The organism is Mycobacterium sp. TKK-01-0059, from assembly GCF_000709305.1.
GTDB lineage: Bacteria > Actinomycetota > Actinomycetes > Mycobacteriales > Mycobacteriaceae > Mycobacterium > Mycobacterium intracellulare.
On the sequence record NZ_KL446993.1, the window covers coordinates 2,385,199 to 2,440,469 of the forward strand.

General features: G+C 67.7%; 59 protein-coding genes (1 of these 59 running past the window's edge). 29 read left to right on the forward strand and 30 right to left on the reverse strand.

Annotated features, from left to right (window positions below; translation table 11 throughout):
- Positions 1-99: 99 nt before the first annotated feature.
- The 3 genes from K883_RS11540 to fadD3 are packed head-to-tail and all read right to left on the reverse strand — an operon-like array spanning position 100 to position 3,730.
- Positions 100-1,044 carry an acyl-CoA dehydrogenase family protein gene (locus K883_RS11540; protein WP_036454511.1) on the reverse strand — a complete coding sequence of 315 codons (945 nt, stop codon included), beginning with the start codon at positions 1,042-1,044 and terminating at the stop codon, positions 100-102.
- Entirely contained in the window at positions 1,041-2,186 is a 1,146-nt protein-coding gene (locus K883_RS11545) for an acyl-CoA dehydrogenase family protein (protein ID WP_008263612.1), read from the reverse strand. Before K883_RS11545 ends, K883_RS11540 begins: the two co-directional genes overlap by 4 nt.
- Positions 2,186-3,730 (reverse strand): 3-((3aS,4S,7aS)-7a-methyl-1,5-dioxo-octahydro-1H-inden-4-yl)propanoate--CoA ligase FadD3, encoded by a 1,545-nt coding sequence (gene fadD3 / locus K883_RS11550; protein ID WP_036454513.1) that lies wholly within the window; start codon positions 3,728-3,730, stop codon positions 2,186-2,188. Before fadD3 ends, K883_RS11545 begins: the two co-directional genes overlap by 1 nt.
- Positions 3,731-3,789: 59 nt before the next feature.
- Here fadD3 and ipdE1 point away from each other — a divergent pair, with 59 nt between their 5' ends.
- From ipdE1 to K883_RS11575, 5 genes are all read left to right on the forward strand, one after another.
- Positions 3,790-4,938 carry an acyl-CoA dehydrogenase IpdE1 gene (gene ipdE1 / locus K883_RS11555; RefSeq protein ID WP_036454515.1) on the forward strand — a complete coding sequence of 383 codons (1,149 nt, stop codon included), beginning with the start codon at positions 3,790-3,792 and terminating at the stop codon, positions 4,936-4,938.
- Positions 4,935-5,723 carry a (5R,7aS)-5-hydroxy-7a-methyl-1-oxo-2,3,5,6,7,7a-hexahydro-1H-indene-carboxyl-CoA reductase gene (ipdF, locus tag K883_RS11560; protein ID WP_009956926.1) on the forward strand — a complete coding sequence of 263 codons (789 nt, stop codon included), beginning with the start codon at positions 4,935-4,937 and terminating at the stop codon, positions 5,721-5,723. The genes ipdE1 and ipdF overlap by 4 nt, the downstream gene beginning before the upstream one ends.
- A gap of 47 nt (positions 5,724-5,770) precedes the next feature.
- Positions 5,771-6,373: a TetR family transcriptional regulator KstR2 gene (gene kstR2 / locus K883_RS11565; protein WP_008263620.1), complete on the forward strand. Its 603-nt coding sequence runs from the start codon at positions 5,771-5,773 to the stop codon at positions 6,371-6,373.
- A 1-nt stretch (position 6,374) separates the two neighbouring features.
- A complete protein-coding gene (gene fadA6, locus K883_RS11570) occupies positions 6,375-7,535 on the forward strand; it encodes a steroid 3-ketoacyl-CoA thiolase FadA6 (RefSeq protein ID WP_008263622.1) in 1,161 nt (386 codons plus the stop codon).
- 109 nt (positions 7,536-7,644) lie between these two features.
- Positions 7,645-8,553 carry an endonuclease domain-containing protein gene (locus tag K883_RS11575; RefSeq protein ID WP_051701175.1) on the forward strand — a complete coding sequence of 303 codons (909 nt, stop codon included), beginning with the start codon at positions 7,645-7,647 and terminating at the stop codon, positions 8,551-8,553.
- A gap of 21 nt (positions 8,554-8,574) precedes the next feature.
- Here K883_RS11575 and K883_RS11580 read toward each other — a convergent pair whose 3' ends face one another.
- Genes K883_RS11580 through echA20 form a run of 6 tightly spaced genes read right to left on the reverse strand, consistent with a single transcriptional unit; the run spans position 8,575 to position 13,468 of the window.
- Positions 8,575-9,315: a hypothetical protein gene (locus tag K883_RS11580; protein ID WP_036454520.1), complete on the reverse strand. Its 741-nt coding sequence runs from the start codon at positions 9,313-9,315 to the stop codon at positions 8,575-8,577.
- Positions 9,312-9,959, reverse strand: coding sequence for a SatD family protein (locus K883_RS11585; RefSeq protein ID WP_081914365.1), 648 nt, complete (start codon positions 9,957-9,959; stop codon positions 9,312-9,314). The genes K883_RS11580 and K883_RS11585 overlap by 4 nt, the downstream gene beginning before the upstream one ends.
- Positions 9,960-10,018: 59 nt before the next feature.
- Positions 10,019-11,092, reverse strand: coding sequence for a (3aS,4S,5R,7aS)-5-hydroxy-7a-methyl-1-oxo-octahydro-1H-indene-4-carboxyl-CoA dehydrogenase (gene ipdC / locus K883_RS11590; protein WP_020821511.1), 1,074 nt, complete (start codon positions 11,090-11,092; stop codon positions 10,019-10,021).
- Positions 11,092-11,835 carry a cholesterol ring-cleaving hydrolase subunit IpdB gene (ipdB, locus tag K883_RS11595; protein ID WP_008263635.1) on the reverse strand — a complete coding sequence of 248 codons (744 nt, stop codon included), beginning with the start codon at positions 11,833-11,835 and terminating at the stop codon, positions 11,092-11,094. The genes ipdC and ipdB overlap by 1 nt, the downstream gene beginning before the upstream one ends.
- Before the next feature lie 2 nt (positions 11,836-11,837).
- The gene (gene ipdA / locus K883_RS11600) at positions 11,838-12,713 is read right to left on the reverse strand and encodes a cholesterol ring-cleaving hydrolase subunit IpdA (protein ID WP_020821513.1); all 876 of its coding nucleotides are present in this window, start codon (positions 12,711-12,713) and stop codon (positions 11,838-11,840) included.
- Positions 12,710-13,468, reverse strand: a complete 759-nt coding sequence (echA20, locus tag K883_RS11605) for a (7aS)-7a-methyl-1,5-dioxo-2,3,5,6,7,7a-hexahydro-1H-indene-carboxyl-CoA hydrolase (protein WP_009956919.1) — start codon at positions 13,466-13,468, stop codon at positions 12,710-12,712. The genes ipdA and echA20 overlap by 4 nt, the downstream gene beginning before the upstream one ends.
- A 98-nt stretch (positions 13,469-13,566) precedes the next feature.
- Between echA20 and K883_RS11610 the strand changes: the two genes are divergently transcribed.
- Together K883_RS11610 and K883_RS11615 are read left to right on the forward strand one after the other, a co-directional pair.
- A complete protein-coding gene (locus tag K883_RS11610; protein WP_008263641.1) occupies positions 13,567-14,325 on the forward strand; it encodes an SDR family oxidoreductase in 759 nt (252 codons plus the stop codon).
- A 14-nt stretch (positions 14,326-14,339) separates the two neighbouring features.
- Positions 14,340-15,245 (forward strand): SDR family oxidoreductase, encoded by a 906-nt coding sequence (locus K883_RS11615; protein ID WP_036454522.1) that lies wholly within the window; start codon positions 14,340-14,342, stop codon positions 15,243-15,245.
- A gap of 25 nt (positions 15,246-15,270) precedes the next feature.
- On the opposite strand, the gene K883_RS11620 is transcribed toward K883_RS11615, so the two are convergent.
- From K883_RS11620 to K883_RS11635, 4 genes are read right to left on the reverse strand one after another with little or no spacing between them, the layout of a single operon-like run.
- Entirely contained in the window at positions 15,271-15,768 is a 498-nt protein-coding gene (locus tag K883_RS11620) for a nitroreductase family deazaflavin-dependent oxidoreductase (RefSeq protein ID WP_036455428.1), read from the reverse strand.
- Positions 15,769-15,806: 38 nt separating this feature from the next.
- Entirely contained in the window at positions 15,807-16,259 is a 453-nt protein-coding gene (locus tag K883_RS11625; protein ID WP_008263646.1) for a nitroreductase family deazaflavin-dependent oxidoreductase, read from the reverse strand.
- 17 nt (positions 16,260-16,276) lie between these two features.
- Positions 16,277-16,663: a hypothetical protein gene (locus K883_RS11630; protein ID WP_009956914.1), complete on the reverse strand. Its 387-nt coding sequence runs from the start codon at positions 16,661-16,663 to the stop codon at positions 16,277-16,279.
- Between the two features lie 7 nt (positions 16,664-16,670).
- On the reverse strand, positions 16,671-17,834 hold the full coding sequence (locus tag K883_RS11635; RefSeq protein ID WP_008263648.1) for a steroid 3-ketoacyl-CoA thiolase: 1,164 nt from the start codon (positions 17,832-17,834) through the stop codon (positions 16,671-16,673).
- A 159-nt stretch (positions 17,835-17,993) separates the two neighbouring features.
- On the opposite strand from K883_RS11635, the gene K883_RS11640 reads away from it, so the two are divergent.
- The 7 genes from K883_RS11640 (at position 17,994) to K883_RS11670 (ending at position 24,964) form a co-directional block, all read left to right on the forward strand.
- Positions 17,994-19,244, forward strand: a complete 1,251-nt coding sequence (locus K883_RS11640; protein ID WP_036454524.1) for a cytochrome P450 — start codon at positions 17,994-17,996, stop codon at positions 19,242-19,244.
- 19 nt (positions 19,245-19,263) lie between these two features.
- Complete coding sequence (locus K883_RS11645; RefSeq protein ID WP_036455429.1) at positions 19,264-20,277, forward strand: acyl-CoA dehydrogenase family protein; 1,014 nt, start codon at positions 19,264-19,266, stop codon at positions 20,275-20,277.
- Positions 20,268-21,431 (forward strand): acyl-CoA dehydrogenase FadE29, encoded by a 1,164-nt coding sequence (gene fadE29, locus K883_RS11650; protein WP_036454526.1) that lies wholly within the window; start codon positions 20,268-20,270, stop codon positions 21,429-21,431. Before K883_RS11645 ends, fadE29 begins: the two co-directional genes overlap by 10 nt.
- Complete coding sequence (locus tag K883_RS11655) at positions 21,428-22,390, forward strand: bifunctional MaoC family dehydratase N-terminal/OB-fold nucleic acid binding domain-containing protein (protein ID WP_036454528.1); 963 nt, start codon at positions 21,428-21,430, stop codon at positions 22,388-22,390. The genes fadE29 and K883_RS11655 overlap by 4 nt, the downstream gene beginning before the upstream one ends.
- Entirely contained in the window at positions 22,387-22,788 is a 402-nt protein-coding gene (locus K883_RS11660; RefSeq protein WP_008263666.1) for a MaoC family dehydratase, read from the forward strand. Before K883_RS11655 ends, K883_RS11660 begins: the two co-directional genes overlap by 4 nt.
- Positions 22,789-23,970, forward strand: coding sequence for a lipid-transfer protein (locus K883_RS11665; protein WP_014710854.1), 1,182 nt, complete (start codon positions 22,789-22,791; stop codon positions 23,968-23,970).
- A gap of 118 nt (positions 23,971-24,088) precedes the next feature.
- Positions 24,089-24,964 (forward strand): hypothetical protein, encoded by an 876-nt coding sequence (locus tag K883_RS11670; RefSeq protein WP_014710855.1) that lies wholly within the window; start codon positions 24,089-24,091, stop codon positions 24,962-24,964.
- Between the two features lie 46 nt (positions 24,965-25,010).
- On the opposite strand, the gene K883_RS11675 is transcribed toward K883_RS11670, so the two are convergent.
- Both K883_RS11675 and kstD read right to left on the reverse strand, forming a co-directional pair.
- Positions 25,011-25,871 carry a MaoC/PaaZ C-terminal domain-containing protein gene (locus K883_RS11675; protein ID WP_014710856.1) on the reverse strand — a complete coding sequence of 287 codons (861 nt, stop codon included), beginning with the start codon at positions 25,869-25,871 and terminating at the stop codon, positions 25,011-25,013.
- A gap of 1 nt (position 25,872) precedes the next feature.
- On the reverse strand, positions 25,873-27,555 hold the full coding sequence (gene kstD, locus K883_RS11680; RefSeq protein ID WP_014710857.1) for a 3-oxosteroid 1-dehydrogenase: 1,683 nt from the start codon (positions 27,553-27,555) through the stop codon (positions 25,873-25,875).
- A gap of 73 nt (positions 27,556-27,628) precedes the next feature.
- Here kstD and K883_RS11685 point away from each other — a divergent pair, with 73 nt between their 5' ends.
- From K883_RS11685 to K883_RS11715, 7 genes are all read left to right on the forward strand, one after another.
- A complete protein-coding gene (locus tag K883_RS11685) occupies positions 27,629-28,414 on the forward strand; it encodes a 2-keto-4-pentenoate hydratase (protein ID WP_036454530.1) in 786 nt (261 codons plus the stop codon).
- Between the two features lie 51 nt (positions 28,415-28,465).
- Entirely contained in the window at positions 28,466-29,398 is a 933-nt protein-coding gene (locus tag K883_RS11690; RefSeq protein WP_014710858.1) for an acetaldehyde dehydrogenase (acetylating), read from the forward strand.
- Positions 29,395-30,453, forward strand: a complete 1,059-nt coding sequence (dmpG, locus tag K883_RS11695) for a 4-hydroxy-2-oxovalerate aldolase (RefSeq protein WP_008263680.1) — start codon at positions 29,395-29,397, stop codon at positions 30,451-30,453. Before K883_RS11690 ends, dmpG begins: the two co-directional genes overlap by 4 nt.
- 62 nt (positions 30,454-30,515) lie before the next feature.
- Positions 30,516-30,818 (forward strand): hypothetical protein, encoded by a 303-nt coding sequence (locus tag K883_RS11700; RefSeq protein WP_008263682.1) that lies wholly within the window; start codon positions 30,516-30,518, stop codon positions 30,816-30,818.
- Positions 30,819-30,906: 88 nt separating this feature from the next.
- A complete protein-coding gene (locus K883_RS11705; RefSeq protein ID WP_036454533.1) occupies positions 30,907-32,046 on the forward strand; it encodes a hypothetical protein in 1,140 nt (379 codons plus the stop codon).
- A complete protein-coding gene (locus tag K883_RS11710; RefSeq protein WP_014379034.1) occupies positions 32,043-32,825 on the forward strand; it encodes an SDR family oxidoreductase in 783 nt (260 codons plus the stop codon). Before K883_RS11705 ends, K883_RS11710 begins: the two co-directional genes overlap by 4 nt.
- 52 nt (positions 32,826-32,877) lie before the next feature.
- On the forward strand, positions 32,878-34,023 hold the full coding sequence (locus K883_RS11715; protein WP_014710860.1) for a sulfotransferase family protein: 1,146 nt from the start codon (positions 32,878-32,880) through the stop codon (positions 34,021-34,023).
- Between the two features lie 194 nt (positions 34,024-34,217).
- Here K883_RS11715 and K883_RS11720 read toward each other — a convergent pair whose 3' ends face one another.
- Both K883_RS11720 and K883_RS11725 read right to left on the reverse strand, forming a co-directional pair.
- A complete protein-coding gene (locus tag K883_RS11720; protein WP_014379036.1) occupies positions 34,218-34,670 on the reverse strand; it encodes a hypothetical protein in 453 nt (150 codons plus the stop codon).
- 5 nt (positions 34,671-34,675) lie between these two features.
- Positions 34,676-35,833, reverse strand: coding sequence for a Rieske 2Fe-2S domain-containing protein (locus K883_RS11725; protein ID WP_036454536.1), 1,158 nt, complete (start codon positions 35,831-35,833; stop codon positions 34,676-34,678).
- Positions 35,834-35,948: 115 nt separating this feature from the next.
- On the opposite strand from K883_RS11725, the gene K883_RS11730 reads away from it, so the two are divergent.
- Positions 35,949-36,473, forward strand: a complete 525-nt coding sequence (locus K883_RS11730; protein WP_036454538.1) for a gamma carbonic anhydrase family protein — start codon at positions 35,949-35,951, stop codon at positions 36,471-36,473.
- Here the strand turns inward: K883_RS11730 and K883_RS11735 are convergent.
- Genes K883_RS11735 through K883_RS11750 form a run of 4 tightly spaced genes read right to left on the reverse strand, consistent with a single transcriptional unit; the run spans position 36,470 to position 40,154 of the window.
- On the reverse strand, positions 36,470-36,877 hold the full coding sequence (locus K883_RS11735; RefSeq protein ID WP_036454539.1) for a nuclear transport factor 2 family protein: 408 nt from the start codon (positions 36,875-36,877) through the stop codon (positions 36,470-36,472). The genes K883_RS11730 and K883_RS11735 overlap by 4 nt on opposite strands.
- Positions 36,874-38,070: a thiolase domain-containing protein gene (locus K883_RS11740; RefSeq protein WP_036454540.1), complete on the reverse strand. Its 1,197-nt coding sequence runs from the start codon at positions 38,068-38,070 to the stop codon at positions 36,874-36,876. Before K883_RS11740 ends, K883_RS11735 begins: the two co-directional genes overlap by 4 nt.
- Positions 38,070-39,134 carry a thiolase domain-containing protein gene (locus tag K883_RS11745; RefSeq protein WP_036454542.1) on the reverse strand — a complete coding sequence of 355 codons (1,065 nt, stop codon included), beginning with the start codon at positions 39,132-39,134 and terminating at the stop codon, positions 38,070-38,072. The genes K883_RS11740 and K883_RS11745 overlap by 1 nt, the downstream gene beginning before the upstream one ends.
- A 15-nt stretch (positions 39,135-39,149) precedes the next feature.
- Positions 39,150-40,154, reverse strand: coding sequence for a Zn-ribbon domain-containing OB-fold protein (locus K883_RS11750; protein WP_179945062.1), 1,005 nt, complete (start codon positions 40,152-40,154; stop codon positions 39,150-39,152).
- Positions 40,155-40,217: 63 nt separating this feature from the next.
- Here K883_RS11750 and K883_RS11755 point away from each other — a divergent pair, with 63 nt between their 5' ends.
- Positions 40,218-41,249: an LLM class F420-dependent oxidoreductase gene (locus K883_RS11755; protein WP_036454546.1), complete on the forward strand. Its 1,032-nt coding sequence runs from the start codon at positions 40,218-40,220 to the stop codon at positions 41,247-41,249.
- Between the two features lie 149 nt (positions 41,250-41,398).
- On the opposite strand, the gene K883_RS11760 is transcribed toward K883_RS11755, so the two are convergent.
- Entirely contained in the window at positions 41,399-42,121 is a 723-nt protein-coding gene (locus tag K883_RS11760) for an acetoacetate decarboxylase family protein (RefSeq protein WP_014710868.1), read from the reverse strand.
- Between the two features lie 42 nt (positions 42,122-42,163).
- Between K883_RS11760 and K883_RS11765 the strand changes: the two genes are divergently transcribed.
- Entirely contained in the window at positions 42,164-43,387 is a 1,224-nt protein-coding gene (locus K883_RS11765) for a cytochrome P450 (RefSeq protein ID WP_014710869.1), read from the forward strand.
- A gap of 57 nt (positions 43,388-43,444) precedes the next feature.
- Here the strand turns inward: K883_RS11765 and K883_RS11770 are convergent, their stop codons facing one another.
- Positions 43,445-44,281, reverse strand: a complete 837-nt coding sequence (locus K883_RS11770; RefSeq protein ID WP_014710870.1) for a DUF559 domain-containing protein — start codon at positions 44,279-44,281, stop codon at positions 43,445-43,447.
- Positions 44,282-44,385: 104 nt separating this feature from the next.
- The gene (locus K883_RS11775) at positions 44,386-45,198 is read right to left on the reverse strand and encodes a crotonase/enoyl-CoA hydratase family protein (protein WP_014379043.1); all 813 of its coding nucleotides are present in this window, start codon (positions 45,196-45,198) and stop codon (positions 44,386-44,388) included.
- Positions 45,199-45,262: 64 nt separating this feature from the next.
- Here K883_RS11775 and K883_RS11780 point away from each other — a divergent pair, with 64 nt between their 5' ends.
- From K883_RS11780 to K883_RS11795, 4 genes are read left to right on the forward strand one after another with little or no spacing between them, the layout of a single operon-like run.
- Positions 45,263-46,915 (forward strand): acyl-CoA synthetase, encoded by a 1,653-nt coding sequence (locus K883_RS11780; RefSeq protein ID WP_036454548.1) that lies wholly within the window; start codon positions 45,263-45,265, stop codon positions 46,913-46,915.
- A 30-nt stretch (positions 46,916-46,945) separates the two neighbouring features.
- Positions 46,946-47,713: a fructosamine kinase family protein gene (locus tag K883_RS11785; protein ID WP_036454550.1), complete on the forward strand. Its 768-nt coding sequence runs from the start codon at positions 46,946-46,948 to the stop codon at positions 47,711-47,713.
- A 36-nt stretch (positions 47,714-47,749) separates the two neighbouring features.
- The gene (locus tag K883_RS11790) at positions 47,750-48,574 is read left to right on the forward strand and encodes an amidohydrolase family protein (protein ID WP_036454552.1); all 825 of its coding nucleotides are present in this window, start codon (positions 47,750-47,752) and stop codon (positions 48,572-48,574) included.
- Positions 48,571-50,121: an acetolactate synthase large subunit gene (locus K883_RS11795; RefSeq protein ID WP_036454553.1), complete on the forward strand. Its 1,551-nt coding sequence runs from the start codon at positions 48,571-48,573 to the stop codon at positions 50,119-50,121. Before K883_RS11790 ends, K883_RS11795 begins: the two co-directional genes overlap by 4 nt.
- On the opposite strand, the gene K883_RS11800 is transcribed toward K883_RS11795, so the two are convergent.
- From K883_RS11800 to K883_RS11820, 6 genes are all read right to left on the reverse strand, one after another.
- Entirely contained in the window at positions 50,107-50,688 is a 582-nt protein-coding gene (locus K883_RS11800) for a serine hydrolase family protein (RefSeq protein WP_255358931.1), read from the reverse strand. The genes K883_RS11795 and K883_RS11800 overlap by 15 nt on opposite strands.
- A 9-nt stretch (positions 50,689-50,697) precedes the next feature.
- Positions 50,698-50,820, reverse strand: a complete 123-nt coding sequence (locus tag K883_RS28235) for a hypothetical protein (protein WP_255358932.1) — start codon at positions 50,818-50,820, stop codon at positions 50,698-50,700.
- A gap of 91 nt (positions 50,821-50,911) precedes the next feature.
- On the reverse strand, positions 50,912-51,130 hold the full coding sequence (locus tag K883_RS26730; protein WP_008263729.1) for a hypothetical protein: 219 nt from the start codon (positions 51,128-51,130) through the stop codon (positions 50,912-50,914).
- Positions 51,131-51,189: 59 nt separating this feature from the next.
- Positions 51,190-52,701, reverse strand: coding sequence for a long-chain-fatty-acid--CoA ligase FadD17 (gene fadD17, locus K883_RS11810; RefSeq protein ID WP_014383775.1), 1,512 nt, complete (start codon positions 52,699-52,701; stop codon positions 51,190-51,192).
- A 5-nt stretch (positions 52,702-52,706) separates the two neighbouring features.
- Positions 52,707-53,804 (reverse strand): acyl-CoA dehydrogenase family protein, encoded by a 1,098-nt coding sequence (locus tag K883_RS11815; RefSeq protein WP_008263732.1) that lies wholly within the window; start codon positions 53,802-53,804, stop codon positions 52,707-52,709.
- Between the two features lie 29 nt (positions 53,805-53,833).
- Positions 53,834-55,015 (reverse strand): acyl-CoA dehydrogenase, encoded by a 1,182-nt coding sequence (locus K883_RS11820; RefSeq protein ID WP_008263734.1) that lies wholly within the window; start codon positions 55,013-55,015, stop codon positions 53,834-53,836.
- Positions 55,016-55,227: 212 nt separating this feature from the next.
- Between K883_RS11820 and K883_RS11825 the strand changes: the two genes are divergently transcribed.
- Positions 55,228-55,271: the start of a ferredoxin gene (locus K883_RS11825; RefSeq protein WP_003877155.1), read on the forward strand. 148 nt of this gene lie beyond the right edge of the window; 44 of the gene's 192 nt are visible here — the first part of the coding sequence; its start codon is at positions 55,228-55,230; its stop codon lies off the right edge, out of view.

Consider the following 55,271-nt stretch of genomic DNA (forward strand, 5'->3'; position numbering starts at 1 on the left):
GGCGCCGCTCCTTCTCATCGCTACGCTCTGCATCGTCGCGGCGCGAGTCATGGGCGCCGCTCCTTCTCATCGCTAGGCTCTGCATCGTCGCGGCGCGAGTCACAGCGCCTCCAGCACTCGCCGCCGATGTTCTTCCGGTGTGCCCCAGGCGGATCGCAGCGCCTGCACCCGCAGCAGCAACAGCGACAGGTCGTGTTCCTGGGTGAACCCGATCGCGCCGTGGGTCTGCAGCGCCGACCGCGCGGCCAGCAGGCCCGCGTCGGAGGCCGCCGCCTTGGCCGCGCTCACGTCGCGGGGGTCCAGCGTCAGCGCCGCGCCGTGCACCAGCGGCCGGGCCAGTTCGATGGCGATGTGCACGTCGGCGAGCTGGTGCTTGATCGCCTGATACGAGCCGATCACCCGGCCGAACTGGGTGCGTTGCTTGGCGTAGTCGACGGCGGCGTCGCGCAGCGCCTCGGCGGCGCCGACCAGTTGCGCGGCGGTACCCAGCGCGGCGAACTCGTAGGCGCGCTTGACGTCTGCTTCCCAAGCGGCGCCGGTCGGGGTCACGTCATACAGGTGGCGGCTGGGGTCGACGGACTCGTGCTCTTCCCCCGCGGTGGCTTCGGTGACCCCCTCGTCACCGGCCAGCAGCACCAGGTTCGCCACGTCGGCGTCGACGGCCCGCAGCACCCGCGGCGGCAGTGCGACCGTGGCGATCAGCTCGCCGGCCGCGAGCCCGGCGCACCGCTCGGCGTGATCGTCGGAGTCCAGCAATACCGGTGCCACGGCGATGGATTCGACCACCGGGCCCGGCACGCACCAGCGCCCGAGGCGTTCGAGGGCGACGACCAGGTCGATCGGGTCCGCCCCGATGCCGTCGAATTTCTCCGGCACGGCCAGGGCGGTGACACCCAGGTTGGCCAGCTGTTCCCACACCTTGCGGCCCGGCGCGGTGTCGCCCGCCGCCCACGCCCGCACGGCGCTGGGCAGGTCCGCCGAGCCGAGCGCGGCGTCGATGCTGGCCGCGAAGTCACGCTGCTGTTCGTCTAGCGCAAATCTCACTTCTTGCCCCCGGACTTCTCGCGCGGCAGGCCCAGCAACCGCTCGGAGATGATGTTGCGCTGAATTTCGTTGGTGCCGGCATAGATCGGGCCGCCCAGCGCGAACAGCAGACCTTCGGTCCACGGGCCGGCGAGTTCCCCGTCCGCGGCCAGGATGTCGAGCGCGGTCTGGTGCAGTTCGACGTCGAGGTCGGACCAGAACACCTTGGTCACCGACGATTCGGCGCCCAGCTCACCACCGAGGGCCAGCCTGGTCACCGTGCCGAAAGTCTGCAGCCGGTAGGCCTGCGCCTTGATCCAGCCGTCGGCGACCCGGTCGGCGAACGCGGCCGGTGCGCCGGCCTCCTTCCAAAGCTGCACCAACCGTTCCGCCGTCGCCAGGAAGCGGGCCGGGCTGCGCAGCGACATGCCGCGTTCGTTGCTCGACGTGCTCATCGCCGCCCGCCAGCCCTCGTGCGGGGTGCCGATCACGTCCTCGTCGGGGACGAAGACGTCGTCGAGGAAGATCTCACCGAATCCGGTGTCGCCGCCCAGTTGGACGATCGGCCGCACCGTCACGCCCTTGGCCTTCAGGTCGAACATGAAGTAGGTCAGCCCGTTGTGGCGCTCGGCGCCGGGGTCGGAGCGGAACAGCCCGAATCCCCGCTCGGCGAACGGCGCACGTGAGCTCCAGATCTTCTGCCCGTTGAGCAGCCAGCCGCCGTCGGTCGCCGTCGCCGTGGAGCGCAGCGACGCCAGGTCGCTGCCCGACTCGGGTTCGGACCACGCCTGCGCCCAGATCTCCTCGCCGCTGGCCATTTTGGGCAGGATCCGGTCGCGCTGCTCCTCGGTGCCGTGCGCGAACAGCGTAGGGGCCAGCATCGAGGTGCCGTTGGCGCTGGCCCGGCCGGGCGCCCCGGCACGGAAGTACTCCTCTTCGAACACCACCCAGTGCAGCAGCGGCGCGTCGCGGCCGCCGTAGCGCTTCGGCCAGGTGATCACCGAAAGCCCGGCATCGAACAGCACCCGGTCCCAATGCCGGTGCTGCTCAAAGCCTTCGGCGTTGTCGTATGACTTCGTCGGGATCGACTCGGCATTGGCCGACAAGAATTCCCGGACCTCGGCCTGGAAAGCCAAGGTGTCGTCGTCTAGATCCAGATCCATCAGTCCAGCTCTCGCAGTTGTGGTTTGAGCACCTTGCCGCCGGCGTTGCGCGGCAGCGCGTCGACGAACCGCACCGATCTCGGTGTCTTGAAGTTCGCCAAATGCTCACGGGTGTATGCGATCACAGATTGTTCGTCGAGTTGTGCCCCCGGGCGGGTGACCAGAAACGCCCGGCCGACTTCGCCGAGTCGCTCGTCGGGGACCCCGATCACCGCGGCGTCGGCCACACCGTCGAGCCGGGCCAGCACCTGCTCGATCTCGGCGGGGTACACGTTGAATCCCCCACAGATGTACATGTCCTTGAGCCGGTCGGTGATGCGCAGGTTGCCGGCCGCGTCCAGCACACCGATGTCGCCGGTGTGCAGCCAACCGTCGGCGTCGATGGCGGCGGCGGTGGCCGCCGGGTCGTCGAGGTAGCCCAGCATCACATTGGGCCCACGCAGCAACACCTCGCCCGATTCGCCGGATTCCCCGGCGTCGATGCGCAATTCGAAGTCGGCGAACGGGCGCCCGCAGGTGGTGGCGACGGTGACCGCGTCGTCGTCGGCGCGGCACATGGTTCCCATGCCGTTGGCCTCGGTGAGGCCGTAAGCCGTCAGCACGATGTCGATGTCGAGTTCGGACTGCATGCGCTCGACCAACACGACCGGCACGGTGGCCGCCCCCGTCACCGCGAAGCGCAGCGAGCTCAGGTCGTAATCGCCACGAGCCGGATGATCGAGCAGGGTCTGGTAAATCGTTGGCGGACCGGGCAATACGGTGATGCGGTGTTGCTCGATCGCCTTCAGCGCGCGCAGCGGGTCGAAGGTGAGGTGGGGGATCAGCGTCGCGCCGGTCTGCAGGCACGCCAGGATGCCGGCCTTGTAGCCGAAGTTGTGAAAGAACGGGTTGATGCACAGGTAGCGGTCGTCGGCGGTGATCTTGCCGTTGGCCGCCCACGACGCCGAGGCCGACAGCGACTGCCGGTGCGCGCACAGCACGCCCTTGCTGCGGCCGGTGGTGCCCGACGTGAACAGGATGTCACTGACGTCGTCGGGCGTGACCGCCGCGGCCCGGGCGGCCACCGCGTCGAGATCGGTGCCGCCGGCGATGAATTCGTCCCAGGTGCCAGCCCCCGTTTCCCGGGCATCGATCGGTATCCGCACGATGTGCCGCAGCGCGGGCAGCGCCGCCCGATCCAGGTCGGCGACGCGGTCGTTGCCCAGGAACTCGCCCATGCCGAACAGCACCGGCGCCTCGACGCGGGCCAGGATGTCACCGGCCTCCGCGGCGGTGTAGCGGGTGTTCAGCGGGACCATCGCGGCGCCGGCGTGGTGGATCGCCAGGCAGGCCACCACCCAATGCCAGGTGTTGGGGGACCAGATCGCCACCCGGTCGCCGGGCTGCACGCCCAGCGCGATCAGCGCCGCCGCCGCCCGGTGCACCTCGTCGCGCAACGCCGCGGCGGTGAACGACCGGTCCTCGGTGACCAACGCGTCGTGATCGGGGAATTGGCGCGCGAAACGATCCAGCGCCGCGGGCACGGTGCGGGGATCGGTGGTCATCGGCGCTTCTCCTACGGCGGCCTAACAAAGCAAGTGCTTGGTAGGTTAGCCTACAAGGCATGCAGGACGTCGAGGAGTTCCGGGCCGAGGTCCGCTCTTGGCTCGCCGACAATCTGGTCGGTGAATTCGCAGCTCTCAAGGGTCTCGGGGGCCCCGGCCGCGAGCACGAGGCCTTCGAGGAACGCCGGGCCTGGAACCAGCATCTCGCCAAGGCCGGACTGACCTGCCTGGGCTGGCCGGTCGAACACGGCGGCCGCGGCCTGTCCACCGCGCACCGGGTGGCGTTCTACGAGGAGTACGCCCGCGCCGACGCCCCGGACAAGGTCAACCACTTCGGCGAGGAGCTGCTGGGGCCGACGCTGATCGCGTTCGGGACACCCGAGCAGCAGCAGCGTTTCCTGCCCAAGATCCTCGATGTCACCGAGCTGTGGTGCCAGGGCTATTCGGAGCCCGGCGCCGGCAGCGACCTGGCCAACGTGGCGACCACCGCCGAACTCGACGGCGACCACTGGGTGATCAACGGCCAGAAGGTCTGGACGTCGCTGGCGCACTGGGCGCAGTGGTGCTTCGTGGTCGCGCGCACCGAGAAGGGCTCCAAGCGGCACGCGGGGTTGTCGTATCTGCTGGCGCCGCTGGACCAGCCGGGCGTGGAAGTGCGGCCGATCATCCAGCTGACCGGCGACTCGGAATTCAACGAGGTGTTCTTCGACGACGCCCGCACCGAGGCCAACCTGGTGGTCGGCGAGCCCGGTGACGGCTGGCGGGTCGCAATGGGCACGCTGACGTTCGAGCGCGGCGTCTCGACGCTCGGGCAACAAATCCGTTACGCCCGTGAGCTTTCCAACCTCGCCGAGCTCGCCCAGCGGACCGGCGCGGCCGACGACCCGTTCATCCGCGAGCGGCTGACCCGGGCGTGGACGGGCCTGCGGGCCATGCGTTCGTACGCGCTGGCCACCATGGACGTCGAGCAGCCGGGCCAGGACAACGTGTCGAAGCTGTTGTGGGCCAACTGGCATCGCGATCTGGGCGAGCTGGCGATGGACGTCGTCGGCAAGCCGGGCCTGACCCTGGCCGACGGCGAGTTCGACGAGTGGCAGCGGCTGTTCCTGTTCAGCCGCGCCGACACCATCTACGGCGGGTCCAACGAGATCCAGCGCAACATCATCGCCGAGCGGGTGCTCGGCCTACCCCGAGAGGTTAAGGGATGAGTCTGTCCGAAGCTCCCAAAGAGATTGCCGGACATGGACTTCTGCAGGGCAAGGTGGTGGTCGTGACGGCCGCCGCCGGCACCGGGATCGGCGCGGCGACCGCGCGGCGGGCGTTGGCCGAGGGTGCCGACGTGGTGATCTCCGACCACCACGAACGGCGCCTGGGGGAGACGGCCGAGCAGCTCGCCGCGCTGGGGCAGGGCCGCGTCGAGCACGTGGTCTGCGACGTGACCTCGACCGCTCAAGTCGACGCCCTCATCGCGTCGACCACCGCCCGGATGGGCCGGATCGACGTGCTGGTCAACAACGCCGGTCTCGGCGGACAGACGCCGGTCGTCGACATGACCGACGAGGAATGGGACCGCGTCCTCAACGTGACGCTGACGTCGGTGCTGCGTGCCACGCGAGCGGCGCTGCGCTACTTCCGCGAGGCACCACACGGCGGCGTCATCGTCAACAACGCCAGCGTCCTGGGCTGGCGGGCACAGCACTCGCAGTCGCACTACGCGGCCGCCAAGGCCGGCGTGATGGCCCTGACCCGCTGCAGCGCAATCGAAGCCGCCGAGTATGGGGTACGGATCAACGCGGTGTCGCCGAGCATCGCGCGGCACAAGTTTCTGGAGAAGACGTCGTCGGCCGATCTGCTCGATCGGCTCTCGGCCGGCGAGGCCTTCGGCCGCGCCGCCGAGCCGTGGGAGGTCGCGGCCACTATCGCCTTCCTCGCCAGCGACTACTCCAGCTACCTGACCGGCGAGGTCATCTCGGTATCCAGTCAGCACCCGTGAGAGCCGGCCCGCTGGCCAAGCAAGCGCTTGGTTGATACTCTGGTCGGGTGGACCGAGTGACCGGTCAGGCCAACAGCCGGCGAGACGAGTTGCTGGAGCTTGCCGCGACTATGTTCGCCGAGCGCGGGCTGCGCGCCACCACGGTGCGCGACATCGCCGACAGCGCCGGCATCCTGTCCGGCAGCCTGTACCACCACTTCTCGTCCAAAGAGGAGATGGTCGACGAGCTCTTGCGCAGCTTCCTGGACTGGTTGTTCGCCCGGTACCGCGAGATCGTGGACGGCGAGGCCAACCCGCTGGAGCGGCTCAAGGGGCTGTTCATGGCGTCGTTCGAGGCGATCGAGCACCGGCACGCGCAGGTCGTCATCTACCAGGACGAAGCCCAGCGGCTGTTGTCACAGCCCCGGTTCTCCTACATCGAGGACATGAACCGGCAACAGCGCAAGATGTGGCTCGAGCTGCTCCATCAGGGCGTCGACGAGGGCTACTTCCGTCCCGATCTCGACGTCGACCTTGTCTACCGCTTCATCCGTGACACCACGTGGGTGTCGGTGCGCTGGTATCAGCCCGGCGGTCCGCTCACCGCGCAGCAGGTGGGTCAGCAATACCTCGCCATCGTTCTTGGCGGGATCACCAAAGAAGGAGTCTGAAATGCCAGAGGCCTACGTCATCGACGCCGTGCGTACCGCGGTCGGCAAGCGCGGCGGATCGCTGGCCGGAGTGCATCCGGTCGACCTGGGTGCGCTGGGATGGCGCGGACTGCTCGACCGGGTCGACGTCGACCCCGCCGCCGTCGACGACGTGATCGCCGGCTGCGTCGATGCCATCGGCGCGCAGGCCGGCAACATCGCGCGCCTCTCCTGGCTGGCCGCGGGCTACCCCGAAGAGGTGCCCGGCGTCACCGTCGACCGCCAGTGCGGCTCCAGTCAGCAGGCCATTTCCTTTGGCGCACAGGCGATTCTGTCCGGCACCGCCGACCTCATCGTCGCCGGGGGGGTGCAGAACATGAGCCAGATCCCGATCTCGTCGGCCATGACCGTCGGCGAGCAGTTCGGCTTCACCTCCCCGACCAACGAGTCCAAGCAATGGCTGCATCGCTACGGCGACCAGGAGATCTCGCAGTTTCGCGGCTCGGAGCTGATCGCCGAGAAGTGGAACCTGTCGCGCGAAGAGATGGAGCGATACGCGCTGACCAGTCACGAGCGCGCGTTCGCGGCGATCCGGGGCGGCCACTTCGACAACGAAATCATCACCGTGGAAACCGAATCCGGGCCGTTCCGGGTCGACGAAGGCCCGCGCGAATCGTCGCTGGAGAAGATGGCCGGCCTCAAGCCTCTGGTCGAGGGCGGCCGGCTGACGGCGGCCATGGCCAGCCAGATCTCCGACGGGGCCAGCGCGGTGCTGCTGGCGTCCGAGCGGGCCGTCAAGGAGCACAACCTGACACCGCGGGCCCGCATCCACCACATCAGCGCACGCGCGGCCGACCCGGTCTTCATGCTGACCGGGCCGATTCCGGCGACGCGCTACGCGCTGGACAAGACGGGGCTGTCGATCGACGACATCGACACCGTCGAGATCAACGAGGCGTTCGCCCCGGTGGTCTTGGCCTGGCTCAAGGAAGTCAAGGCGGACCCGGAGAAGGTCAACCCCAACGGCGGGGCGATCGCGCTCGGACACCCGCTGGGCGCCACCGGCGCCAAGCTGTTCACCACCATGCTCAACGAACTCGAGCGCACCGGCGGCCGCTACGGCCTGCAGACGATGTGCGAGGGCGGGGGCACCGCCAACGTCACCATCATCGAGCGGCTCTGACCTTCTTCCTCTGCCCGCCGAGTGTGAATCCTGCGACGCCACAACGGCGTGTCGCGTCGTAGGATTCACATTCGCGGAGTTGTCGGTGCGGGTTGGCACCATCGGCGGCATGACGGAGCTCTTCCTGGGCAGTGAGGCCCTGGCGGCAAAGGTGTTGCCGGAACGGGCGATGCGCTCCCTCTACGAGCCCGTCCACCCGGGTGTCTACCGCCCCGCCGGCATCGCGCTGACGGCGCGCGAACGCGCGCAGGCGGCATGGCTTTGGTCACGACGCAAGGGCGTCATCGCGGGGAACTCGGCGGCCGCGCTGCTCGGGGCGAAGTGGGTAAGCCCGACGCTCGATGCCGAGTTGATACACGGCAACCGGCACCCACCCGCCGGCATCGTCGTGCACAGCGAGACACTGCTGCCCGGCGAGGTCGTCGAAGTCGACGGCATGCCGGTGACCAGTGTGGCGCGTACGGCTTTCGATGTGGGCCAGTGGGCGTCGTCGCGGCTGTTTGCGGTGCAGCGGCTCGACGCGCTGGCCAACGTCACCGGCGTCAAAGTCACGGACATCGAAGCCGTGATGGCCGAGCATCGCGGCACGCGCGGTCTGGTTCGACTCAAAGCCGTGCTGCCCCTCGTGGACAGCGGGGCGGAGTCTCCACAGGAGACCCGCACCCGGCTGGTGCTGATCGACGCGGGTTTGCCTGTGCCACAGACACAGATCCGAGTCTGCGACGACTACGGCGACTTCGGGGCGCGCATCGACATGGGGTATCGCGAGCTGCGGGTCGGCATCGAGTACGACGGACCGCAGCACTGGACGGATGCAGGGCAGCGTGATCGTGACATCGACCGGTACACCGCATTGGCCGACTTGGGCTGGGCGATCATCCGGGTCAGCAGCGATCTCCTGCGTTACCGCCAGGGCACCTTCATTGCTCGTGTCGTCGCGGCCATGCGCGCTGCGGGGTGGCGCCCAGTACCGCCGAGTGTGAAGTTTCCGACGGACCACCGGCGTGTCGCGTCGTGAAATTCACACTCGGCCAAGCTCTTAGCGGGTCGCCAGAACGAGCCCGATGCCGCCCAGGGCGAGCAGCCAACTGGTGAAGCTGCCGACGAGGAAGTACTCGGTCACCTCGTCGATGCCGACGTCGCCGTTACCGCCCTTCTGCGCGTTCAACTCCGGGAAGCGGATGATCCCCTTGGCGGCGACGACGGCGCTCGCCGCGGCGACCTGCCCGCCGACACCGAGGCTCAGGATCAGCAGGCGTTCCATCGGTCCCAGCAGTCTGCCGCCCTTGAGCCGGTCCGACGGCTGCGGCTGACCTTCCGGGCGCATCGCGCCCACCGAGCCAAGCACCAAGCGCACCAACTGATTTGCGGTGGCGAACTGAGCCAGGACGACGCCGACGATCATCAGCAGCCGGGTGGGCGTGACGTGGGTGAGCGGCAGGTGCACCCAGGACGACCATCGAGCGACCGCGCCGTTGGTCGGCGACGACCACCCGGACAGCAGCATCAGTAGTGCGAGCGCGGCGCCGAACACCGCCAGGGCCGCGCCTTGCCGGCTACCGCTGTGTTCGCTTCGCGCGCACAGCCATTCCCAGGCCACTACCGCCGCGGCGGCCAGCACCAGCAAGGGGATGTCGCCGGCATGCCAGAGGGCTCCCGCTGCGGCGCACGCCACCACCACGACCGGCCCGATCACGAGCGACGGCCATACCGTGCGGAGCGCTCGCCGACCGAGATCGGCGAGTGCGAGCGCCGTGAGGAATACCGCGACGGCGCTCACGGCAGACTCCGAAGATAGTGGCTGGCAAGGACAATCAGATCCAAACCATCGCGGCTCGCGCGCTGAGACACCGCGGATGGACTGATGCCCTCGTCCGCGGCGAGCTCCTTTTTGGTTCGGCCCGTCATCAAGCCCCTCACGATCCGCAACGATCTTTCATCGAGCGATCCAAGCAGATGGTCCCGACAAATCAGCGCCGCGTTGACCGCCGCGGCGTCGGTGCGTGTGTCACCGTCCGCCCGGAACGTCGTGCGTACCAACGCGAAGCCGGGTTGCCGCTGGGCCTCTGCGGTCTGCTGGATGGCCGCCCGTGCGCTCCACCAGCCGGGCCCGTCCTGAATTCCCGCGTCGGCATCGAGGATGGTGACCGCGCCCCATCCGATGCCGAAACGGACGTCGGTGTCCGGGCCGAGCAGCAGGCGGACGGTCAATGCCGCGTCGATCGCGGCCCCGACGGTGGGGTAGCTGCCCTGGAACTCGTCGCCGACGGTGAAGGCGGGCGGGTCGATCGCGCCGTCGCCCACTTCCCGCAGAGCCGCGGACAGGGCGCGGTGCAACCCGGAGCGATCGGCGGCACGCCGGGAACCGACGACATCACCGATCAGCGTCGCGCGAGATGAAGGCTGTGGCTTCATCCGATCCATTTGAAGAGTATAGCTTAATTACATCCAAATTCAGCAAATAGCTTCACAAGGGCGCGTGGCTACTCGTGCACCAGGGCGGATGCCGCCCGCAGGTGCTCGATGGCGTCCCGCACGATCGAATCGATCAGCTCGGCGCACGACGGCAGATCCTCGAGGATGCCCGCCACCTGCCCGGAGGCCAGCACCCCGGCCTCCGTATTGCCGTCCACCAGACCGGCTTTCAACAGCATCGGGGTGTTGGCCGCCATGACGACCTGCGACCAGGTCAGCTCCTTGCCGTGCCGCATCGCCAGGCCGTCGCTGATCATCGACCGCCACGTCATCCGTGACATGTGCTTGAACTTGGCGGCGTTGCGCACCGCGGCGGTCAGACCCCGCACCGGCGAACCGTTTTCCAGCTTCTCGACCAGGCCGGTGCGCAGGACCCGGTGCGGCATGCCGTCGACGCGGGTGGTGACGACGGTGCCGTCCAGCGCCGCCTCCAGGTAGCGCCGCTTGACCGCATCGGGCACGGTCGAATCCGAGGTCAGCAGGAAACGCGTGCCCATCGCGACGCCGGCGGCGCCGTAGCTCAGGGCGGCCGCCAACCCGCGCCCGTCGAAGAATCCGCCCGCGGCGATGACGGGAATGCCGGTGCCTCGCACGGCGTCCAGCACCGAGGGCAGCAGCAGCGTGGTGGCGACCGGACCGGTGTGCCCGCCACCCTCGCCGCCCTGCACGATCATCGCGTCCGCACCCCACCCGGCGACCTTGCGGGCGTGCTTGGCCGCACCGATCGACGGAATCACTACCGCGCCGGCCTCTTTGAGCCGGGCGATGAGCTCCTGCTTGGGCGCCAGGGCAAAGGACGCCACCTTGACGCCTTCGCGGATCATCAGATCGACCCGGTCGCCGGCATCGGCCGCGTCGGCGCGGATGTTCACGCCGAACGGCTTGTCCGTGGTGGCCTTGACCTTGGCGATGGCCGTCGCCAATTCGTCCAGCGTCATGGTGGCCGACGCCAAAATGCCCAGCCCGCCCGCGTTCGCGGTGGCCGACACCAGGCGCGCCCCGGCCACCCAGCCCATCCCGGTTTGCACCACCGGGTGCTCGACACCGACCAGCTCGGTCAGCGGCGTGCGCAACCTGGTCATCAGCGTATCTCTCTGTCGCGCAACGACTTCGGATCGATCGTTTCGCGGATGAGGCGCAGTTCGTCCTCGGTGGGCAGCCGGGTCTCCTCGGCGTCCTCGAGCCCATGGATCTCGAAAGAGGTGGCCTCGCGGACCTCGTCCGGCGAGACCCCGGGGTGCAGGCTCAGCGCCCGCATGGTCCGGTCGGGGCCGCCGAAGTCGAAGACGCCGAGGTTCGACACGACCCGGTAGGTGTTGGCGAATCGAAACGCCGGATTGTCGGCATCGACGTTGTCCCAGCCGATCCCGCAGACCACGTCCACCTTCTCGCTGAACACCCGCTTGGAGTGGTTGCCCACCCAATAGCTGGTCGCGTGGTTGATGGCGTTGCCCGGGGCGCCGCGCACGCCGAACATCTGGCGTTTGGGTTGCTGCAACGGGCCGAACGCCGAGATGTTCTGATTGCCGAACCGGTCAACCTGATTGGCGCCCATCACCACGTGGCGACGCCCCCAGGCCAGCGTCTCGAACACCCGGCCGAACGGCATCCAGCCCTCGACGGCACCGGTCGCGCCGAGCGCCGGGGTGTCGGCCAGCAGTTGGGCCTCGCCGTCGGTCAGCAAGATGTCGGGGGAGAAGGTCAAGCGGGCCAGCCGCGCCCCGACGGAGGCCATGTTGGTCATCGGGCTGACCATGATCTCGCCTGCGTCCCTGAACAATTCGGCACACGCGACTGCGCACACTTCGGCGCGGGTGCTGCTCACTTTCAGGCCTCCTCTGCGAATGCGCGAACCGCCGCCTGGTAGTCGTCTTCGGTGCCCGACAGGTAGGTCTGGGTGAACTTCTGCCAGCCCTCGTCGGTCGAGGCCGCCTCGGCGTAGTGCCGCTGGAACTTCTCGTCGCGCCCGTAATCCGGTGCGGCGGTGGTGAAGTGGGCACCGCCCGGCGCCTCCACGACGCTGTCGACCATCATCCGATTGACCAGCAGCGCCTGCGGCGGCACCGCCTTGATCAGTTCGTCGGTGGATACGATGCGCTCGACCGACAGGTGGCGCCTGTCGGCGGCCATCAGGAACAGATCGTCGAAGTAGGGGTCGATCCCGGTGTAGGCGGCGTTGCCCCGGCTGTCGCCGAGGTTGAGGTGGACGAATGCGGCGTCCAGGCGCAGCGCGGGCATGGCGATCAGCGTTTCGTGGCCGCCGTCCGTGGGGTACGGCGAAGTGACGGTCTGCAGTTCACCCTCCCAGAAGTCGGGCACCGAACTGCCCAGCCCGGCCCGGATCGGCAGGAAGGGCAGGCGTTGCGCGGCGGCCTGTAACCCGCAGCGCAGCATGCCCTCGTCCATTTCGCGGGCCTCGATCGCCCCGGCCGCCCGGGCCTTGGCGAACCACGGGTCGTAGAACGGCGGGGAGTCCAGCGAGACGAACCCGTAGTAGACGCGCTTCACCTTGCCGGCCGAGCACAGCAGCCCCAGGTCGGGCCCGCCGTAGGTGACCACGGTCAGGTCGGTGACATCGGTGCGCAGCAGGGCGCGCACGAATGCCATTGGCTTGCGCCGAGATCCCCATCCGCCGATGCCGATGGTCATGCCGCTGCGCACCTGCGCGACGGCCTCGTCGAGGGTGGTTCTCTTGTCGCTCACGCGTCCTTGCCCTTCGTCGTGCCGGCGAACGCGTCGCGGTGCTCGTCGGACACCCCGGCGAGATTGAGCTCGAACGTAAAGCCTTGCTCCATGCGGTAACTCGAGTTGACGCGTTGCACGTCGATGAGGTTCAGCGCCTCCTTGGCCGCCCGGATGACCCGGGTGTCCTTGGCGGCGATGTCGCGCGCGACCCGTAGCGCGGCCTCGTCCAGCTGATCGCGCGGCACCACCTCGTGCACCGAACCGAAGTGGTGCAGGGTGGCGGCGTCGACCGTGGCGGCGGTGAAGAACAGCCGTCGCATCAGGTGCTGTGGCACCAGCCGGGACAGGTGGGTGGCCGCGCCGAGCGCGCCGCGTTCCACCTCGGGCAGCCCGAAGGTGGCGTCCTCGGAGGCGACGATGACGTCGGAGTTGCCGACCAGGCCGATGCCGCCGCCGACGCAGAATCCGTTCACGGCCGCGACGACCGGCACCGCGCATTCGTAGACCGCGCGGAACGCGGCGAAGCAGCCGCGGTTGGCGTCGATCAGCGCGGTGAATCCCTCGGTGCGCTGCATCTCCTTGATGTCGACCCCGGCGTTGAACCCGCGGCCCTCGGCCCGCAGGATCACGACGTGGGTTTGCGGGTCCTGGCCGGCCGCGGTGACGGCGTCGGCCAGTTCGAACCAGCCGCGCGACGGGATGGCGTTGACGGGCGGGTAGTCGACGGTAACTGCGACGATGCCCGGTTCGGTGGTGGTGGATGTGATGGTCAAGGTGCCACTTCCTCGTGGGGTAACTACCTAAGCAAGCACTTGCTTGGTACGCTAGCACAGTGACTCGCGTCGAAGCATGCCCCCCATTTGCAGAAGCCATGAACTTGGGGCTGGCCGGGCGGGTGGTTCTCGTCACCGGCGGCGTTCGCGGGGTGGGCGCGGGCATCAGCGCGGTTTTCGCCGCGCAGGGCGCCACCGTCGTCACCTGCGCGCGACGGCCGGTCGAGGGATCGCCGTATGAGTTCCACTCCTGCGACGTCCGCGATGACGACGCGGTCAGGGAATTGATCGACACCGTCGCGGACCGGCACGGCGGCCTCGATGTCGTCGTCAACAACGCCGGGGGATCGCCCTACGTGCTGACCGCGGAATCCAGCGCCAAGTTCAACCGCAAGATCATCGAGCTCAATCTCATTGGCGCGCTGTCCGTTTCGCAGCACGCGAACGACAAGATGCAAGCCCAGCCGCGCGGCGGGTCGATCATCAACATCTGCAGCCTGTCCGGGCGTCGGCCCTCCCCGGGTACCGGCGCGTACGGGGCGGCCAAGGCGGGGCTGGAGAGCCTCACCCAGACCTTGGCCGTGGAATGGGGGCCCAAGGTCCGAGTCAACGCCTGTGTGGTCGGCATGGTCGAGACCGAACAATCGGAACTGTTCTACGGCGACGCGGACTCGATCGCCGCGATCTCGAAGAATGTGCCGTTGGGCCGGCTGGCCAAACCCGAGGACGTCGGTTGGGCCGCAGCGTTTCTGGCCTCGGACGCGGCCTCCTACATCAGCGGGGCCTCGTTGGAGGTGCACGGCGGCGGCGAGCCGCCGCACTATCTGTCCACCACGACCGCCAGCGCGGTCAAGTAGAGGAGACAAGGACTATGGGAGTGGTTGACGGCCGCGTCGTCATCGTCACCGGGGCGGGCGGCGGCATCGGCCGCGCGCACGCGCTGGCCTTCGCCGCCGAGGGTGCGCGGGTGGTGGTCAACGACATCGGGGTGGGCCTGGACGGGTCACCGGCGGGCGGCGGCAGCGCCGCCCAGGGCGTGGTCGACGAGATCGTCGCCGCCGGGGGCGAAGCCGTCGCCAATGGTTCCAACGTCGCCGACTGGGACCAGGCTGCCGAACTGATTCGGACCGCCGTCGAAACCTTCGGCGGCCTGGACGTTTTGGTGAACAACGCCGGCATCGTGCGCGACAGGATGATGGCCAACACCAGCGAGGAGGAGTTCGACGCCGTCGTCGCCGTGCACCTCAAGGGCCACTTCGCCACGATGCGGCACGCCGCGTCGTATTGGCGTGGGTTGTCCAAAGAGGGCAAAACCGTTGACGCGCGGATCATCAACACGAGCTCGGGCGCCGGCCTGCAGGGCAGCGTCGGGCAGGGCAACTACAGCGCCGCCAAGGCGGGCATCGCGGCGATGACGCTCGTCGGCGCGGCCGAGATGGGCCGCTACGGCGTCACCGTGAACGCCATCGCTCCCTCGGCACGCACCCGCATGACCGAGACCGTCTTCGCCGAGATGATGTCCACCCAGGACCAGGATTTCGACGCGATGGCCCCGGAAAACATTTCCCCCCTGGTGGTTTGGCTGGGTAGCGCCGAATCACGCGACGTGACCGGCAAGGTGTTCGAGGTCGAGGGCGGCAAGATCCGGGTCGCCGAGGGCTGGGCGCACGGGCCGGAGATCGACAAGGGGGCGCGGTGGGATCCCGCGGAGCTGGGACGCGTCGTCGCCGACCTGCTCGCCAAGGCGCGCCCGCCGGTCCCGGTCTACGGCGCCTGACGCGGCGCCCGCGCCGAACGCGCACTCACGGCGATGATTTCGCCGATTCTTCGCCGTCGGTGCACGCTCGCCGAGGGGGTTCGCACACCACGAGCGGGATGACCCGGTCGGCGGCTTCGCGGTACTTGCGGTAGGGCGGGTACATCCGCATCAGCGGCGGCCAATAGCGTTCGCGCTCGGCGTCGGTCGCGTCGCGCGCGATCAATTCCAGGCGCTGGGCCCGGATCTGCACCCGCACCTCGGGATTCTCCCGAAGGTTCAGATACCACACCGGGTCTTCGTCGCGGCCGCCGAACGACGCGGGCAAAATCACCCGTTCACCGTCGCGCAGGTAGAGCGTCGCGGTGGTCCGCGGCCGGTTGGACTTGCGTCCGGTCGTGGTCAGCAGCGCCGCGGGGAATCGCAGCAGTTTCGCGCCGAGCCTGCCGTTGGTTCGGCGGTACACCCAGATGTGGGCGCGCGCGAAGTACTTGAGCAGCAGCGCAATCGGGCGCGAGTTGCGGATCCAGCGACGCTCGGACATCTTGCCAGGATGGTTCCCCATCCGGGCGATTTGAAACTCTAGGGGTCGCAGATGACGACCGGGATCACCCGATCGGTCCAGGACCGGTAATCGTCGAACGAGGGATACATGGCGTCCAACTTCGGCCAGTACTCGGCCCGTTCCGCCTCGGTGGCGTCGCGGGCCTGCAGGTGAAGCACCTCGTCCTTGATCTGCACGGACACTTTGGGATTGGCCTTGAGGTTGAGGTACCACAGCGGGTGCTTGTCGCTGCCGCCCTTCGATGCGACCAGTACCACCCGATCGCCCTCGCGTAGGTAAAGCAGCGGGCTCACCCGCGGTTCGCCGGTCTTGCGTCCCGTCGTGGTGAGCAGCGCGACGGGGGCCTTCTGGAAGGTGCCGCCGAATTTTCCATTGCTGCGTCGGTATATCCATGCGTTGCCCTTGGCCATCCACTTGATGATGAAGGCGACCCAGGGTGAGTTCAGTGCGCGTGGCTTCGGTTTCGGCATGATGTTCCTCGACGTCCCTAACGCTGGATGAAGGGGTGGAAGCGAACCTTGATGTGGTGGATTTCGGCTTTCCCGCTTGCGCTTTCGGCCGGAATGACGAAGGTCTCGGTGACGTGCGCCGCGAGCCGACGCCCGCCCAACGCCGCCTTGGTCAGCACCTGGTACGCGGCGTGCACGTCGTCGCCGTCGATGCGGTACTCCGGCGTCGTCGTGTGCGCCAGCAACCGATACTGCGGCCCGCGATTCAGGCTGCGCCGCAGGTGATTTCCGGAGAACCCGTTCTTGATGCCCTGCTCGATGCGGGTGCAGCCGGCCGCGAACGGGACCGTGTCGCCGTCATGGCTGACCAACGCGTCGATATAGGACTGCGCCGCGGCGATGCGGCTCTCTTCGGAGACGAGCAAGGGGGAACTAGATGCGCTCGATGATGGTGCCGGTGGACAGGGCGCCGCCCGCGCACATCGTGATCAATGCGGTGGTCTGGTCGGTGCGCTCCAATTCGTGCAGCGCGGTGGTGATCAGCCGGCTGCCGGTCGACCCGACCGGGTGGCCGAGCGCGATGGCGCCGCCGTTGACGTTGACCCTGGCCATGTCCGGCTCGTGCACCCGCGCCCAGGACAACACCACCGAGGCGAACGCCTCGTTGATCTCGACGAGGTCGATGTCCCCCATCTTCATGCCGGCCTTCTCCAGCACCTTGGCCGTCGACTGCACCGGTCCGTCGAGGTGGTAGTAGGGCTCGGCGCCGACCAGCGCCTGGCTGACGATGCGGGCGCGTGGCCGCAGGCCCAGAGCCTTGGCCTTGTCCTCGTCCATCCACAGCACGGCCGCCGCGCCGTCGGAGATCTGCGACGACGTTCCCGCGGTGTGGATTCCGCCCTCGAGGACCGGCTTCAGCGCGCTCAGACCCGACAGGGTCGTCTCGCGCAGGCCCTGGTCGCGGGAGATGGTGACACGCTCCGACGTCGGCTGCTTGTTCTCGTCGAGCGCCGGGGCCTCGATCGGGGAGATCTCACGGTCGAAGCGGCCCTCGTCCCAGGCCTGCTTGGCCCTGGCCTGCGAGTTGAAGCCGAACTCGTCGATCTCCTCGCGGGTGATGCCACGCCGCTTGGCGATCCGCTCGGCGGCGGTGAACTGGTCGGGCAGGTCGATGTCCCACGACGCGGGCCGCAGGATGCTGCGGTCGGGGCCCGCGTTGGCGCCGAGGCCGACGCGGCTCATGGCCTCGATGCCGCACGCGATACCGATGTCGATGGCGCCGGCGGCGATCAGCCCGGCGACCAGGCCGTTGGCCTGCTGGCCGCTGCCGCACTGGCAGTCCACGGTCATGGCGCCGACGTGTTCGGGCAGCCCGGCCACCAGCCAGCTGACCCGGCTGATGTTGTTGGACTGTTCGCCGTACTGCGTGACGCAGCCGCCGATGACCTGTTCGACGTCGCCGGCGTCGATGCCTGCCTTCTCGACCAGCGCCTTCTGCACCGCACCCAACAGCTCGGTGGCGTGCAGCCCTGACAACCATCCGTTGCGCTTGCCGATCGGGCTGCGGGTGGCTTCGACGATTACCGGGTTACCCATGACGCCAGGCTAGAACACGTTTCATTACTATGACAAGCGAGGATGCGTCGCCGCCTTTTGTCTGCGGTGGAGGCATGTTTTACTGGCACCAGAGCATCACTAGGACAGCTAGTGTCCTGGGATCGCGAGTCATCGAGGACTGTAGTTAGGAGAAGTAGCGTGCCCAGTCCGAATCTTCCGCCCGGGTTTGATTTTCTCGATCCGGACGTCAGTGTCAAAGGCCTCCCGGTCGCGGAGTTGGCCGAAGTGCGCAAGTCCGAGCCGATCTTCTGGGTAGACGTCCCGGGCGGCACGGGCGGTTTTGGCGACAAAGGCTATTGGGCCATCACCAAGCACAAGGACGTCAAAGAGATCTCTGTGCGCAGTGACATCTTCTCGTCTCAGCAGGACTGCGCCATCCCGGTGTGGCCGCAGGAGATGACGCGCGAGCAGATCGACCTGCAGCGCAACGTCATGCTCAACATGGACGCCCCGCACCACACCCGGCTGCGCAAGATCATCTCGCGCGGCTTCACCCCGCGGGCCATCGGACGGCTGCGCGACGAGTTGGACGCCCGCGCGCAAAACATCGCGAAGACGGCCGCCTCGTCGGGCTCCGGCGACTTCGTCGAGCAGGTCTCCTGTGAGCTGCCGCTGCAGGCCATCGCGGGTCTGCTGGGTGTTCCGCAGGAGGATCGGGACAAGATCTTCCGCTGGTCCAACGAGATGACCGGCAACGAAGACCCCGAGTACGCGCACATCGATCCCGCGATGTCCTCGGCCGAGCTGATCATGTACGCGATGAAGATGGCCGAGGAGCGCGCCAAGAACCCCGGCGACGACATCGTCACCCAGCTGATCCAGGCCGACATCGACGGCGAGAAGCTCTCCGACGACGAATTCGGGTTCTTCGTGGTCATGCTGGCCGTCGCGGGCAACGAAACCACCCGGAACTCGATCACGCACGGCATGATCGCGTTCGCGGACAACCCCGACCAGTGGGAGCTGTTCAAGAAGGAGCGCCCGGACACCGCGCCCGACGAAATCGTCCGGTGGGCAACGCCGGTCACCGCGTTCCAGCGGACCGCGCTGGAGGACTACGAGCTGTCCGGTGTGCAGATCAAGAAGGGTCAGCGGGTCGTGATGTTCTACCGTTCGGCCAACTTCGACGAAGGGGTCTTCGAGGATCCGCACAGCTTCAACATCATGCGAAACCCCAACCCGCACGTGGGCTTTGGCGGCACCGGTGCCCACTACTGCATCGGCGCCAACCTGGCCCGGATGACGATCAGCCTGATCTTCAACGCCGTGGCCGACCACATGCCGGACCTCAAGCCGATCTCCGCGCCCGAGCGGCTGCGGTCGGGGTGGCTCAACGGCATCAAGCACTGGCAGGTCGACTACACCGGCAAGTGCCCGGTGGCGCACTGATATGGCGGCCGAAGCCACGATGGATTTCGATCTCACCGCGACACAACAGGCGGTCGCCGACGTCGTGACGTCGGTGTTCGAGCGCGAATTGAGTTGGGAGGCTTTGGTCAACGGCGGCGTGACGGCGCTGCCGGTGCCCGAGCGCCTCGGCGGTGACGGGGTGGGATTGCCCGAGGTCGCGACCGTGCTGACGGAGATCGGTCGCCACGGCGCGATCACGCCGGCCCTGGCCACCCTGGGTTTCGGTGTGGTCCCCCTGCTTGACCTGGCTTCCGAGGACCAGCAGGACCGGTTTTTGGCGGGCGTCGCCAAGGGCGGCGTGCTGACCGCGGCGCTCAACGAACCCGGCGCCGCGTTGCCGGACCGGCCGTCGACCACGTTCGCGGGCGGCCGGCTGTCGGGCACCAAGGTCGGCGTCGGCTATGCCGGACAAGCGGATTGGATGATCGTCACCGCCGACAGCGCGGTGGTCGTGGTGTCGCCGAAGGCCGGCGGCGTCGAGGTGGTCCAGACGCCGACCTCGAACGACTCCGACGAGTACACGGTCACGTTCACCGACGTCGCCGTCGAGGACGCCGATGTCTTGGCCGGCGCCACCGCGCAGCGCGTCAACCAGCTGGTGCTGGCTTCCATCGGCGCCTACGCCGACGGGCTGGTGGCCGGGGCGCTGCGGCTGACCGCCGACTACGTGGCCAACCGCAAGCAATTCGGCAAGCCGCTGTCGACCTTCCAGACCGTGGCCGCACAGCTCGCCGAGGTCTACATCGCATCGCGCACCATCGATTTGGTGGCGAAATCGGTCGTGTGGCGGCTGTCGGAGGGGCGGGATGCCGACGACGACCTCGATGTCCTGGGGTATTGGGTCACCTCGCAGGCGCCGCCGGTGATGCAGCTCTGCCATCACCTGCACGGCGGCATGGGCATGGACATCACCTATCCGATGCACCGGTACTACTCCACGATCAAGGACCTGACCCGGTTGCTGGGCGGTCCTTCTCATCGTCTCGATCTGGTGGGAGCGCAATGTTCATAGACCTGACCCCGGAGCAGCGCCAGCTGCAGGCGGAATTGCGGGAATACTTCTCGAACCTGATCTCGTCCGACGAGATGAAGGCGATGGAGCAGGACCGTCACAACGAGGCCTACCGCGCGGTGATCCGCCGGATGGGCCAGGACGGCAAGCTCGGCGTCGGGTGGCCAAAGGAATTCGGCGGCTTGGGTTTCGGCCCGATCGAGCAGTCGATCTTCGTCAACGAGGCGCATCGCGCCGACGTGCCGCTGCCCGCGGTCACGCTGCAGACGGTCGGTCCGACCCTGCAGCAGTTCGGCAGCGAGATGCAGAAGAAGAAGTTCCTGCCGGCGATCCTCGCCGGCGAGGTGCACTTCGCGATCGGCTACACCGAGCCCGAGGCCGGTACGGACCTGGCCTCGCTGCGGACCACCGCCGTGCGTCACGGCGACGAGTACATCGTCAACGGGCAGAAGGTCTTCACCACCGGAGCCCACGACGCCGACTACATCTGGCTGGCCTGCCGCACGGACCCCGAAGCCGTGAAGCACAAGGGCATTTCGATCCTGATCGTCGACACCAAGGATCCCGGTTACTCCTGGACGCCGATCATCCTGTCCGACGGCGCCCACCACACCAACGCCACGTATTACAACGATGTGCGGGTGCCCGCCGACATGCTGGTCGGCGAGGAGAACGGCGGGTGGCGGCTGATCACCACCCAGCTCAACAACGAACGTGTCATGCTCGGCCCGGCCGGGCGTACCGCGGGCATCTACGACCGGGTGCACGCCTGGGCGTCCAAGCCGGGAAGTGACGGGGTCACCCCGATCGACCATGCCGACGTCAAGCGCGCGCTCGGCGAGATTCACGCGATGTGGCGGATCAACGAGCTGCTCAACTGGCAGGTGGCCGCCGCCGGGGAGGACATCAACGTCGCCGATGCGGCGTCGACCAAAGTCTTTGGTACCGAGAAGATTCAGTACATAGGCCGGCTCGCCGAGGAGATCGTCGGCAAGTACGGTAACCCCGCCGATTCTGCCACCGCTGACCTGCTCAACTGGCTGGACTCCCAGACCAAGCGCAACCTGGTGATCACGTTCGGGGGCGGTGTGAACGAGGTGATGCGCGAGATGATCGCCGCGGCCGGACTCAAAGTGCCGAGGGTGCCTCGATGACCGATATCAAGGAAGCGGTTGCGGAGATCACCGCCACCGTCGTCGCTGCCCCGCGCGAGGCCCGGGATCCGGTGAACCAGCCGACGATCAACAACTGGGTCGAGGCGCTGGGCGACCGCAACCCGATCTACGTCGACGAGGCCGCGGCCAAGGCGGCCGGTCATCCCGGAATTGTCGCCCCGCCGGCCATGATTCAGGTCTGGACGATGTTTGGCCTGGGCGGGGAACGCCCGACCGACGACCCCATGGGCCCGATCATGCAGCTGTTCGACGAGGCCGGCTACATCGGCGTGGTCGCCACCAACTGCGAGCAGACCTACCACCGGTATCTGCGTCCCGGCGAGCAGGTCACCGTCGTGTCCGAAATGCGCGACGTGGTCGGCCCCAAGCAGACCGGGCTCGGCGAGGGCTGGTTCATCAACCAGCACATCACGTGGCGGGTCGGCGACGAGGATGTCGCCGAGATGGCCTGGCGAATCCTGAAATTCAGGCCCCGCGATGATTCCGGCGCGACCGCATCGGTCCCTCAGGACCTGGACGCCGACGCCATGATGCGTCCGGCGGTCTCACGCGACACCGCCTTCTTCTGGGAGGGGGTGGCGGCGCACGAGCTGCGTATCCAGCGCCTCCCCGACGGCACCCTGCAGCACCCGCCGGTGCCCGCGGTGTGGCAAAACAAGGCCGAGCCGATCGATTTCGCGGTCGCCAGCGGCCGCGGCACGGTGTTCAGCTACGTGGTGCACCACGCACCGAAGGTGCCCGGGCGCACGCTGCCGTTCGTGATCGCACTGGTCGAACTGGAAGAGGGCGTCCGGATGCTCGGCGAGCTGCGCAACGTCGACCACGCCGAGGTCAAGATCGGAATGCCGGTCCGCGCAACCTATATCGACTTCCCGGCCGGTGAATCCGGGCCCGCGTGGAGCCTCTACGCCTGGGAGCCCATGGGAGACGAAGCATGAGCGCACCCGTTGTCGAAGTGGGCACCACCCTGCCCGAACTCAAGCTGCATGGCACGCCGACGTTCATCATCTCGACGGCCCTGGCCACCAGGGACTTTCAGGACGTGCACCACGACCGGGACCTGGCGCAGGCCAAGGGTTCCAAGGACATCTTCGTCAACATCCTCACCGACACCGGGCTGGTGCAGCGCTACGTCACCGACTGGGCGGGCCCGACGGCGCTGATCAAGTCGATCGGCCTGCGCCTGGGTGTGCCGTGGTACGCCTACGACACCGTGACGTTCTCCGGTGAGGTGACGGCCGTCGACGACGGCCTGATCACGCTGAAAGTGTTTGGCCGCAACAGCCTTGGCGATCACGTCATCGCGAACGTGACGCTGACGATCGGGGGCGCATAGATGTCAGCGGGCTTATTGAACGGCCGAGCCGCGATCGTCGGGATCGGCGCTACCGACTTCTCCAAGGACTCCGGCCGCAGCGAGCTGCGGTTGGCCGCCGAGGCGGTCCTGGATGCCCTGGACGACGCCGGGCTGAGCCCGTCCGATGTCGACGGGTTGACCACCTTCACGATGGACACCAACAACGAGACCGCTGTGGCACGCGCGGTCGGCATCGGTGACCTGACGTTCTTCTCGCAGATCGGTTATGGCGGCGGCGCCGCCTGCGCGACCGTTCAGCAGGCGGCGCTCGCCGTGGCCACCGGCGTGGCCGACGTCGTCGTCGCGTACCGGGCGTTCAACGAGCGATCCGGCATGCGGTTCGGTCAGGTGCAGACCCGGTTGGTGGGAAACGCCGGCGTGCAGGCTGATTCGACGGCGGCGGACAACTCGTTCTCCTACCCGCACGGGCTGTCCACGCCCGCCGCACAGGTCGCGATGATCGCCCAGCGCTACATGCACCTGTCCGGGGCGACCAGCCGGGACTTCGGCGCGATCTCGGTGGCCGACCGCAAGCATGCGGCCAAGAACCCGAAGGCCTACTTCTACGAGAAGCCGATAACGATTGAAGACCACCAGAATTCGCGGTGGATCGCCGAGCCGCTGCGGCTGCTGGACTGCTGCCAGGAGACCGACGGGGCGGTGGCGATCGTGGTGACGTCGCCCGAGCGGGCGAAGGACCTCAAGCAGCGGCCGGCGATCATCGAGGCGGCGGCGCAGGGCTCCAGCCCCGACCAATACACGATGGTCAGCTACTACCGGCCCGAGCTCGGTCTGCCCGAGATGGGGGTCGTCGGGCAGCAGTTGTGGGCGCAGTCGGGGCTCAAACCGAGCGACATCCAGACCGCCGTGCTGTATGACCACTTCACTCCGTTCACGCTGATTCAGTTGGAGGAGTTGGGATTCTGCGGTCGCGGTGAGGCCAAGGACTTCATCGCCGACGGGGCGATCGAGATCGGCGGCCGGCTGCCCATCAACACCCATGGTGGCCAACTCGGCGAGGCCTACATCCACGGCATGAACGGCATCGCCGAGGGTGTGCGGCAACTGCGGGGCACCTCGGTGAACCCGGTGCCCGATGTCGAGCACGTGCTCGTCACTGCGGGTACGGGCGTGCCCACCTCGGGCCTAATCCTCGGCTAAGGCGCGCTTCGCCCCCGCCGAGCGCCCGGCTGGCCGGGCGTTCGACGCCCAACGCCCGTCTGGCCGGGCTTTGGACAGCTGAAGTGACGCGGCTGGTTTAGCATGCGACGCTGCGGCGATGGGCGAGCCATTTGTCGGAAGTGAAGCCGTTGCGGGTGGACTGCTGACCAAAAGTCAACTGGAAGCCCGCTACGTCAGGCTGTTTCGAGACGTCTACATTGATCGCGACGCCGAGCTCACCGCGGCAGTGCGCGCCAAGGCCGGCTGGCTGTGGACAGGCCGACGGGGGATTGTGGCGGGCTTCTCGGCGGCCGCGCTGTACGGGAGCAAATGGATCGACGACCGAAGAGCTGTGGAGGTGATCCACGACAATCACCATGTCGCGGCGGGGATACAGCTGCACAGAGACACCGTCGAAGCGGACGAAATCGAGACGATCGACGGCGTAGCGCTTACATCACCGACGCGGACAGCGCTCGACCTCGGCTGCTGGTACCCGACGATGACCGCCGTGGCAGGTATCGATGCGCTTGCACGAGCGACGGAGATCAAAGCCGCTGATATCGAGCTGCTCGCCCGAAGGTACACCGGACGCCGAGGCATTGCGCGAGCGCGGCGGGCGGCGGAGCTATTCGATGCCGGCGCCCAGTCGCCCAAAGAGTCATGGCTGCGCGTTGTCTTGATCCAAGCCGGCTTGCCGAAGCCGCAGACACAGATCCCGGTGCTCGACGAATTCGCCAGCCCGATGGCCTATCTGGACATGGGCTGGGAGGACATCATGGTCGCCGTCGAGTACGACGGCGACCATCACCGCAGCGATCATTCACAATTCGGCTGGGATATTCGGCGCTTGGAGCGGCTGCAACGCAAAGGCTGGATCGTAGTCCGGGTGGTCGCTGGTGATCGGCCCGCCGACATTGTCCGCAGGGTTCTCGCCGCGCGTGCCGGCCGAACTCCCGTCCACGCGGGCGCTCGCAATCGAGCGCCCAGCTAGCCGGGCGCTCGCCGCAAAGCAAAAGAGAAAGGCGCGCCCGAAGCCGTTAGGCCGGGACGAGTTCGACCCCGGAGAGCACGACGGCGTTGTCGCGCGAGGGCGCGACAACGCTGGCCAAAAAGCGGCCGCCCTCCTTCCAGATGCCGACCTTGAGCGTTTCGCCGGGGAATGCCACCCCGGCGAAACGCGCACCGTAGGCGGCCACCGCGGCGGTGTCACCGTCGAGCAGCGCGTCGGTGATCGCCTTGCAGGTCATGCCGTACGTGCACAGCCCGTGCAGGATCGGCTGCGAAAAGCCTGCGGCAGCGGCGAATTCGGGATCGGAGTGCAGCGGGTTGCGGTCGCCACACAACCGGTAGAGCAGCGCCTGCTGCGGCAGGATCGGCACATCGACCTCCAGGTCGGGGGCCCGCTCGGGCGCGGCGTCGCCGCCCGACGGGCCGCGCTCACCGCCGAAGCCGCCCTCGCCGCGGGCGAAGATCGACCGTCGCTGCGTCCACAACAGCGTGCCGTCCGGCGCGGTCACCGTCGTCTCGCTCCAGATCACCGCGGCCTTGCCCTTGTCCCAGATGTCGGTGAACCGGGTGACGGCCTTGGCCGAGCCCGACGGCGGCAGCGGCCCGGGCACCTCGACCCGCTCGCTGGCGTGCAGCACCTTGCTCAGCTCGATGTCGATGCCCGGGAACTGCACGGTCGGCGGTTTCGTGGCGTGGAAGGTGGCGGCCACGTTGCCGAACGTGGGCAGCACCTGCGGGGTGTCGTCGACCAGGTAGCGCAGCTCGCGCGGATCCATCGGGTCCGCGCCCGCGCCCAGGCCGAGGTGATAGAGCTGCACATCGCTGCTGGCCCAAGAGAATTCGATGGGGTCCAGCTCGGCGTTCAGCGCGACGTCTACGTCGATGGGCATGTCAGTTCTCTCCCGCTATGTGCAATGCCGCCAGGTAGCCGAACGTCATGGCCGGGCCGATGGTGCCACCCGGACCGGGGTACGTGTGGCCCATCACCGGCGCGCTGACATTGCCGGCGGCGTAAAGGCCTTCGATGATACTGCCGTCGTCGCGCAGCGCCCGCCCGTGGACATCGGTCCGGATGCCGCCCTTGGTGCCCAGGTCGCCGGGCACCATCTTGGCGGCGTAGTACGGCGCGTGGCTGATCTCGCCGAGGTTGGGGTTCGGCTTGTTGGTCGGGTCGCCGTAGTACCTGTCGTAGGCGCTCTCGCCGCGGTGGAAGTCCGCGTCGACACCGGAGCGCGCGAAACCGTTGAAACGTTCCACGGTGGCGGTGAATTCGTTCACCGGAAGACCGGCCTTCTGGGCCAGCTCCGCCAGCGTGTCGGCCGTGATGATGACGCCCGACTCCAGCCACTTGCGCGGAATGCGTTGTCCGGGCTGCAATCCCGCAAAGATGTAGCGGTCACGGTACTGCTGGTCGAAGACCAGCCACGCGGGGATGTTCTCGCCCGGCCCGGGTCCCTGGCCATATTCGCCGCCGTACATGTGGTGGCAGGCCTCGACGTAGGGCATCGACTCGTTCATGAATCGCTTGCCGGACATGTTGACGATGATCGATCCCGGCGAGTTGCGCTCCGACAGCGCGAACCACGGCGCGCCGACCAGCGGGACGGTCGGGCCCCACCAGGCATCTTCCATCAATTCCAGTCCGGCGCCCAACTTTTCGGCGGCGACGATGCCGTCGCCGGTGTTCGCGACCGCGCCCACCGTCCATTCGGTGGTGATCGGGGCGCGCTGGTATTTCACCCGCATTTGTTCGTTGTGCTCGAACCCTCCCGACGCCAGGATCACCCCGCGTCGGGCCCGGATCAGCCGGGGCTCACCCGATTCGGCATCAGCGGCGCCGCGCACATAGACCCCGCGCACGACGCCGTCTTCGACGTACAGGTCGGTCAGCGCGGTGTTGAGCACCACCGGAACGCCGGCGCGTTGCAAGCCGATCCGCAGCGGTCCGATCAGTGCGCGCCCCATGCCGACGAGGTTCTTGCCGGTCGCCTTGGCCCACATCGTGCGCGCGCCGACCTTCAGGCTGCGCAGCACGCCGCGCGGGTGACGCTTCAGTTGGTTCAACCGCACGTAATCCTGTTGCATCACCACAACGTTGAGCGGCACTTTGCCGTACGCGGGCTCCAGGCCGGACTCGTCGGCGCCGAGCTTGCGGGCATCGAACGGCTTCGGCTCGATCGACCGGCCTTCCGCGCGCCCGCCGGGCGACTCGGGGTAGTAGTCGGAATACCGGGGCACCCAGCACATCTTCAGCGGTGTGTGCTTGAGCACGAACGACAGCATCTCGGGCCCGCGCTCGAGGTAGGTGTCGATGCGTTCGGGCTCGACGACGCTGCCGACGATCCCGTGTAGATAGGTGCGGGCCGCCTCGGCGGTGTCCTTGACCCCGTCACGCTTGAGCACTTCGTTATTTGGGATCCAAACGCCGCCGCCCGACCGTGCGGTCGAGCCGCCGAAGTGTGGGGCCTTTTCGATGACTATGGTGGAAAGACCCCGGTGAGCGGCGGTAAGGGCGGCCACCATGCCGGCCCCGCCGCTCCCGACCACGACGACGTCGTACTCCTGCGCTGACATGTAGAACACGTTATAGAATTGCCCGGGGCGGCCGCTACTGGCCCGGGTCGACCGTACGAGGAGACGTAGAGAAATGCTCAGTGTTGCTACCCGCGACGAGCTGGCTGCGGACTTGGCGCAGGCCGAGCGGAGCGGTGAGCCGATCGCCCCGCTGACCGCGGCCTACCCGGACATCGACGTCGTCGACGCCTACGAGATCCAGCTGATCAATATCCGGCAGCGGGTCGCCGAGGGGGCGCGGGTGCTGGGCCACAAGGTGGGGCTGTCGTCGAAAGCCATCCAGCAGATGATGGGCGTCGACGAGCCGGACTACGGGCATTTGCTCGACGAGATGCAGTTGTTCGAAGACACCCCTGTCAAGGCGAACCGCTACCTGTATCCGCGGGTGGAGGTCGAGGTCGGCTTCATATTGAACGCCGACCTGCCGGGAGCCGGTTGCACCGAGGACGACGTGCTGGCGGCGACCGAGGCCTTGGTCCCGTCCATCGAGTTGATCGACACCCGGATCACCGACTGGAAGATCGAGCTGTGCGACACCATCGCCGACAACGCGTCGTCGGCCGGTTTCGTGCTCGGCGAGGCCCGGGTTTCCCCCCGCGACATCGACGTCAAGGGGATCGACGCGGTGCTGCGCTGCAACGGCGAGGTCGTCGCGGAGGGCCGCACCGACGCGGTGCTGGGCAACCCCGTCACCGCGGTGGCGTGGCTGGCCCGCAAGGTCGACGGGTTCGGTGTGCGGTTGCGCAAGGGCGACGTGGTGCTGCCCGGATCGTGCACGCGAGCCATCGACGCACACCCGGGCGACGAGTTCGTCGCCGACTTCGTGGGCCTCGGTTCGGTGCGGTTATCGTTCGAATAGGCTCGAATTAAATCGACTAACTTAAATCTCAGCAGTTCGAAAAGGGGCATCATGCCGTCTAAGGCGAGTGTGGCCATTGTCGGGTCGGGCAACATCAGCACTGACCTGCTTTACAAGTTGTTGCGATCGGACTGGCTGGAGCCGCGCTGGATGGTCGGCATCGACCCCGAAAGCGAGGGCCTGGCGCGGGCCCGCAAGCTGGGTTTGGAGACCACCCACGAGGGCGTGGACTGGTTGCTGGCGCAGTCGGACAAGCCCGATCTGGTGTTCGAGGCGACCAGCGCCTATGTGCATCGCGACGCCGCGCCCAAGTACGAGGCCGCCGGCATCCGGGCCGTCGACCTGACGCCCGCCGCGGTGGGTCCCGCGGTGATCCCGCCGGCCAACCTGCGCCAGCACCTGGATGCGCCCAACGTCAACATGATCACCTGCGGCGGGCAGGCCACCATCCCGATCGTGTATGCGGTGTCGCGCGCCGTCGCCGACCTCGGTGGGGTGCCGTACGCCGAGATCGTCGCCTCGGTCGCCTCGCTGTCGGCGGGGCCGGGAACCCGGGCCAACATCGACGAGTTCACCAAGACCACCAGCAAGGGCGTGGAGACCATCGGTGGCGCCAAGCGGGGCAAGGCGATCATCATCTTGAACCCCGCCGATCCGCCGATGATCATGCGCGACACCATCTTTTGCGCCATTCCCGAGGACGCCGACCGCGACGCGATCGCCAAGTCCATCCACGACGTGGTGGCCGAGGTGCAGACCTACGTTCCCGGCTACCGGCTGCTCAACGACCCGCAGTTCGACGACCCGTCGATCAACTCCGGCGGCCAGGCGCTGGTCACCACGTTCGTCGAGGTCGAGGGGGCCGGCGATTACCTGCCCCCCTATGCGGGCAACCTGGACATCATGACCGCCGCGGCGACCAAGGTCGGCGAGGAGATCGCCAAGGAATCCTTGACCGCGACGGCCGGAGGAGCGCAATCATGACTACCGACATCTTTTTCAACCCGGTCTGGGACGTGCGGATGACGGACACGTCGCTGCGCGACGGCTCGCACCACAAGCGCCACCAGTTCACCAAGGACGAGGTCGGCGCGATCGTGGCCGCCCTGGACGCCGCGGGTGTGCCCGTCATCGAGGTCACCCACGGCGACGGACTGGGTGGCTCGAGCTTCAACTACGGGTTCTCCAAGACCCCCGAGCAGGAGCTGATCAAGCTCGCCGCCGAAACCGCCAAAGAGGCCAAGATCGCCTTCTTGATGCTGCCCGGCGTGGGCACCAAGGAAGACATCAAAGAGGCCCAGAACAACGGCGGTTCGATCTGCCGGATCGCCACGCACTGCACCGAGGCCGACGTCTCGATCCAGCACTTCGGCCTGGCCCGCGAACTCGGCCTGGAAACCGTCGGCTTCTTGATGATGAGCCACACCATTTCGCCGGAGAAGCTGGCCGCCCAGGCCCGCATCATGGCCGACGCGGGCTGCCAGTGCGTCTACGTGGTCGACTCGGCCGGGGCGCTGGTCCTCGAGGGCGTGCGGGACCGGGTCGCGGCGCTGGTCGCCGAACTCGGTGACGACGCCCAGGTCGGCTTCCACGGGCACGAAAACCTCGGACTCGGGGTGGCCAACAGCGTCGAGGCCGTGCGCGCCGGCGCCAAGCAGATCGACGGCTCGTGCCGCCGCTTCGGGGCCGGGGCGGGCAACGCCCCCGTCGAGGCCCTGATCGGGGTGTTCGACAAGATCGGCGTCAAGACCGGCATCGACTTCTTCGACATCGCCGACGCCGCCGAGGAGGTCGTCGCCCCAGCCATGCCCGCCGAGTGCCTGCTCGACCGCAACGCCCTGATCATGGGCTACTCCGGGGTGTACTCCAGCTTCCTCAAGCACGCCATCCGCCAGGGTGAGCGCTACGGCGTCCCGCCGCATGAGCTGTTGCACCGGGCCGGCCAGCGCAAGCTCATCGGCGGCCAGGAGGACCAACTGATCGACATCGCGCTGGAGATCAAGCGCGAGCGAGAAAGCGGCGCCGCCGCCGCGCGCTGACCTGCCGCTTCACCCGGAGCGCGCACAGGCTACGCAAAGGTAGCGCGCGTAGCCTGGTGGGCATGAGCACATCCAAGACAGTCGGTACTCGTGGCCGCGGACTCTTCGGCCTGCTCGCCGGGGGGTTACTGACCGCGACCGCCGCGACGATGATCGCGCTGCCAGTGGCCAGCGCGGATCCCGGGTGCAATCAGGACGTGGGCAGTTCCATCGACTCGTACCTGCAGCGGCACCCCGACCTCCATCAGCAGCTGATCGACAAGTCAAAGGGCGAGGGTGGCAACGGCAGCGTGATCGACTACCTGAACCGGCATCCCGACGTACGTCAGCACCTGATTCAGCTGTCCCACGCGTGCCCGCCCTAGCGAACCCGCATCGTCGTGCAACCCCGCAGCCGACGCGCGGGAATGTTCGCCATTGACGAAAAAGTAGAACACGTTCTAGCGTCTAGGCGTGTCCGTAACTTCCTTTTCCGGCCCGCTCACCCACGCGATCGCTGAGGCCGAGGAGCTGGTGGCCGCCGCGCCGCACATCGAGTCCGAAGCCGACCTGCTCGAAGGGCTCCAATATCTGGCCGGTTGTATCGCGGCCTGCACGCATCTGGCCTTCGACTACGACCGCGACCACCCCTTCCTGCAGTCGGGGACCGGGCCGTTCACCAAGATGGGCCTGGACAACCCCGACACGCTGTACTTCGGCACCCGGGTGCACGCCAACCACGATTACGTCGTCACCGGCAGGCGCGGCACCACCACCGACCTGAGCTTCCAGCTGCTCGGCGGCGAGTACACCGACGACAACGTGCCCGTCAGCCAGGCCGCGTTCGACGACCGGGAGCTGCAGATCGCCCCCGACGGCAGCTTCGAATGGCGGTTTCGGCCGACCGACCCCGGCCAGCTGGTCATCCGCGAGGTGTACGGCGACTGGGCCGCGCAGCGCGGCACGCTGGCCATCTCCCGGCTGGACACCGCGGGCACCGCGCCGCCGCCGCTGAGTCGCGAAACCATCGAAAAGCGTTTTGCCACAGCGGGAAAGCAGCTGGTTAACCGGGTGAAGACGTGGCTGCAGTTCCCGCAGTGGTTCTACTTCAACATCCCGGTCAACACGATGGTCGCGCCACGGTTGACGCCCGGCGGCCTGGCGACCCAGTATTCGTCGGTGGGGCACTACGAGCTGCGGCCCGACCAGGCGCTGGTGATCACCATCCCGGCCACCGACGCTCCCTACCTCGGCTTCCAACTGGGCAGCCTGTGGTACATCTCGCTGGACTACATCAACCACCAGACCTCGCTGAACAACACTCAGGCGCAAGCGGATCCGGACGGCAAGGTGCGCATCGTCGTCGCCGACCAGAACCCCGGCGTGACCAACTGGGTGGAGACCCTCGGACATCGGAAGGGCATCCTGCAGTTCCGGTGGCAGCGGGTGTCGCGACAACTCACCGACGCCGACGGCCCCACCGTCGAGCTGGTCGACATCGACGCCGTGCCGGCGGCGCTGCCGTATTTCGAGCACAACAAGATTTCCGAGGACGAATGGCGTGCGCGGATTGCGCTGCGCCACCAGCAGATTCAGGCAAGGATGTTGGGATGACGAAGTTGCTCGACGGCAAGGTGGTGGTGATCAGCGGCGTCGGCCCGGGTCTGGGCACGACGCTGGCGCACCGATGCACACGGGAAGGCGCCGACCTGGTGCTGGCCGCCCGCACGCCGGAACGCCTGGACGACGTCGCCAAACAGATCGCCGACCTCGGAGGCCGGGCGACCACGGTGCGCACCGACATCACCGAGGACGATCAGGTGAGCAACCTGGTCGATGCCACCTTGGAGGCCTACGGCAAGGTCGACGTGTTGATCAACAACGCGTTCCGCGTACCGTCGCTGAAGCCGTTCTCGGGCACCAGCTTTCAGCACATCCGCGACGCGATCGAACTCAGTGCGCTGGGCGCCCTGCGGCTCATCCAGGGATTCACGCCGGCGCTGGCCGAGTCGAAGGGCTCGATCGTCAACGTCAACTCCATGGTGCTGCGGCACTCGCAGGCGAAGTACGGCGCCTATAAGATGGCCAAGTCCGCGCTGCTGTCCATGTCTCATTCGCTGGCCACCGAGCTGGGCGAGCAGGGAATCCGGGTCAATTCCGTTGCACCCGGCTATATCTGGGGCGAGACGCTGCAGGGCTACTTCAACCACCAGGCCGGCAAGTACGGCACCACGGCCGAGCAGATCTACCAGGCCACCGCGGCGGGCTCCGACCTGAAGCGGCTGCCGACCGAGGACGAGGTGGCCTCGGCGATCTTGTTCATGGCGAGCGACCTGTCCAGTGGCATCACCGGGCAGACCCTCGACGTCAATTGCGGGGAGTACCACACCTGATGTCCGGCGCTGACGATGCAGAGCGATGCGATGGGGAGGAAGCGGCGCAACGATGACTGAGCGTACCGACGTCGGCACCGTTGAAGACCTGAAGGCGTCGGCCAGCAAGATGATCGGGCTGGACGATTTCGGCAGCAACGACGACAACTACCTCGAAGCGCTGGAAGTGCTGCTCGACTCCTACCGCCGCGACGCCGACTTGACGCCGTTGGGCAGCAAGATGAATCGGTTCTTTTTGCGCGGTGCGCTGGTGGCCAGGCTGCTGTCCGAAGCGGCCTGGAAGCAATACCCGCAGCACGCGGACGTCGTCATCGAGCGGCCGATCTTCGTCACGGGACTGGTGCGCACCGGCACCACCGCCTTGCATCGGCTGCTGGGCGCCGATCCCGCGCACCAGGGCCTGCATCTGTGGTTGGCCGAATTCCCGCAGCCGCGCCCGCCTCGTGAAACCTGGGATTCCAACCCGTTTTACAGCCAACTGAACGCGCAGTTCGAGAAGCATCATGCCGAAAACCCGGACTACACGGGTCTGCATTTCATGGCGGCGTACGAGCTGGAGGAGTGCTGGCAGCTGCTGCGGCAGTCGCTGCATTCGGCGTCCTACGAGACGCTGGCGCACCTGCCCACCTACTCGCAGTGGCTCTCGCGGCAGGACTGGACGCCGTCGTATCAGCGGCACCGCCGCAACCTTCAGCTGATCGGACTCAACGACGCCGACAAGCGGTGGGTGCTGAAGAATCCCAGCCACCTGTTCGCGCTGGACGCGCTGATGGCGACCTATCCCGACGCGTTGGTGATCCAGACCCATCGTCCGGTCGAGACGATCATGGCCTCGATGTGCTCGCTGGCGCAGCACACCGCCGAGGGATGGTCGACGTCGTTCACCGGCGCCCAGATCGGCGCTGACGCAATGGAAACGTGGTCGCGGGGCCTGGAGCGGTTCAACACCGCGCGGGCCAAATACAGCCCGTCGCAGTTCTACGACGTGGACTACAAGGAGCTGATCGCCGACCCGATGGGCACGGTGGCCGACATCTACCGGCACTTCGGCATGACGTTGACCGAAGAGGCCAAGGCGGCCATGGAAAAGACCCACGCCGACAGCCAGTCCGGCGCGCGGGCGCCCAAGCACTCGTACTCGCTGGCCGACTACGGCCTGAGCGTCGAGACGGTCAAGGAGCGGTTCGCGGGGCTGTAGAAATCACAGGCGCCACAGGAGTTTCCGGTCCGATGGACGCGCCTTTTGCCCACCTCCGAGCGACAAAGCCGCGAATCGATCCGCGCGAATCCATCCGCGCCGCCTGCCGGTTGTCGCTCGGAGGTGGGCACGACGCCCATGGCTTCCGGGTGCCGGCTCGGTTCCGACGGGCTATGACGAACCGCGACCGTCGCTCAGTGCTCGTCTGGCTCGTCTTCGAGGTAGCCCTCGGCGACCGCATGCTCGATGCTGTCACTCAGTTTGGGGCAGGACCGGGTGCGCGCGGTGTCGCCGCCGGACTCGCGCACCTCGGTGAAGTGCGCGCAACGCTGCCAGGCCTCGGTATTCCATTGCACCGCAGTGTGTCCCGGCCCGAGCCTGCGCACCGTGACGCGGACGTGGCAGAAACGGCAGTCCACCGGCAACAGACCCGAGTTGAGGTAGCGCTCCCGGTCAGCGCGGCTGGCTTCGGCCACGGCGGCCGCGCGCTGCGGATCGTTGGCGAAATCCCTTGACTTCGACCACGATCGGGACCCCCCGCCGTTGCCGGCGGGCTTCTCCTCGTGGTCGTGATGATCGCCGTGCAGCTGCAACATCGACCGCGCGAGCCGATCGACGTCAGGTACCTGCGGCTGATCGTCGGCCATGATGGCTAGTGCTGCTCGGCCGGAACGTCCTCGGATTCCTTGGCCTTGAGGTTCTCGGAGACCTCGGAATTCCAGTACTCGTTGGCGCGGGTGGTGTCGACCTCGATCTCGAAGCGTTCCACCATTTCCGGCTCGATGTCGGCGACGTCGACATAGAACTGCTGATACCAGCGGCGCAGCTGGTAGACGGCACCGTCCTCTTCGACCAGCAGCGGATTGTCGATGCGAGTCTTGTGCTTCCAGATCTCGACGTCCTGCAAAAAGCCCTTGCTGACGCCCTCGGTGAACACCTTCGACAGCTTGTCGGTCATCTTTTCGTCCATGCCCTTGGGCTTTTCGACGATGACACCCCACTGCAGCACGAACGAGTTCTGGGTCACCGGGTAGTGGCAGTTGATCAGGATCGACTCGGCCTTGTAGCCGCCGTAGCTGTTGTGCAACCAGTTGATCATGAACGAGGGCCCGAAGTAGGACGCCTCGGAATCCAGGTGCGCCTCACCGTAAGACGTGCCGAGGTCGTTCACGTCGGGCCGGCCCACGTTGTGCAGGTACTGCGAGGCGATGTGTCCCTCGAAGACGTTCTTGAAGTACGTCGGCAACCCGAAATGGATGTAGAAGAAGTGCGCCATGTCGGTGACGTTGTCGATGATGTCGCGGCAGTTGGACCCCTCGATGAGGATGCTGTTCCACCGCCAGTCGGTCCACTCGTCGCTGTGGGCCTCCGGGATCTCCGGGATGCGCACGGCGGGGTCCGGCGGATTGTTTTCGTGGTCGTGCCAGACGAACAGCAGGCCGCCGCGCACGTCGGTGGTCCACGACCGGGTGCGCGCCGTCTTGGGAGTGCGCTTGGCGTACGGCACCAGCTTGCAGCGGCCGTCGCCGCCCCAGCGCCAGTCGTGGAATGGGCAGGCCACCTCGTCGCCCTTGATGGTGCCCTCCGACAGATCACCGCCCATGTGCCGGCAATAGCCGTCGAGGACCTTGATGTCCCCGTGGGAGTCGGCGAAGACCACCAGCTTGGTGCCGAAAGCCTCGATCGAATGCGGCTTACCGTCCTGGAAGTCCTTCGCGACGCCCAGGCAGTGCCAGCCGCGGGCGTACCTGGTCGGCAAGGCGCCGGGATCGATCTCCCGGATGCCGACCGCCTTGGTGCCGGTACTCACCTGTCCACCTCCAACTCATAGCCCTCTAACTAGAACACGTTACAGTTTTGCGGCGGGGCCGCGCAACGACGGCGAGCCTGGCTGGGACATATGCGTGTTGGGGTATACGTAGACGATGCCGCTGTTTGCATTCGAGGGCCGCGCACCACGGGTCGATTCCACCGCTTTCGTCGCCCCGACCGCCGCTTTGATCGGTGACGTCGTCGTGGAGGCGGGGGCCTCGATCTGGTTCAACGCCGTGCTGCGCGGCGACTACGGGCCCATCGTGGTGCGGGAGGGCGCCAATGTGCAGGACGGGTCGGTGCTGCACGCACCTCCCGGCATCCCGGTGGACATCGGTCCGGGCGCGACGGTCGCGCATCTGTGCGTCATCCACGGGGCGCACGTGGGGCAGGAGGCGCTGATCGCGAACCACGCCACCGTTTTGGACGGGGCGGTGATCGGGGCGCGCAGCCTGGTCGCCGCGCACTCGCTGGTCACCGCCGGCACCCAGATCCCGACCGGGATGCTGGCGGTCGGCGCCCCGGCTCAAATCAAGGGCCCGGTGGCCGGAACCGGCGCCGAGATGTGGCTCAAGCTCAATCCGCAGGCCTACCGCGACCTCGCCCAGCGGCATCTGGCCGGGCTGGAGCCGATCTAGACCTTGCGGGTGTTGGCCGCCGCGCGGTCCATCTCCCAATAGGCGCGCAGGGCCACCAGCTTGCCCTCGTCGTTGGCCTTGTAGGTGAACACGCCCTCGGCGGTCGTCTGGTATTCGCCCGTCGTGATGAGGATGTGCCCGACGTTGGCTTCCTCGTTGCCGCACTGATAGGTGTCGCGGAAAACGAACTCGATCTTGGTGGTCGGGGCGATCGCCTTGTCCCAGAAGGCCGAAATCGCGTCACGGCCCCGATGCCCTTTGCCCTCGGGGTCAAACGCGGAGGGGCCGATCGGGTCCTCGACGATGGCGTCGTCGGCGAACACCGCCAGCCAGGCATCCTTGTCCCGGGCCGCCACCGCCTCGCGGGAGCGGCGGCCGGCATCGTGCGCGGGATGCCCGCTCACGAGACCTTCTGGGCCGCGGGCTTGTCGGCGCCCACCACCCACATCGAGTAGTACTGCGAGCCGCCACCGTAGGCGTGTCCCAACGCCTTTCGCGCGTTGGGCACCTGGTGGTCGCCGCCCTTGCCCATGACCTGGATCGCCGCCTCGGCGAAGCGGATCAGGCCCGAGGCGCCGATCGGGTTCGACGACAGCACGCCGCCCGACGGGTTCACCGGCAGCCGGCCGCCGATCTTGGTCTCGCCCGCTTCGGTGAGCTTCCAGCCGTCGCCCTCGGGCGCAAACCCGAGGTTTTCCAACCACATCGGCTCGAACCAGGAGAACGGCACGTAGATCTCCGCGGCGTCGATCTCGTCGATGGGGCTCGTGATGCCGGCGGCCTTCCACAGCGCGGCGGCCGCGTCGCGGCCGGCCTGCGGGCTGACCTGGTCGCGCCCGGAGAACTGCAGCGGTTCGGTGCGCAGCGCCGTGGCATGGATCCATGCCACCGGATTGCTCTGCGCCAGGCGCGCTTCGGCGGCCTCCTCGTTGCCGATCACGACCGCCGCCGCGCCGTCGGAGGACGGGCAGGTCTCGTCGTAGCGGATCGGGTCCCACAGCATGGGCGAGGCCATCACCTTCTCCACGGTGATGTCGGGCTGGTGCAGGTGCGCCAGCGGGTTCTTGACGCCGTTGAGCCGGTCCTTGACCGCGACCATGGCGCCGACGTTCGTCGGCGCTCCCGATCGGCGGATGTAGGAGCGCACGTGCGGCGCGAAGTAGCCGCCCGCGCCAGCCCCCACCGGCTTGATGAACGGGATCGGAATCGACAACGCCCACATCGCGTTTGACTCCGACTGCTTCTCCCAGGCCATCGCCAGCACGCGCCGGTACTTGCCGGACTGCACCAGACTGGCGGCCACCACACCGGTGGAGCCGCCGACCGAGCCCGCGGTGTGTACCCGGATCAACGGCTTGCCGGTGGCGCCCATGGCGTCGGCCATGAACAGCTCGGGCATCATGACGCCCTCGAAGAAGTCCGGGGCCTTGCCGACGACGACGGCGTCGATGTCATCGAAGGTGCAACCCGAGTCGGCCAGCGCCCGGTCGATCGCCTCGCGCACCATGCCGTTCATCGAAACGTCCTGGCGCTTGGCGACGTACTTCGTCTGCCCGGTACCCAGTACCGCAGCGATGTTTGGCCCTGCACCGGCCATCAGTTCTTTCCTTCCATGACCGCGACCAGGTTCTGTTGTAGCGCAGGACCGCTGGTGGCGTGCGCCAGTACCCGCTCAGCCGAACCATTCCAGATGTGTTGTGCTGCAAAGCCGATGCGCTCGAGGCCGGCAACGAACATGGGATTGGCCGCCAGCGCGCCACCGGACGGATTGACCTTGGTCGGTCCCGGTATCCGGATGGCTTCCTCGAGGATCAGGTGCTGGTGGGTGAAGGGCGCACAGATCTCCGCCACATCCAGGTTGTCGGTACGGCCGCCGGTGGCCACGTGGGCCGCGGCCTTGGTCGACGGGGACTCGGTGAGGTCGCGCGCGCCCAGCGACGGGGTCTCGATGCGATGCTCGATTCCCGTGATCCAGGCGGGGTTTTCGCGCAGTTCGCGTGCCCGGTCGCCGGCCGCCAGCACGATCGCCGCGGCACCGTCGGTGATCGGCGCGATGTCGTGGCGCCGCAGCGGGTCGGCGAAGAACGGCCGTTCGAGCAGTTCGGCCACGCTGATCGAACCCTCGACCTTGTCCACCCGGCGCGCGTTCGCGAAGGAGTCGAAGGCCACGCGCGCCATCTGCTCCTCGGTCCACTTGCCGCAGTCGAGCCCGATGCGGGCCTGCAGCCCAGCCATCGAGATCGAATCGGGCCACAACGGCGCGACGGTGTAAGGGTCGGTCTGCCGCGACAGGATCTGGCGCAGGATCCCGGCCGAGGACTTGCCGAAGCCGTACACCAGTGCGGTGTCGACCTCACCGGTCAACAGCTTGATGTAGGCCTCGTAGAGAGCCCAGGCCGCGTCCATCTCGACGTGCGATTCGTTGATCGGCGGTACGGCGCCGATGGAGTCGATCGCCGAGATGAACGAAAAGGCCCGTCCGGCAAGGTAATCGGACGATCCGGAGCACCAGAAGCCGATGTCGGTCCGCTCGATGCCCAGCTCCTCGTAGAGCTGGGCGAAGCACGGTATCAACATCTCGACGCCGTTGGTGGTGCCGTCGGTGCGGCGGACGTGTGGTGCGTGGGCGAAGCCGACGACCGCAACGTTGCGAGCGCTCATAGGTAGGTAAGCCCTTTACAGGTGGTGCTTGTAGGTGTCGTAGTCGGCGTCGGGTTCCCCGGTCGGCCGGAAGTACTCGATGTTGTCGATGCCAAAACCCCACTCCTCGCGGGGTTTCCACACCGCTTCGACGCGCATGCCCATCCGTACCTCGTGCGCGTCGATGTCGGCGACGAGATGCAGGAACGGGATGTCGGCCCCATCGAGCAGCACATAGGCGGCCACGTAGGGCGGCTTGATGCGCTGGCCCTGGAACGGGATGTTGATGATCGCGAACGTCGTCACGGTGCCCTTGTCCGGCAGCTCGACGAAGTCGGTGGTCGGCTGGCCGGTGGCCGGGTCGGCGCCGTGGGGCGGGAAATACACCTTGCCGTTCTCACCCGTCTTCGCGCCGAGCAGCTTGCCCTGGGCGATGGCCCGCAGGTAGGCGCTCTCCTCGTGCGAGGCGCTGTGCTGGATGGTCAGCGAGACGGGCGTGACGATCATGGTCACGGGGTCCTTGTCGCCGTCCGACTGCTCCGCGACGGCTTCGGCTGGCTCTTCTTCGTCGCCCGGCTTGAAATACGCGATGTCGGTGATGGCGCCCACCGGCTCGTCCACCCAGTGCACGTGCACGCGGGTGCCGGTCTTGATGGCCTTGGGCTCGCCCGCATCCACCGCATGGATCAGCGGGGTGTCGGCGCCGTCGAGCTTGATCAGCGCCCAGGCGAAGGGCCGGTCGAGCGGCTGGCCCTCGATCGGTTCGGGCTGCCAGGTCCACGAGACGACGGTGCCGACACTGGATACCGGTACCATCTCGCCCAGCGGCTCGTAGGTGACCGGGTCATATTCCGGCGGCGGCACGTGCACTCGGCCATCCGACCCGCGCACCCCGAGGACGTGGCGGTCACGCAGGGCGGTGAAGAACTTGCTCAGCGTGGGGCCGACCGAACGGGTGTAGTCGAAGGACAACGTCAGTGGCGCGGCGAGCGGTGGCTCAGGGTTATCCATCAGGGGCGGGCTACTCGAGCTGGCTGTCACGCCATCGAGTAGAACAGGTTCTAAGAACGGATTCAACATCGGGTCTGCGGAAGGGTGACGACGATGAAGCTGGGACTGCAGCTCGGATATTGGGGCGCTCAGCCGCCGCAGAACCACGGTGAGCTCGTCGCCGCGGCAGAGGAGGCCGGCTACGACGCCGTCTTCACCGCCGAGGCGTGGGGATCCGACGCCTACACGCCGCTGGCCTGGTTGGGTTCGTCGACGTCGCGGGTGCGGCTGGGCACCTCGGTGGTTCAGCTGTCCGCGCGGACCCCGACGGCCTGCGCGATGGCCGCCCTGACGCTGGACCACCTGTCCGGCGGGCGGCACGTGCTCGGCCTCGGCGTCTCCGGGCCGCAGGTGGTCGAGGGCTGGTATGGCCAGTCGTTCCCCAAGCCGCTGGCCCGCACCCGGGAATACATCGACATCGTCCGGCAGGTGTGGGCGCGGGAGGCGCCGGTGACCAGCGCCGGTCCGCACTACCCGCTGCCGCTGACGGGCGAGCGCGCAACGGGTCTGGGCAAGCCGCTCAAGCCGATCACCCATCCGCTGCGGGCCGACATCCCGATCATGCTGGGCGCCGAGGGGCCGAAGAACGTCGCGCTGGCCGCCGAGATCTGCGACGGCTGGCTGCCGATCTTCTACACGCCGCGCATGGCCGATACCTACAACGAGTGGCTGGACGAGGGGTTCGCCCGCCCGGGCGCGCGCCGCAGCCGCGAGGACTTCGAGATCTGCGCGACGGCCAACATCGTCATCACCGAGGACCGCAGCGCCGCCTTCGCGGCCATGAAGCCCTACATCGCGCTCTACATGGGCGGGATGGGCGCCGAGGACACCAACTTCCACGCCGACGTCTACCGCCGAATGGGTTACTCCGAGGTGGTCGACGACGTGACGAAGCTGTTCCGCAGTGGACAAAAGGACAAGGCCGCGGAAATCATCCCGGACGAGGTGATCGACGACGCCGCGATCGTCGGCGACGTGGACTACGTGCGTAAGCAGATCAAGGCCTGGGAGGCCGCCGGCGTGACCATGATGGTGGTGTCCGGGCGCAGTACAGAGCAGGTCCGCGAGCTGGCGAGCCTGATCTGACCCCGGCCCACCGCGGACTAGAACACGTTCTACTTTTCTTGCCAGCGGCCGAGAACGCGTTCTAGATTGTCCGGATGACAGGCCCGACGACGATGCAGAGCGCGCAGCGCGATGAGGAGGAACCGGGCAATGGAGGCCGGCCCGGCCGGTCAGCCGAGCGGGTGGGCGTCGCCGAATGTCATCTCGACGTGGCCGACGGATCCAGAGATCATCGCCTTCTTCGGCAGGCCCAGCGACGCCAGCTCCTTGGCGTAGGCGTGATCGCCCAGTCGCAGCGTCGCGCCGCCGAGCTGACCGCGCAGCCCGCGCACCCGCATCTCCCACGGCACCTCCCGGGTGACGCCGTCGGCGTAGGTGTAGGTCTTGAGGACCTGCGGACGCGAGGTGAACAGCGACGGCACCGGCAATCCGCGGCCGAAGTCGATGCCCGCGATGTGCGCGCCGTCGGCGCTGACGTCGAATCCGAACCGGCCCTGCTCGCGAACGGTGAAGTCGGCCATGATCTTCGGGAACCCCCAGATGGAGCGTCCCGCTTCCAGGGTGAAGCTCTGGTCGACCGGCAGGTGGTGGATGAATGCGGCCGCGTCGCCCAGCGCCCGCCAGCCCCGCGCCGTCGAGCCGGGGGGATTGACCATTACGCAGGTGCCGAATTCGTGGTAGGACCCCAGGTCGCCGTCGATGTAGCGGGCCAGCATCAGGTTGACTACCGCCCGGCCCGGGCGGTGCTGGCAGACCCGCAGGCCGCTGTAGTCGATAAGGCGTTGCGCCGCTTGAGCATCCACCGAAAACATCGCGGTGTGCACGTCCGCTTTTCGTATCCGCACCGGCATGGTGAGGACCGTCCCCGCAACGATGTGTTGTGACTCAGCCATGCCGGTTACTGTAATCCGTTCGTCAACACTTGGAGGCTGTAGATGACTTCGACCATCCCGGAAGCAATCTCGAACATCGACCTGACCGACGGCAATTTCTACGCCGACCGTCACACCTCGCGCGAGGCCTATCGCTGGATGCGCGCCAACCAGCCGGTGTTTCGTGATCGCAACGGCCTGGCCGGCGCCACCACCTATCAAGCCATCCTCGACGCCGAACGCAATCCGGAGTTGTTCTCCAGCACCGGCGGCATCCGGCCCGAACAGCCGGGCATGCCCTACATGATCGACATGGACGATCCCGCACATCTGTTGCGGCGCAAGCTGGTCAACGCCGGCTTCACCCGCAAGCGGGTGAAGGAGAAGGAGCCGTCGATCGCCAAGCTGTGCGACACCCTGATCGATGCCGTGTGTGAGCGCGGCGAGTGTGACTTCGTCCGCGATATCGCCGCCCCGCTGCCGATGGCGGTGATCGGCGACATGCTGGGCGTGCTGCCCACCGAACGCAGCATGCTGTTGAAGTGGTCCGACGACCTGGTCTGTGGGCTGAGTTCGCACATCGACCCCACATCGGAGACGGCGCAGGCGGTGATGGCCGCGTTCGCCGCCTACACCGAATTCACCACGAGCATCATCACCAAGCGGCGCGCCGAGCCCACCGACGACCTGTTCTCCATCCTGGTGAACGCCGAGGTGGAGGGGCAGCGGATGTCCGACGACGAGATCGTCATGGAGACGCTGCTCATCCTCATCGGCGGCGACGAGACCACGCGCCACACGCTGAGCGGGGGGACCGAGCAGCTGGTGCGCCACCGCGACCAGTGGGAAGCCCTGGTGCGCGACCCGTCGCTGCTGCCGGGCGCGATCGAGGAGATGCTGCGCTGGACGTCGCCCGTCAAGAACATGTGCAGAACCCTGACCGCCGACACCGAATTCCACGGCACCTCGCTGCGTGAGGGCGAGAAGATCATGTTGCTCTTCGAGTCGGGCAACTTCGACGAGTCGGTGTTCGAGGATCCGGACAGCTTCGACATCCGGCGAAACCCGAACAGCCACATGGCGTTCGGCTTCGGCACCCACTTCTGCCTGGGGAACCAGCTGGCCCGCCTCGAGCTGTCGATGATGACCGAGCGGGTGCTCAAGCGATTGCCGGACCTGAGGCTGGCCGACGACGACTCGACCCTGCCGCTGCGGCCGGCGAACTTCGTCAGCGGCCTGGAGGCGATGCCGGTGGTGTTCACGCCGAGCGCGCCGCTGCTGGGGTAATCTCTTGCGCCGAGCGTGATCTCACGGCGAGATCTCGTCTGATTTCCCGCCCTGAGATCACGTTCGGCGCGGCCACGCCGCTGACACCCTGGCGATGACGCCGCCCGCCGTGTCCGCGGCCGTGACGCGAACGACGGTCCAACCGATCTCCGCCAGGGTCTCCGCGCGTCGAATGTCCTTGTTGAATTGCCGCTGATCGGTGCGGTGGTGGTCGCCTTCGTACTCGACGGCCAGTTTGATGTCCTGCCAACCCATATCAAGACAGGCGATCAGAGCACCGTAGTCATAAACCGGTATTTGAGTCTGCGGCCGCGGGAAGCCCGCGCGGATCAGCAGCAGCCGCAGCCATGTCTCGCGGGGAGATTCGGCGCCCTTATCGACAAGCGGCAGCGCGACGCGCGCACGCGCGATGCCCCGTCGGCCTCGGTAACGCTCGCCGAGTGAGCCGACCTCGCTCACCTTGAGATCGGTTGCGCGCGCGAGCGCGTCGATGGCTGCGACCGCCCGATCGACGGGATATCGGCAGGCGAGGTCGAGAGCCGTCCGTGCGGGGGTCGTCACCCGTAGGCCGGCGATCGTTTGTATCTCGTCCTCGGACAGCGAATCCGACCACGTGTTGATACCGGCCGGCGGGCGGCGGTGTTGATAGACCAACTGCGCGGGCGCCCGGTGGTCGATCCATTTGGCCCCATGCAGTGCCGAGGCGGAGCGCCCTGCGACGATGCCCCGTCGCCGCGACCACAGCCACGCGGCGCATGCGCGTCTTGTGGCGGTCAGTTCCGTGGCGGGGTCCATGTAGACGTCGGGGTGCAACGCGACGAACCGGCTCCGCAGCCGGTACCGGGTAAGGGTGCCGGCTGCGAGCGCCTCGCTGCCGATGAAGGGTTCGCGCACGCAAGCAGTGTGGCGTCAAGGACTGACAGCGACGCCGAGTGTGACGTCAGGGCGAAAAATCGGCCGAAAAGTCGCCGTGACTTCACGTTCGGCGGAGAGGGGACCTAGCGGTTTTGGAAGTTGGGCTTGCGCTTCTCGGCGAACGCCCGGGGGCCCTCCTTGGAGTCCTCGGACAGGAACACCGGTATCCCGTTTGCGGTATCGGGCTTGAAGGCCTCTTCCTCGTGCATCCCCTCGGTCTCGCGGATCGTCTTGAGGATCGCCTGGACGGCCAGCGGGCCGTTGTTCTCGATGACCTCGGCGATTTCGAGGGCCTTGGTCAGCGCCTGCCCGTCGGGAACGACGTGGCCGATCAGGCCCATGTCCTTGGCCTCGGCGGCGGTGATGTGCCGTCCGGTCAGCAGCAGGTCGCACGCCACGGTGTAGGGAATCTGGCGCACCAGTCGCACCGCGGACCCGCCCATCGGATACAGGCTCCACTTGGCCTCGGAGATGCCGAATTTGGCGCTCTCGCCGGCCACCCGGATGTCGGTGCCCTGCAGGATCTCCGTACCCCCGGCGATGGCCGGGCCCTCGACGGCGGCGATCAGCGGCTTTTTGAGCCGGCGGCCCTTGAGGAGGGCGTCGATCCGCGACGGGTCGTAGCTGCCGTCCTTGAATGACTCACCCGGCGGCTTCTGGGTCGCGGCCTTGAGGTCCATGCCCGCGCAGAAGTAGCCACCGGCACCGGTCAGGATGCAGCAGCGGATGTCGGGATCGTTGTCGACGCGGTCCCAGGCCTGGACCATGATTTCCATCATTTCCGTGCTCAGGGCGTTGCGGCGGTGCGGCCGGTTCATGGTCACGATGAGGGTGTGACCACGCTGTTCCACGAGCGCGTCAGGACCGGTTTCCTCGTTTGCTGGCGCCTCGGTCACGGTTACCGCCTTTCCCTCGACAATGGTCACGAGCTTGCCTCGAAATGTAACACGTTCTAATTTGGTGGCCGTGGCCTTGAATATTGCCGATCTTGCAGAGCACGCCATCGACGCTGTGCCCGAGCGTGTCGCCCTGATCTGCGGCGACGAGAAGTTGACCTACGCCCAACTGGAGGAGAAGGCCAACCGCCTTGCTCACTACCTGCTCGGGCAGGGGGTGAAAAAGGACGACAAGGTCGGCCTCTACTGCCGAAACCGCATCGAGATCGTGATCGCGATGCTCGGCATCGTCAAGGCGGGCGCCATCCTGGTGAACGTCAACTACCGCTACGTCGAGGGCGAGCTGCGCTACCTGTTCGACAACTCCGACATGGTCGCGCTCGTCCACGAACGCCAGTACTCCGACCGCGTCGCCAACGTGCTGCCCGAGACCCCCAACGTCAAGACGATCCTCGTCGTCGAGGACGGGAGCGACAACGACTTCGGCCGCTACGGCGGTGTCGAGTTCTACTCCGCGATCGCGCAGAGCTCGCCCGAACGCGACTTCAGCCCGCGCAGTGCCGACGACATCTACCTGCTGTACACGGGCGGCACGACCGGGTTCCCGAAGGGCGTGATGTGGCGCCACGAGGACATCTACCGGGTGCTGTTCGGCGGAACTGACTTCGCCACAGGCGAATTCATCAAAGACGAGTACGACCTCGCCAAGGGCGCGGCCGCCAATCCGCCGATGGTCCGCCACCCGATTCCGCCGATGATCCACGGCGCCACCCAGTCGGCGACCTGGATGTCGATCTTCTCGGGCCAAACCACGGTGCTGGCACCGGAATTCAATGCCGACGAGGTCTGGCGCACGATTCACGACCACAAGGTGAACCTGCTGTTCTTCACCGGCGACGCGATGGCGCGACCGCTGCTCGACGCGCTGCTGGCCCACCAGGACGAGGGCAACCAGTACGACCTGTCGTCGCTGTTCCTGCTCGCCTCCACCGCTGCGCTGTTCTCGCCCAGCATCAAGGAGAAGTTCCTCGAGCTGCTGCCCAACCGGGTCATCACCGACTCGATCGGATCGTCGGAGACCGGATTCGGCGGCACCAGCATCGTCGCCAAGGATGCGCCGCACGCCGGCGGCCCGCGGGTGACGATCGATCACCGCACCGTCGTCCTCGACGAGGAGGGCAACGAGGTCAAGCCCGGTTCCGGTGTGCGCGGCTTCATCGCGAAGAAGGGCAACATTCCCGTCGGCTATTACAAGGACGAGAAGAAGACCGCCGAGACGTTCAAGACCTTCAACGGCGTGCGCTACGCCATCCCCGGCGACTTCGCCGAGGTGGAGGCCGACGGCACCGTCACGATGCTGGGCCGCGGCTCGGTGTCGATCAACAGCGGCGGCGAGAAGATCTACCCCGAGGAGGTCGAGGCCGCGCTCAAGGGGCACCCCGACGTCTTCGACGCCCTGGTGGTCGGTGTGCCCGACGCCCGGTACGGCCAGCACGTCGCGGCCGTCGTCCAGCCGCGGCCGGGAACGCGTCCCGCGTTGTCGGAGCTGGACGCCTTCGTGCGCTCCGAGATCGCCGGCTACAAGGTGCCGCGCAGCCTGTGGCTGGTCGACGAGGTGAAGCGGTCGCCCGCCGGCAAACCCGACTACCGCTGGGCCAAGGAACAGACCGAGGCACGGCCGGCCGACGACGTGCACGCGGCCCACGTCACTGCGTGACGCGCGCGAAGCGCTAGGACCGCGCGTGGCGTGACCGACTTCGTCAAGCGCAACCCGGACGCGCCCGCCCGTTTCTTCGCGGCGGAAGCCGCGGGGCTGCAATGGCTTTCCGCCGTCGACGGCGGGGTGCCGTGCGCGCAGGTCGTTTCCGTCACCACGACGAGCCTGACGCTGCGGCGCCTCGATTCGGCCAGCCCGACCGCCGAGGCGGCGCGCGCGTTCGGCGGCCAACTGGCCATCACGCACGACGCCGGCGCCGCCGGGTTCGGCGCCGGGCCCGACGGGTGGGACGGGCCCGGCTTCTTCGGACCGCTGTCGCAGCCCCTGCCGATGTCGCTGCAACCGCACCGACGCTGGGGCGAGTTCTACGCCCAGGAACGGCTGGCCCCGATGGCCGAACTCGCGGCACCCCGGCTCGACTCGGCGACCCGCGAGGCCGTCGACGCCGTCGCGGCGCGTTGCCGTGCGGGCGATTTCGACGACGACGATCAGCCGGCCCGGCTGCACGGCGACCTGTGGAGCGGCAACGTGATGTGGACGCCCGGCGGGGTGGTGCTGATCGACCCGGCGGCCCACGGCGGTCACCGCGAAACCGACCTGGCGATGCTGGCGCTGTTCGGCTGCCCGCACCTCGACGCCGTGATCGACGGTTACCAGCGGGTGCGGCCATTGCGGCCCCGGTGGCGCAACCGCATCGGGCTGCACCAGCTCTTCCCGCTGCTCGCTCATGTCGTGTTGTTCGGCGGCGGGTACGCGCGGCAGACCGACGCCGCCGCCCGCGCCGCGCTGGCCGCCTGAGCGGAGTCTGCGACAGCCGGGCTACTGTCGATCCCGATGACGATCGACGTCTGGATGCAACACCCGACGCAGCGATTCCTGCGCAGCGACATGCTGGCGTCCCTGCGCCGCTGGACAGGCGGGTCGATCCCCGACACCGACATCCCGATCGAGGCGACCCTGGCGTCGATGGACGCCGCCGGCGTGCACCTGGGCATCCTCAGCGCGTGGCGCGGCCCGAACGGCCAAGACCTGGTCTCCAACGACGAGGTGGCGCAATGGATTGCCGCGCACCCGAGCCGATTTGCCGGGCTCGCCGCCGTCGACCTCGACCGCCCGATGGAAGCGGTCCGGGAGCTGAGGCGGCGAGTCGGGGAAGGGTTCGTCGGCCTGCGGGTGGTGCCGTGGTTGTGGAACGCCCCGCCCACCGACCGCCGCTACTATCCGCTGTTCGCCCAGTGCGTGGAGTCCGGCGTGCCGTTCTGCACCCAGGTCGGCCACACCGGACCGCTGCGCCCCTCGGAGACCGGCCGGCCCATTCCCTACATCGACCAGGTCGCCCTCGATTTCCCGGAACTGGTGATCGTCTGCGGCCACGTCGGCTACCCGTGGACCGAAGAGATGGTCGCGGTGGCCCGCAAGCACGAAAACGTCTACATCGACACCTCGGCGTACACGATCGCGCGGCTGCCCGAAGAACTCATCCGATTCATGAAAACCCGCACCGGACAACGGAAAGTGTTGTTCGGCACCAATTACCCGATGATCGCCCACGAGCACGCGCTGGCGGGGCTGGACGACCTCGGGCTGTCCGCCGAGGCGCGCCGAGACTTCTTGCGCGGCAACGCCGAACGAGTGTTCCGACTGGAGGCAAGCACGTGAATGGCGCCCAGGCCCTGATCAACACCCTGGTCGACGGCGGCGTCGACGTGTGTTTCGCGAACCCGGGCACCTCGGAGATGCACTTCGTCGCGGCCCTGGACACCGTCCCGCGGATGCGCGGCGTGCTGGCCCTGTTCGAGGGGGTCGCCACCGGCGCGGCCGACGGCTATGCCCGCATCGCCGATCGCCCGGCGGCGGTGCTGCTGCATCTGGGCCCCGGTTTGGGCAACGGCCTGGCCAATCTGCACAACGCGCGCCGCGCCCGGGTGCCGATGGTGGTGGTGGTCGGTGACCACGCCACCTATCACAAAAAGTACGACGCCCCACTGGAATCCGACATCGACGCCCTCGCCGGGACCGTCTCGGGGTGGGTGCGCCGAACGAGTGATTCCTCGCAGGTCTCGGCCGACGCCGTCGAGGGCATCGCGGCCAGCCGGTGGGGTTCGCAGATCTCGACGCTGATCCTGCCCGCCGACGTGTCCTGGTCCGACGGCGCCCAGCTGTTCTCCAACCTGGAGGCACAGCCGGCGGGCGCCGATCCCCTGCTGGCGCCGGAGGTGGCCGAGGTGCTCGGATCGGGGGAGCCGACCGTGATCATGGTGGGCGGCGACGCCACCCGCCACGCCGGCCTGGCCGCGGCCACCCGCATCGCGGCGGCCACCGGCGCGCGCGTGCTGTGCGAGACCTTCCCCACCCGGCTCGAGCGCGGCGCCGGCATCCCCGCCGTCGACCGGCTGGCCTACTTCGCCGAGGCCGCCACGGCCCAGCTGGACGGCGCCAAACATCTGGTGCTGGCCGGCGCCAAGTCGCCGGTGTCGTTCTTCGCCTACCCCGGCATGCCCAGCGACCTGGTGCCCGCCGGTTGCGAGGTGCACGTGCTCGCCGAACACAGCGGCGCGGCGGATGCGTTGACCGCCTTGGCGGATCAGGTGGCGCCGGGAACGGTGGCGCCGGTGGCGGCCGCGTCGCGTCCCACGCTGCCGACCGGCGCACTGACGTCCGCGTCGGCGGCCGACGTGATCGGGGCGCTGCTGCCGGAACGGGCGATCGTGGTCGACGAGTCGAACACCTCCGGCCTGCTGCTCGCCCAGGCCACCGCCGGGGCGCCGGCGCATGACTGGCTGACCCTGACCGGCGGGGCGATCGGCTACGGCATTCCCGCGGCGGTCGGTGCGGCGATCGCCGCCCCGGATCGCCCGGTGCTGTGCCTGGAATCCGACGGCTCCGCCATGTACACCATTGCGGGGTTGTGGACCCAGGCGCGGGAGAACCTCGACGTCACCACCGTGCTGTACAACAACAGGGCCTACGACATCCTGCGCATCGAGCTGCAACGGGTCGGCGCCGGCTCGGCGCCCGGGCCCGAAGCACTGTCCCTGCTCGACTTAGCCGATCCCACAATGGATTTCGTCAAGATCAGCGAGGGCATGGGGGTGCCGGCCCGGCGCGTCACCACCGCTGAGGAGTTCGCCGACGCGCTGCGCGCCGCGTTCGCAGAAGCCGGACCGCACCTGATCGACGCCGTGGTGCCGTCAATAACGGGCTAGGGTCGGCAGCCGGCTCAGCAACCAGTCCGTCATCGTATTGACCACGTCGACGCCGGTCTCGAACGCGCCGTCGTGCGCGTCCGCCGCCAGTGCCACACCCCACTGCCCGGACGGGGTGGGGACGATCCCGAATTGCCGGACCAGGTACTCGCCGTGCACTCCGGGCCCCCAACCCCCTTTCGCGGCAATCCCTTTGGCGGCCAGCCCCCATTGGTCACCGCTGCTGAGTCGTTGCATCAGGTCGATCACCTCGGCGGCGTCGGGGATGGTCGGCAGCTCCGCGGCGAACCGCGCCTGGCGCTGCAGGTTCCACTGGGTTTGGCCGAAAGCGGTGAAACCACGGCGAAGTCGGCGCGATTCGACCACCGTCGCGGTGTCACCGCCCTCGGCCACCACCGCCTGAACCTGCCGTGCCGCGTCGGCCGGCTCGCCCAACTGCGACCACAACTGCTCGGATGCGCGATTGTCGGATTCGGTGATTGCCTTCACGGCAAAATCGCGGGCGCCCAGCCAATCGTTGCGCAGCGCCGCCACCGCCAGGGGCACTTTGATCGTCGACCATGCCACACCCGACCATCAGCTCCCCAGCGAAAATGTCCGGTCCGGCCGGGCGATCGCGATGCCGACGTTCGCCGGCGCCGCGGCGGAAAGCTGTTCGAAGCTGGCTTCCAGCGCGAGCTCGAGAGGCCGAGCCGTCATGCGCCGGTTCCGCTATCGGCGCGAATGACCGCGGCGCCGGGACGGGGGACCGGCGCATCAACCATCGCGTCTCCTTGTCGTTGCGGCATGTTCAGCGCGGCGGTAGCGGCGCGCCCTCCTCCGGCGGGGGAGGAGCTTCCCACGGTTCGGGGTCCGGCGTCGGCGGTGACCACACCAGCGGCGGGGGTGGCGGTGGCAGGGGAGGCGGCGGGGGCGGGTCCGCCGCGGCGACACCGGCACCCAGCCCGAGCGCGGCCCCAGCCAGCGACCCGACCAGGAGCGAGCGGGCGATCATTTCGCGGATTTTCATCGAGCGCTGAGTTTACTGCCTGGACGCCCACATCCCGCGATAACGCCCGTCCCGGGGCCCTAGCGGTGGATCTTCCAGACCGGATCGCCGCAGTCGACGCCCTGAGCGGCCAGTTGCCGCTTGAGCACCTTGAAGGTCACCGTGCGCGGGAGTTCGGTGCTGACCCGTACGTATGACGGCCATTGCTTGGGTCCCAAGTCCGGTTGCTCGGCCAAGAAGGTGCGGAACTTCTCGTCGTCGAACTCGGTGCCCGGCGCCATCACCACCGCGGCCATGACTTGGTCGCCGACGATCGCGTCGGGCACCGGGTACACCGCGACCTCGGTCAGGTCGGGGTGGCGCAGCAACACCCGCTCGATCGGCGCGGCGCCGAGGTTTTCGCCGTCGACGCGCATCCAATCACCCAGCCGCCCAGCGAAATACGCATAACCGGCGTCGTCACGGTAGGCGAGATCGCCGCTGTGGTAGACCCCGCCGGCCATCCGCTCGGCCTCGGCGGCGGCGTCGTTGTAATAACCCTCGAAACGGCCCGGCCCGGCGACGTTCACCAGTTCGCCGACCACGCCCGGTGGGCATGACGCGCCGGTGTCGGGATCGACGATGTCGATGCCCGGCGGGAGGGGGCCCAATGAACCCGGCGGTGTGTCCGGCGTGCGCGCGATGGCCACGCCGCCCTCGGTGGAACCGAACCCGTCCTGCACGACACACCCGAATCGGCGGGCGAAGCGCTCGATGTCATCGGGCACGCCTTCGTTGCCGTACACCGCGCGCAGCGGGTTGTCCGCATCGTCGGGCCGCTCGGGCGTGGCCAGTACATACGACAACGGCTTGCCGACGTAGTTCGCGTACGTGGCGCCGTAGCGGCGGACGTCGACGATGAAGTTCGAGGCGGAGAACTTGCGCCGCAAGGCCATTGAGCCCGCACACGCCGCCGCCACCGCCCAGCCGACCAGCACCGCGTTGGAATGAAACAGCGGCATCGACACGTAGCAGACGTCGTCGGGGCCGAGGCCGAAGCGCTGCGACATCGTCACGCCCGCGATCGCGACCTTGCCGTGGCTGCACTTGACCGCCTTGGGCTCGCCGCTGGTACCCGACGTGAAGATCAACATGAACAGATCCGCCGGCGCGGCGTCCTGAAAAACGATCGGGGCGTCGCGGTGCGCGGCCAGTTCGTCGGCCCACGCGACGGAGTCGGCGTTCAGGTGCTCGATATCACCCAGCGTCTCAGACGATTTGGAGTCGGCGAGCACCAATTGGCAGTCGGCCCGGGCGATGTCGCGCTGCAGCGCCTCGCCGCGGCGCACCGGGTTGAGCCCGACCGGCACGATCCCCGACATTCCCGCCGCGACCAGCATCGCCGAGAAGAAGGGCGTGTTCTCCAGCAGCACTCCGACGTGGGGTGGCCGGGTGGGGTCGAGCCGCTTACGCAGCGCCGCGGCGATCGCGGCACCCTGCTGCAGGTGATCGCGCCAGCTGGTGAACGAGTCCTCGAAGTAGATACCCCGGTCGTCGATCTCGGTCAGCGGCGCCAGCAGCTTGGTGACCGTCAGGTCGTCGGTGAGCTCCATTTCGCCTAGGCGGGCGTCTCCGCCAGCTCGCGCCCGATGCGGCGCAGCTGCCCGGTGGCACCGCCCAGCGCGAACTCAATCTCCTTGGCGGCCAGGAAGTATCGGTGCGCGGGGTGATCGGTGTCGACGCCGACGCCGCCGTGCACGTGCACGATGGTGTGCGCCACCCGGTGACCGGCGTCGGCGGCCCAAAACGCCGCGCTGGCGACGTCGATCTCCGCCGGAATGTCCTCGGAGACTCGCCAGGCCGCCTGGGTGAGCGTCAGCCGCAACCCCTTGACGTCGATGTAGCCGTCGGCCAGCCGCTGCGAGACCGCCTGGAAGCTGCCGATCGGCCGGTCGAACTGCTCACGTTCGCGCGCGTATTCGGCGGTCATCTGCAGGCCACGCTCGAGCACCCCGAGCTGGAAAGCGCTGCGGCCCAACGTGCCCAGCGTGCCGAGCCAGGTCGCCACCTCGGCGCCGCCGACCCTGCGGCCGCCGTCCACCTCGGTGCCGTCCAGTGCGAGGTGCCCGACGCTGCCCAGGCCGGTGGTCTGCAGGGCCGTCACCGTGACGCCGGGATCGTCGGCGGCAACCAGGAAAACCGCCGTGCCGGCATCCGTTTCGGCGGGGACCAGGAACGCGTCGGCCACCGGGCCGAAACCGACCTGGGTGCGCGTGCCGGTCAGCCGGTAACCGGCGCCGGCGCTGAGCGCCTGCACCGGGCCCTCGCCCATCTCGCCGTCGAGCGCGATGCTCAGGGTCTTCTCGCCGTTGACCGCCGGCACGCCCCAGTTCTGCTGCAGCTCTTCGGAGCCGAACCGGGCCAGCGCCCCGGCGCCCAGCACCACCGACTCCAGGTAGGGCACCGCGGCCAGCTGATGGCCCAGCGCGACCAGGATCGCGATCTGCTCGAGCGCGCCGAAACCGTCGCCGCCCAGCGATGACGCCGACGCGCTGGACAGGATGCCGGCGTCGATCAGCTTTCGCCACAGGTCGCGATCGAACCGCTGATCGAGCCCGTCCAGCTCGCGCTGGTGTTCGGGGGTGCACACCGAGTCCACGATCGTGTCGACCAGGTTGCCGAGGTCGTTCGCCGCTTCGGTTGTCGTGAAATCCATGAACGTCCGTCCTTCTATTACGTAGCGGCTCAGCGGTTGCGGGGCAGACCGAGGGCGACCATGCCGATGATGTCGCGCTGAACTTCGTTGGTGCCGCCTCCGAAGGTCAGGATCAGGCAGGCCCGGTGCATCCGCTCGACCCGGCCCCGCAGCAACGAGCCCGGCGAATTCTGGCGCACCGTCGCCGCGGTACCCAGCACCTCCATCAGCAGCCGGTAGGCCTCGGTGGCCAGCTCGGTGCCGTAGACCTTGGCCGCCGACGCGTCGGCGGGTGACAGGTCCTCACTCGCGGCCGAGGCCAGCTCCCAGTTGATCAGCTTGAGGACCTCGGCCTTGGCGTGCACCCGGGCCAGGTTGAGCTGCACCCACTCCGAGTCGATGAGCCGGGCGCCCCCGTCGTCCTTGGTGTTCTGCGCCCATTCGCGAACCTCGCGCAGGGCCAGGAAGATCGGTTGCGGCGACACCAGGGCGACGCGCTCGTGGTTGAGCTGGTTGGTCACCAGCTTCCAGCCGCCGTTCTCCTCGCCGATCAGGTTGGTCACCGGGACGCGGACGTCGGAGTAATAGGTGGCGCTGGTGTCCACACCGGCCATCGTGTGCACCGGGGTCCAGGAGAAACCCTCCGCGGTGGTCGGCACGGTCAGCATCGAAATCCCGCGGTGCTTCTTGGCGTCGGGGTTGGTGCGCACCGCCAACCACACCCAGTCGGCGTAGGCGATCAGGCTGGTCCACATCTTCTGGCCGTTGATGACGTAGTCGTCGCCGTCGCGCACCGCGGTCGTGCGCAGGTTGGCGAGGTCGGTGCCGGCGCCGGGCTCGGAGTAGCCGATCGAGAAGTGCAGCTCGCCCGCGGCGATCTTGGGCAGGAAGAACTTCTTCTGTTCCTCGGTGCCGAACGCCATGATGGTCGGCGCGACGCTGTTGATCGTCAGGAACGGCACCGGCACGCCGGCGATGGCGGCCTCGTCGGTGAAGATCAGCGAGTCCATCGGCGAGCGGTCCTGGCCGCCGTACTCCTTGGGCCAGTTCAGGGTGAGCCACCCGTCTTTGCCCATCTGCGCGACGGTGTCGCGATACGCCGTGCCGGTACCGACCTCGCCGCCCCCCGAGGAGGTCAGCGCCTCGCGACGCTCCGGGGTCATCAGGTTGGTGAAGTACGACCGCAGCTCGCGACGCAGCTCTTCTTGCTCAGGGGTGTAACTGATGCGCATTTCAGCCGTCCTTCAAGTCAACGACGTTTCCGAATACAACCCGCGTCACAGGCTGCAGCTCGACCAACGGCTACCCATTCGTCTTCCCGGTTGTAACACGTTCTAGTCTGGGAATCCAGCGACCGTTTCCCCAGCGGTGTCGGGGTCTTATGGTGGACCTACATACTGATGAGGCGAGTCCTGCGGTGAAGGCCAGGTTCAAGGAGGGTGCTGTGCGGGTGATCGTGGACCGTGACCGGTGCGAAGGTAACGCAGT

What these genes read in the sequence shown, in the direction of transcription:
- K883_RS11675 (WP_014710856.1), bottom strand. Translation starts at nt 25,871, where the DNA reads ATGCCCATCGACGTAGACGTCGCGCTGAACGCCGAGCTGGACCCCATC.
- K883_RS11670 (WP_014710855.1), top strand. Translation starts at nt 24,089, where the DNA reads ATGGGCGAGCCATTTGTCGGAAGTGAAGCCGTTGCGGGTGGACTGCTG.
- K883_RS11745 (WP_036454542.1), bottom strand. Translation starts at nt 39,134, where the DNA reads ATGAGCGCTCGCAACGTTGCGGTCGTCGGCTTCGCCCACGCACCACAC.
- K883_RS28235 (WP_255358932.1), bottom strand. Translation starts at nt 50,820, where the DNA reads ATGACGGCTCGGCCTCTCGAGCTCGCGCTGGAAGCCAGCTTCGAACAG.
- ipdC (WP_020821511.1), bottom strand. Translation starts at nt 11,092, where the DNA reads ATGACCAGGTTGCGCACGCCGCTGACCGAGCTGGTCGGTGTCGAGCAC.
- K883_RS11820 (WP_008263734.1), bottom strand. Translation starts at nt 55,015, where the DNA reads ATGCGCATCAGTTACACCCCTGAGCAAGAAGAGCTGCGTCGCGAGCTG.
- K883_RS26730 (WP_008263729.1), bottom strand. Translation starts at nt 51,130, where the DNA reads ATGAAAATCCGCGAAATGATCGCCCGCTCGCTCCTGGTCGGGTCGCTG.
- K883_RS11730 (WP_036454538.1), top strand. Translation starts at nt 35,949, where the DNA reads ATGCCGCTGTTTGCATTCGAGGGCCGCGCACCACGGGTCGATTCCACC.
- K883_RS11760 (WP_014710868.1), bottom strand. Translation starts at nt 42,121, where the DNA reads ATGGCTGAGTCACAACACATCGTTGCGGGGACGGTCCTCACCATGCCG.
- K883_RS11755 (WP_036454546.1), top strand. Translation starts at nt 40,218, where the DNA reads ATGAAGCTGGGACTGCAGCTCGGATATTGGGGCGCTCAGCCGCCGCAG.
- K883_RS11665 (WP_014710854.1), top strand. Translation starts at nt 22,789, where the DNA reads ATGTCAGCGGGCTTATTGAACGGCCGAGCCGCGATCGTCGGGATCGGC.
- K883_RS11700 (WP_008263682.1), top strand. Translation starts at nt 30,516, where the DNA reads ATGAGCACATCCAAGACAGTCGGTACTCGTGGCCGCGGACTCTTCGGC.
- K883_RS11720 (WP_014379036.1), bottom strand. Translation starts at nt 34,670, where the DNA reads ATGGCCGACGATCAGCCGCAGGTACCTGACGTCGATCGGCTCGCGCGG.
- K883_RS11545 (WP_008263612.1), bottom strand. Translation starts at nt 2,186, where the DNA reads ATGGATCTGGATCTAGACGACGACACCTTGGCTTTCCAGGCCGAGGTC.
- dmpG (WP_008263680.1), top strand. Translation starts at nt 29,395, where the DNA reads ATGACTACCGACATCTTTTTCAACCCGGTCTGGGACGTGCGGATGACG.
- ipdF (WP_009956926.1), top strand. Translation starts at nt 4,935, where the DNA reads ATGAGTCTGTCCGAAGCTCCCAAAGAGATTGCCGGACATGGACTTCTG.
- K883_RS11635 (WP_008263648.1), bottom strand. Translation starts at nt 17,834, where the DNA reads ATGGGTAACCCGGTAATCGTCGAAGCCACCCGCAGCCCGATCGGCAAG.
- K883_RS11765 (WP_014710869.1), top strand. Translation starts at nt 42,164, where the DNA reads ATGACTTCGACCATCCCGGAAGCAATCTCGAACATCGACCTGACCGAC.
- fadA6 (WP_008263622.1), top strand. Translation starts at nt 6,375, where the DNA reads ATGCCAGAGGCCTACGTCATCGACGCCGTGCGTACCGCGGTCGGCAAG.
- K883_RS11660 (WP_008263666.1), top strand. Translation starts at nt 22,387, where the DNA reads ATGAGCGCACCCGTTGTCGAAGTGGGCACCACCCTGCCCGAACTCAAG.
- K883_RS11615 (WP_036454522.1), top strand. Translation starts at nt 14,340, where the DNA reads ATGGGAGTGGTTGACGGCCGCGTCGTCATCGTCACCGGGGCGGGCGGC.
- kstD (WP_014710857.1), bottom strand. Translation starts at nt 27,555, where the DNA reads ATGTCAGCGCAGGAGTACGACGTCGTCGTGGTCGGGAGCGGCGGGGCC.
- K883_RS11740 (WP_036454540.1), bottom strand. Translation starts at nt 38,070, where the DNA reads ATGGCCGGTGCAGGGCCAAACATCGCTGCGGTACTGGGTACCGGGCAG.
- K883_RS11715 (WP_014710860.1), top strand. Translation starts at nt 32,878, where the DNA reads ATGACTGAGCGTACCGACGTCGGCACCGTTGAAGACCTGAAGGCGTCG.
- K883_RS11655 (WP_036454528.1), top strand. Translation starts at nt 21,428, where the DNA reads ATGACCGATATCAAGGAAGCGGTTGCGGAGATCACCGCCACCGTCGTC.
- K883_RS11690 (WP_014710858.1), top strand. Translation starts at nt 28,466, where the DNA reads ATGCCGTCTAAGGCGAGTGTGGCCATTGTCGGGTCGGGCAACATCAGC.
- K883_RS11585 (WP_081914365.1), bottom strand. Translation starts at nt 9,959, where the DNA reads ATGGATCGGATGAAGCCACAGCCTTCATCTCGCGCGACGCTGATCGGT.
- K883_RS11710 (WP_014379034.1), top strand. Translation starts at nt 32,043, where the DNA reads ATGACGAAGTTGCTCGACGGCAAGGTGGTGGTGATCAGCGGCGTCGGC.
- K883_RS11685 (WP_036454530.1), top strand. Translation starts at nt 27,629, where the DNA reads ATGCTCAGTGTTGCTACCCGCGACGAGCTGGCTGCGGACTTGGCGCAG.
- K883_RS11790 (WP_036454552.1), top strand. Translation starts at nt 47,750, where the DNA reads ATGACGATCGACGTCTGGATGCAACACCCGACGCAGCGATTCCTGCGC.
- K883_RS11815 (WP_008263732.1), bottom strand. Translation starts at nt 53,804, where the DNA reads ATGGATTTCACGACAACCGAAGCGGCGAACGACCTCGGCAACCTGGTC.
- ipdE1 (WP_036454515.1), top strand. Translation starts at nt 3,790, where the DNA reads ATGCAGGACGTCGAGGAGTTCCGGGCCGAGGTCCGCTCTTGGCTCGCC.
- fadE29 (WP_036454526.1), top strand. Translation starts at nt 20,268, where the DNA reads ATGTTCATAGACCTGACCCCGGAGCAGCGCCAGCTGCAGGCGGAATTG.
- K883_RS11610 (WP_008263641.1), top strand. Translation starts at nt 13,567, where the DNA reads ATGAACTTGGGGCTGGCCGGGCGGGTGGTTCTCGTCACCGGCGGCGTT.
- fadD17 (WP_014383775.1), bottom strand. Translation starts at nt 52,701, where the DNA reads ATGGAGCTCACCGACGACCTGACGGTCACCAAGCTGCTGGCGCCGCTG.
- fadD3 (WP_036454513.1), bottom strand. Translation starts at nt 3,730, where the DNA reads ATGACCACCGATCCCCGCACCGTGCCCGCGGCGCTGGATCGTTTCGCG.
- K883_RS11645 (WP_036455429.1), top strand. Translation starts at nt 19,264, where the DNA reads ATGGATTTCGATCTCACCGCGACACAACAGGCGGTCGCCGACGTCGTG.
- K883_RS11625 (WP_008263646.1), bottom strand. Translation starts at nt 16,259, where the DNA reads ATGCCGAAACCGAAGCCACGCGCACTGAACTCACCCTGGGTCGCCTTC.
- K883_RS11575 (WP_051701175.1), top strand. Translation starts at nt 7,645, where the DNA reads ATGACGGAGCTCTTCCTGGGCAGTGAGGCCCTGGCGGCAAAGGTGTTG.
- K883_RS11620 (WP_036455428.1), bottom strand. Translation starts at nt 15,768, where the DNA reads ATGTCCGAGCGTCGCTGGATCCGCAACTCGCGCCCGATTGCGCTGCTG.